General features: G+C 63.6%; 44 protein-coding genes and 1 pseudogene (1 of these 45 running past the window's edge). 24 read left to right on the forward strand and 21 right to left on the reverse strand.

Features of this window, described 5'->3' with window-relative positions:
* A protein-coding gene (locus FJ941_RS23030) for a class I SAM-dependent methyltransferase (protein WP_140509168.1) crosses the window boundary here: on the forward strand, positions 1–408 show its 3' portion. The gene continues 225 nt to the left of window position 1, outside the view; only the last 408 of its 633 coding nucleotides appear in the window; the start codon falls outside the window, past its left edge; the stop codon is at positions 406–408.
* Here the strand turns inward: FJ941_RS23030 and FJ941_RS23035 are convergent.
* Positions 405–2,858, reverse strand: coding sequence for an FAD-dependent oxidoreductase (locus FJ941_RS23035; protein WP_140509170.1), 2,454 nt, complete (start codon positions 2,856–2,858; stop codon positions 405–407). The two genes, FJ941_RS23030 and FJ941_RS23035, sit on opposite strands and share 4 nt — an antisense overlap.
* Positions 2,855–3,742: a phosphotransferase family protein gene (locus FJ941_RS23040; RefSeq protein WP_140509172.1), complete on the reverse strand. Its 888-nt coding sequence runs from the start codon at positions 3,740–3,742 to the stop codon at positions 2,855–2,857. Before FJ941_RS23040 ends, FJ941_RS23035 begins: the two co-directional genes overlap by 4 nt.
* Positions 3,743–4,160: 418 nt before the next feature.
* On the opposite strand from FJ941_RS23040, the gene FJ941_RS23045 reads away from it, so the two are divergent.
* Positions 4,161–4,937 (forward strand): DeoR/GlpR family DNA-binding transcription regulator, encoded by a 777-nt coding sequence (locus tag FJ941_RS23045; RefSeq protein ID WP_140509174.1) that lies wholly within the window; start codon positions 4,161–4,163, stop codon positions 4,935–4,937.
* A 121-nt stretch (positions 4,938–5,058) separates the two neighbouring features.
* On the opposite strand, the gene FJ941_RS23055 is transcribed toward FJ941_RS23045, so the two are convergent.
* Positions 5,059–6,420 (reverse strand): HAMP domain-containing sensor histidine kinase, encoded by a 1,362-nt coding sequence (locus tag FJ941_RS23055; RefSeq protein ID WP_140509176.1) that lies wholly within the window; start codon positions 6,418–6,420, stop codon positions 5,059–5,061.
* Between the two features lie 10 nt (positions 6,421–6,430).
* A complete protein-coding gene (locus FJ941_RS23060; RefSeq protein WP_140509178.1) occupies positions 6,431–7,105 on the reverse strand; it encodes a response regulator transcription factor in 675 nt (224 codons plus the stop codon).
* A gap of 289 nt (positions 7,106–7,394) precedes the next feature.
* On the opposite strand from FJ941_RS23060, the gene FJ941_RS23065 reads away from it, so the two are divergent.
* The 8 genes from FJ941_RS23065 (at position 7,395) to FJ941_RS23100 (ending at position 15,532) form a co-directional block, all read left to right on the forward strand.
* Positions 7,395–7,994, forward strand: a complete 600-nt coding sequence (locus FJ941_RS23065) for an rRNA adenine N-6-methyltransferase family protein (protein ID WP_140509180.1) — start codon at positions 7,395–7,397, stop codon at positions 7,992–7,994.
* The gene (locus FJ941_RS23070) at positions 7,991–8,608 is read left to right on the forward strand and encodes a DedA family protein (protein ID WP_140509182.1); all 618 of its coding nucleotides are present in this window, start codon (positions 7,991–7,993) and stop codon (positions 8,606–8,608) included. Before FJ941_RS23065 ends, FJ941_RS23070 begins: the two co-directional genes overlap by 4 nt.
* 81 nt (positions 8,609–8,689) lie before the next feature.
* Positions 8,690–9,601: a LysR substrate-binding domain-containing protein gene (locus FJ941_RS23075; RefSeq protein ID WP_140509184.1), complete on the forward strand. Its 912-nt coding sequence runs from the start codon at positions 8,690–8,692 to the stop codon at positions 9,599–9,601.
* Between the two features lie 206 nt (positions 9,602–9,807).
* Positions 9,808–10,962: an ABC transporter substrate-binding protein gene (locus FJ941_RS23080; protein WP_140509186.1), complete on the forward strand. Its 1,155-nt coding sequence runs from the start codon at positions 9,808–9,810 to the stop codon at positions 10,960–10,962.
* Between the two features lie 177 nt (positions 10,963–11,139).
* On the forward strand, positions 11,140–12,138 hold the full coding sequence (locus tag FJ941_RS23085; RefSeq protein ID WP_140509188.1) for an ABC transporter ATP-binding protein: 999 nt from the start codon (positions 11,140–11,142) through the stop codon (positions 12,136–12,138).
* A 106-nt stretch (positions 12,139–12,244) separates the two neighbouring features.
* Positions 12,245–13,204 carry an ABC transporter permease gene (locus FJ941_RS23090; RefSeq protein WP_140509240.1) on the forward strand — a complete coding sequence of 320 codons (960 nt, stop codon included), beginning with the start codon at positions 12,245–12,247 and terminating at the stop codon, positions 13,202–13,204.
* Positions 13,194–14,009, forward strand: coding sequence for an ABC transporter permease (locus FJ941_RS23095; RefSeq protein WP_140509190.1), 816 nt, complete (start codon positions 13,194–13,196; stop codon positions 14,007–14,009). The genes FJ941_RS23090 and FJ941_RS23095 overlap by 11 nt, the downstream gene beginning before the upstream one ends.
* Positions 14,010–14,104: 95 nt before the next feature.
* Positions 14,105–15,532: a gamma-aminobutyraldehyde dehydrogenase gene (locus FJ941_RS23100; protein WP_140509192.1), complete on the forward strand. Its 1,428-nt coding sequence runs from the start codon at positions 14,105–14,107 to the stop codon at positions 15,530–15,532.
* Between the two features lie 155 nt (positions 15,533–15,687).
* Here the strand turns inward: FJ941_RS23100 and FJ941_RS23105 are convergent, their stop codons facing one another.
* From FJ941_RS23105 to FJ941_RS23155, 11 genes are all read right to left on the reverse strand, one after another.
* The gene (locus FJ941_RS23105; RefSeq protein WP_140509193.1) at positions 15,688–16,002 is read right to left on the reverse strand and encodes a hypothetical protein; all 315 of its coding nucleotides are present in this window, start codon (positions 16,000–16,002) and stop codon (positions 15,688–15,690) included.
* A 42-nt stretch (positions 16,003–16,044) separates the two neighbouring features.
* Positions 16,045–16,407 carry a nuclear transport factor 2 family protein gene (locus tag FJ941_RS23110; RefSeq protein WP_140509195.1) on the reverse strand — a complete coding sequence of 121 codons (363 nt, stop codon included), beginning with the start codon at positions 16,405–16,407 and terminating at the stop codon, positions 16,045–16,047.
* Between the two features lie 82 nt (positions 16,408–16,489).
* On the reverse strand, positions 16,490–16,969 hold the full coding sequence (locus tag FJ941_RS23115; protein ID WP_140509197.1) for a carboxymuconolactone decarboxylase family protein: 480 nt from the start codon (positions 16,967–16,969) through the stop codon (positions 16,490–16,492).
* Between the two features lie 109 nt (positions 16,970–17,078).
* Entirely contained in the window at positions 17,079–18,542 is a 1,464-nt protein-coding gene (locus tag FJ941_RS29705; RefSeq protein WP_281405576.1) for an alpha/beta fold hydrolase, read from the reverse strand.
* Between the two features lie 196 nt (positions 18,543–18,738).
* Positions 18,739–19,050: a formate dehydrogenase subunit delta gene (locus tag FJ941_RS23125; protein WP_027142158.1), complete on the reverse strand. Its 312-nt coding sequence runs from the start codon at positions 19,048–19,050 to the stop codon at positions 18,739–18,741.
* Positions 19,040–19,870, reverse strand: coding sequence for a formate dehydrogenase accessory sulfurtransferase FdhD (gene fdhD / locus FJ941_RS23130; RefSeq protein ID WP_140509198.1), 831 nt, complete (start codon positions 19,868–19,870; stop codon positions 19,040–19,042). Before fdhD ends, FJ941_RS23125 begins: the two co-directional genes overlap by 11 nt.
* Positions 19,871–19,872: 2 nt before the next feature.
* Positions 19,873–22,785 (reverse strand): formate dehydrogenase subunit alpha, encoded by a 2,913-nt coding sequence (gene fdhF, locus FJ941_RS23135; protein ID WP_140509200.1) that lies wholly within the window; start codon positions 22,783–22,785, stop codon positions 19,873–19,875.
* Between the two features lie 10 nt (positions 22,786–22,795).
* On the reverse strand, positions 22,796–24,352 hold the full coding sequence (locus FJ941_RS23140; protein WP_140509202.1) for an NADH-quinone oxidoreductase subunit NuoF: 1,557 nt from the start codon (positions 24,350–24,352) through the stop codon (positions 22,796–22,798).
* Entirely contained in the window at positions 24,349–24,828 is a 480-nt protein-coding gene (locus tag FJ941_RS23145; RefSeq protein WP_140509204.1) for a formate dehydrogenase subunit gamma, read from the reverse strand. Before FJ941_RS23145 ends, FJ941_RS23140 begins: the two co-directional genes overlap by 4 nt.
* A 132-nt stretch (positions 24,829–24,960) precedes the next feature.
* Positions 24,961–25,860, reverse strand: coding sequence for a LysR family transcriptional regulator (locus FJ941_RS23150; protein WP_140509206.1), 900 nt, complete (start codon positions 25,858–25,860; stop codon positions 24,961–24,963).
* Positions 25,861–25,952: 92 nt separating this feature from the next.
* Complete coding sequence (locus FJ941_RS23155; RefSeq protein ID WP_027142152.1) at positions 25,953–26,330, reverse strand: VOC family protein; 378 nt, start codon at positions 26,328–26,330, stop codon at positions 25,953–25,955.
* A 226-nt stretch (positions 26,331–26,556) separates the two neighbouring features.
* Here FJ941_RS23155 and FJ941_RS23160 point away from each other — a divergent pair, with 226 nt between their 5' ends.
* From FJ941_RS23160 to FJ941_RS23170, 3 genes are all read left to right on the forward strand, one after another.
* Positions 26,557–27,198, forward strand: coding sequence for a DUF47 domain-containing protein (locus FJ941_RS23160; RefSeq protein ID WP_140509208.1), 642 nt, complete (start codon positions 26,557–26,559; stop codon positions 27,196–27,198).
* Between the two features lie 3 nt (positions 27,199–27,201).
* The gene (locus FJ941_RS23165; RefSeq protein ID WP_140509209.1) at positions 27,202–28,206 is read left to right on the forward strand and encodes an inorganic phosphate transporter; all 1,005 of its coding nucleotides are present in this window, start codon (positions 27,202–27,204) and stop codon (positions 28,204–28,206) included.
* Positions 28,207–28,281: 75 nt separating this feature from the next.
* Positions 28,282–29,451, forward strand: coding sequence for an Mrp/NBP35 family ATP-binding protein (locus FJ941_RS23170; RefSeq protein WP_140509211.1), 1,170 nt, complete (start codon positions 28,282–28,284; stop codon positions 29,449–29,451).
* An 11-nt stretch (positions 29,452–29,462) separates the two neighbouring features.
* Here the strand turns inward: FJ941_RS23170 and FJ941_RS23175 are convergent, their stop codons facing one another.
* Positions 29,463–29,912, reverse strand: coding sequence for a carbon monoxide dehydrogenase subunit G (locus FJ941_RS23175; protein ID WP_140509213.1), 450 nt, complete (start codon positions 29,910–29,912; stop codon positions 29,463–29,465).
* A 151-nt stretch (positions 29,913–30,063) separates the two neighbouring features.
* Between FJ941_RS23175 and FJ941_RS23180 the strand changes: the two genes are divergently transcribed.
* From FJ941_RS23180 to FJ941_RS23195, 4 genes are all read left to right on the forward strand, one after another.
* Positions 30,064–31,869, forward strand: coding sequence for an IlvD/Edd family dehydratase (locus FJ941_RS23180; RefSeq protein WP_140509214.1), 1,806 nt, complete (start codon positions 30,064–30,066; stop codon positions 31,867–31,869).
* A 278-nt stretch (positions 31,870–32,147) separates the two neighbouring features.
* Entirely contained in the window at positions 32,148–32,966 is an 819-nt protein-coding gene (locus FJ941_RS23185) for a sulfurtransferase/chromate resistance protein (protein ID WP_140509216.1), read from the forward strand.
* Positions 32,963–34,354: a chromate efflux transporter gene (gene chrA, locus FJ941_RS23190; RefSeq protein ID WP_140509218.1), complete on the forward strand. Its 1,392-nt coding sequence runs from the start codon at positions 32,963–32,965 to the stop codon at positions 34,352–34,354. The genes FJ941_RS23185 and chrA overlap by 4 nt, the downstream gene beginning before the upstream one ends.
* Positions 34,355–34,420: 66 nt before the next feature.
* Positions 34,421–34,819: a hypothetical protein gene (locus FJ941_RS23195; RefSeq protein ID WP_140509220.1), complete on the forward strand. Its 399-nt coding sequence runs from the start codon at positions 34,421–34,423 to the stop codon at positions 34,817–34,819.
* Between the two features lie 20 nt (positions 34,820–34,839).
* On the opposite strand, the gene FJ941_RS23200 is transcribed toward FJ941_RS23195, so the two are convergent.
* Positions 34,840–36,429 carry a trimethylamine methyltransferase family protein gene (locus FJ941_RS23200; RefSeq protein WP_140509221.1) on the reverse strand — a complete coding sequence of 530 codons (1,590 nt, stop codon included), beginning with the start codon at positions 36,427–36,429 and terminating at the stop codon, positions 34,840–34,842.
* Between the two features lie 180 nt (positions 36,430–36,609).
* Positions 36,610–38,103 (reverse strand): PLP-dependent aminotransferase family protein, encoded by a 1,494-nt coding sequence (locus tag FJ941_RS23205; protein WP_015314107.1) that lies wholly within the window; start codon positions 38,101–38,103, stop codon positions 36,610–36,612.
* A gap of 315 nt (positions 38,104–38,418) precedes the next feature.
* Here FJ941_RS23205 and pgi point away from each other — a divergent pair, with 315 nt between their 5' ends.
* Complete coding sequence (pgi, locus tag FJ941_RS23210; protein ID WP_140509223.1) at positions 38,419–40,062, forward strand: glucose-6-phosphate isomerase; 1,644 nt, start codon at positions 38,419–38,421, stop codon at positions 40,060–40,062.
* Between the two features lie 5 nt (positions 40,063–40,067).
* Entirely contained in the window at positions 40,068–40,790 is a 723-nt protein-coding gene (locus tag FJ941_RS23215) for an HAD family hydrolase (RefSeq protein WP_140509225.1), read from the forward strand.
* Here the strand turns inward: FJ941_RS23215 and FJ941_RS23220 are convergent.
* Entirely contained in the window at positions 40,774–41,433 is a 660-nt protein-coding gene (locus FJ941_RS23220; protein WP_140509227.1) for a 50S ribosomal protein L11 methyltransferase, read from the reverse strand. The genes FJ941_RS23215 and FJ941_RS23220 overlap by 17 nt on opposite strands.
* Positions 41,434–41,525: 92 nt before the next feature.
* A complete protein-coding gene (locus FJ941_RS23225; protein WP_140509228.1) occupies positions 41,526–43,514 on the reverse strand; it encodes a long-chain fatty acid--CoA ligase in 1,989 nt (662 codons plus the stop codon).
* Positions 43,515–43,983: 469 nt separating this feature from the next.
* Here FJ941_RS23225 and FJ941_RS23230 point away from each other — a divergent pair, with 469 nt between their 5' ends.
* The 5 genes from FJ941_RS23230 (at position 43,984) to FJ941_RS23250 (ending at position 49,246) form a co-directional block, all read left to right on the forward strand.
* Positions 43,984–45,576 (forward strand): ABC transporter substrate-binding protein, encoded by a 1,593-nt coding sequence (locus FJ941_RS23230; RefSeq protein ID WP_140509230.1) that lies wholly within the window; start codon positions 43,984–43,986, stop codon positions 45,574–45,576.
* A gap of 50 nt (positions 45,577–45,626) precedes the next feature.
* Positions 45,627–46,634 carry an ABC transporter permease subunit gene (locus FJ941_RS23235; RefSeq protein ID WP_140509232.1) on the forward strand — a complete coding sequence of 336 codons (1,008 nt, stop codon included), beginning with the start codon at positions 45,627–45,629 and terminating at the stop codon, positions 46,632–46,634.
* Positions 46,635–46,704: 70 nt separating this feature from the next.
* A complete protein-coding gene (locus tag FJ941_RS23240; RefSeq protein ID WP_246672893.1) occupies positions 46,705–47,559 on the forward strand; it encodes an ABC transporter permease subunit in 855 nt (284 codons plus the stop codon).
* Between the two features lie 2 nt (positions 47,560–47,561).
* Positions 47,562–48,419, forward strand: coding sequence for an ABC transporter ATP-binding protein (locus FJ941_RS23245; RefSeq protein WP_140509235.1), 858 nt, complete (start codon positions 47,562–47,564; stop codon positions 48,417–48,419).
* On the forward strand, positions 48,416–49,246 hold the full coding sequence (locus tag FJ941_RS23250) for a dipeptide ABC transporter ATP-binding protein (RefSeq protein WP_140509237.1): 831 nt from the start codon (positions 48,416–48,418) through the stop codon (positions 49,244–49,246). Before FJ941_RS23245 ends, FJ941_RS23250 begins: the two co-directional genes overlap by 4 nt.
* Before the next feature lie 1,009 nt (positions 49,247–50,255).
* Here FJ941_RS23250 and FJ941_RS29075 read toward each other — a convergent pair.
* Positions 50,256–51,073 (reverse strand): annotated as a pseudogene (locus FJ941_RS29075) (hypothetical protein); the annotation flags it as partial.

A 51,073-nucleotide genomic window follows, 5' to 3' on the forward strand; every position in this document is an offset into this window, starting at 1 on the left:
TGGCTCGACATTGCCGGCTATCCTCAGGTCGAGGCGCTCGACATCTCACAGGGCATGCTGGATCAGGCCGCGCGCAAGGGCGTCTATTCGGCGCTGCATTGCCTGGCACTCGGCGGTGACCTGCCTTTTGCCAACGACACCTATGCCGGCATCATCTCGGCCGGTGTGTTCACCTCGGGTCATGTCGGTGCCGACGGTTTGGACGAACTGATCCGCATCTGCCGGCCGGGCGGAGTGATCGTGCTGACGGTCAAGAACACGTTGTGGGATCAGGGCTTTGCCGCGCGCATCGCCGAACTCGAGGCGCAAGGCCTAGTCGTCCGCATTGAGGAAACACGTCCCTACGTCTCGATGCCTGGCGAGGCCGATACCGTCCCCAGCCGTGGCCTCGCTTTGCGCGTGAGTTAAGCCTTCACGCGCTCCATTGCCGGGTCGTATAGCGGCTCAAGACAGATTTGAGCCGGCGTCCGCTGCATCGCGACCACCAGTTCATAGCTGCCCGAGGCGAGGAAATCATCGTTCACCCCCTCGGCGTTGCGCACATAGCCGTAACCGATGTTCTTGCCGACCGTGTAGCCGTAGCCGCCGCTGGTCAAATAGCCGACCGGCTCGCCATTGCGCAGTATGGTCTCGCGCCCCACGATCACGATCTCCGGATCGTCGACCGTAAAGCCGGCAAAGCGCTTCGTCAGGGACGCGCCGCCAACTTTCTCAAGTGCGCGTCGTCCGACGAAGTCGGTGTTCTTACGCAGCTTTACGGCCCAGCCCAGCCCGGCCTCCAGCGGTGTGTCATTGGGCGTGATGTCGGAGCCCCAGGCGCGATAGCCCTTTTCCAGCCGCAGCGATTCCAGCGCGCGGTAGCCGATCGGCCGGATGTCGTGCTTCCCGCCGGCCGCCATCAGCGCGTCGAAGACTTCGCCGGTGGCGGCGATCGGCACATGCAGCTCCCAGCCCAGTTCGCCGACATAGGTGACACGCAGCGCCCGGACCGTGTGACCCGCGATGACGATTTCCCGCACATGGCCGAACGGGAAGCCGGCATTCGACACATCCGCATTGGTCACGGCCGAAAGCACATCGCGGGCGCGCGGCCCCATCAGCGACAGTGTGCCGAAATCCTCGGTGACATCGGCGAGCTGGGCATCGAGGCCTCCGCCAATATGGTCGCTGATCCACGAGGCGTCATGGGTGCGGAAACCGGTGCCGGTGACGATGTAGAATTTTTCCTCGGCCAGCCGCGACACGGTCAGGTCGGCCTCGATGCCGCCGCGCGTATTGAGGAGTTGCGTGTAGATCAGCCGGCCGACCGGCTTGCTGACGTCGTTGGCGCAGATCCAGTCAAGGGCCTTGGCCGCGTCGGGGCCGCTCAGCTCATATTTGGCGAAGGACGACTGGTCGAAGATGCCGACATGCTCGCGCACGTGCCGGTGCTCGTCGCCGACGGCGGCAAACCAGTTCTGCCGGCCCATCGAATAGAGGTCCTTTGGCTCGACGCCCTTCGGCGCGAACCAGTTCGGCCGCTCCCAACCGAGTTTCGAGCCGAACACGGCGCGTTGCTGCTTCAACCGCTCATACAGCGGCGAGACGATGCGCGGCCGGCCGCTGACGTACTCTTCGTGCGGGAAGCCGATCGTGTAGTGCTTGCCGTAGGCTTCCAGCGTGCGCTCGCACACCCATTGCCGGTCGCGGTGCAGGTTGGAAAAGCGCCTGATGTCGACCACCCACAGGTCGAGCGGCGCCTCGCCGTCGACCACCCATTGCGCCAGCACCCAGCCGGCGCCGCCGCCCGAGGCGATACCGAAAGCGTTGAAGCCGGCACCGACGAACATGTTGGCGCATTCGGGCGCCACGCCGAGGATGAAATTGCCGTCGGGCGTGAAGCTTTCCGGCCCGTTGATCATCTGCTTGACGCCGACCGTCTCCAGCGCCGGCACGCGCGCGATCGCCTGAGCCATGTGCTGCTCGAAATGATCGTAATCGTCGTCGAACAGCCGGAACTCCCAGTCGTCGGGCACGTCGCCTCGGGGGAGACCGGTTGTCCAGGCCTGCGGGTTCGGCTCATAGCCGCCCATCACCAGCCCGCCAACCTCTTCCTTGAAATAGGTGCGCCGATCGGGGTCGCGCAGCGTCGGCGCGTCGGTCGCCAGCCCCGCGATTTTCTCGGTGATGATGTACTGGTGCTTCACCGGCTGCAGCGGCACGTTGATGCCGGCCATGGCGCCGATCTGCCGCGCCCATTGCCCAGCGCAGTTCACCACCTTGTCACAGGCAATGTCGCCTTGATTGGTCTTCACCGCAGTGATGCGGTCGCCCTTCATCTCGAAGCCGGTGACACACGCCCCCTCGTAGAGCCTGGCGCCATGCATGCGCGCGCCCTTGGCCAGCGACTGCGTGATGTCGGAAGGGCTCGCCTGGCCGTCGGTCGGCAGCCAGGACGCGCCGACCAGATCGCCGGTCTCCATCAGCGGCCACATCGCCTTGACCTCCGCGGGCGACAGAAGCTGCATGTCCATGCCGAAGCTTCTCGCCGTCGTCGCCAGCCTTTTGTACTCGGTCCAGCGGTCGGCATTGGTGGCGAGCCTGAGGCAGCCGGTCATTTTCCAGCCGGTGGCGAGCCCGGTCTCGGCTTCCAGCCCCTTGTAGAGGTCGACGGAGTATTTCAGTACCCGCGTGATCGAGGCCGACGAGCGCAATTGCCCGACCAGGCCGGCCGCATGCCACGTCGAGCCCGAGGTCAGCTTGCCCTGTTCGAGCAGCACCACGTCGGCCTTGTGGTCGCGCGCCAGATGATAGGCCGTCGAACAGCCGATGATGCCGCCGCCGATGACGACGATCGCGGCCTGGCTAGGCAAGGTCATGATTTCAGGATCCCGTATTTTGTCCGGTAGCTTTCCAGCGCCGCGTCGAGCCTCACCAGGTTTTCCTCGGTGTAGGCGACGTAGTCGATGCCGGGCGCGTCGAGATAGAGTTCCGACACCATGCTCCACATCGCCTCGCGCAGCAGCGAGGCGCATTGCATGGCGGCGTGCGAGCGGCGGATCGCCTCATCCGGTTCCTTCATGAAATAGGCGGTCAGGAAGGCGAAGGATTCCTCATCGCTCATGCCCGCGTTCGAAGCGACGCCGGCGAGGTCGAACATCGCCGTGTTGAAGCCGGCATATTCGAAATCAATCAGCCACAGCCTGCTGCCGTCGTCGAGAATATTGGCAGGCAGAAGATCATTGTGGCCAAAGACGATCGGCAGCAATTTCTGGGCGCGCTCCAGTTCGTCGGCCAGCGCCAGGAAGCGCGGCAGGTCACCGCGCTTGCGGCTGTCGCCTTCTTCAAGCGTGCGCGCATAGTCGCGGATGACATGGAACACCCAGAACATGAAGCCGGCGCCGGAGATATGGTTGGGCATCTCCCGGTGGAAGCCGCGCATCAGCGCCGCGACGCGGCCGAGATTGGCGCGCACGTCCTCGGCCAGATAGGTTTTGGCGCCAAGAAACGCCGTCACCAGGATTCCTGGTTCGGCATAATGGACCGCCGGCGCGAACCCGGCGGCGTGAGCCGCCCGCGCGGTCATCACCTCGCGTTCGCGGAAGACATGGTGGAACGGATAATCCTGGCCGAAGCGCACGACATGTTTGCCGGCCGTGTCGGTGACCACATAATTCGCGTTGCTCAAGCCGCCGGGCAGCGGCGCGATCACGATGGCGCCCGTCCAGCAGGGCAGGGCGCGGATGCGGTCTTCGGCAATCACGGGATCATCCCTGGTTTGCTGGGCTGGTTTGCCGGGTTTCGCCAAGGCGCCCTGGGCAACGCAATGACGGCGGGGAGAAACGCAAACGATCTCGTCGGTGCGGGACGCCAGGATCGGTATCCCGCACCGCACCGACGAGCCCCTTGGCCAGGTTTTTGAGCCCGGCATCCGCCCCCGCGGATCTGAAAATTCCTTACGCCAGACACGTTGCAGACTGCCTGGTCAATGAGTTGCGGCTCTGCCAATCACCCTCCCGCTGCAGCTCCGAACCCTGTTAAGGTTGGATTTCACGCCAGGGTTGCTCTTCTGTCAATAAAAAGATGTGACTTTTTTTGGGTATTTTGCCCGAAAGCATGGGCAATTCCTTTAAAAGCGTTAGGAATGCCTTGGGAACGGGCAAACTCCGGGACGCGCACATATGATCCACTCGAAACGGCATGGCGAGATCCTGCGGCTGCTGCAGGAAGAGGGAACCGTCACCATCGCCAGCCTGGCCGACCGGTTGGGCGTTTCCCTTGAAACCGTGCGGCGGGATGTCAAGCCGCTCACCGGCGACGGCTCGGTTCTGAAGATGCATGGCGCCATTGGCCTGCCGTCGATGATCGGCGAAGCGCCGTTCGAACGGCGCATGCGCGAGCATGCCGATGCCAAGCGGGTCATCGCACGCATGGTTGCCGCCACCATCCGTGACGGCGAATCGATCATGCTCGACACCGGCACCACGACTTCGTTCCTGGCGCGCGAACTGCTCGGCCACCGGCGCCTGACGGTCGTCACCAACTCGTCTGATATTGCCCGCACGCTGGCCACCATCAACGGCAACAAGGTCTATATGGCCGGCGGCGAGCTGCGCAGCGATTCAGGAGCCGCGTTCGGGACGTCGGCGATCGAGTTCGTCAGCCGCTTCTCGGTCAGCCACGCCATCATTTCCACCGGCGCCGTGGATGCGGCGACGGGTGTCATGGACTTTGATCTAAACGAGGCGGAATTCGCCCGCATGGTGCTGTCGCGCGGCCAGCGCTCGCTCGTCGTCACCGACCACACGAAGTTCGGCCGTCAGGGCTTGGTTCAGGTCTGCGGCTTCGACGGCTTTTCCGAACTCGCCACCGATCGCGCGCCGCCGCATGACATTGCCGCCGCCCTCGCACAGGCCGGCGCGCGGCTCAGCATTGCCGGCGGCGAAGCGGGAATTTAGCCGAAGGCGATGTTGTGCATCGGCGTGCCGCGTCTCCGGCGGCATAGACGCCGGAATTCGTTGTCTGCTGTCTGTCATCGACTGATGTCATCGCGGGCGTCCGTGTGAACTCGCGGCGACGCTATGCCGCCAACGCGCGAAAACTCATCCTGAAGCAGGCGCCGCTGGGCTTGCCGTCGAGGATTTCGATGCGTCCGCCATGTAGATGCATGATCTCCTGCACGAGGTTGAGGCCGAGGCCGGCGCCATGATCCTGCGGGCGCAATCGGTAGAAGGGCTCGAAAATGCGCTCCCGCTCGCCCGGTGGCACGCCGTCGCCTTCGTCCCGCACCTCGATGATGGCGGGCGTTGTGACGCTGACGGTGATCTTGCCGGCGCGGCCGCCATGCTCGATGGCGTTCTGCACGATGTTGGTCACCGCACGTTCAATCGCGGTGCGGTCGCCGGTGGCAAAAAGCGTGTCCCTCTCCGGCTCGAAGGACATCTCGTATCCGGCCGAGAATGCCATCGGCGCGAGGTCGACGATGACGCCTCGCGCAATCGCCACGAGATCGACCTTTTCGAAAGGCGATGTCTGCCGGTCGAGACGCTGCAGGTCGAGCAACTGGTCGGTCAGCGTCGAGAGCCGTGCTGCATCCTGCAGCAGCCGTGCCCGTTCCGGTGTCGCCGGCAGCGAGGCGAGGCGCGTGTTGAGGATGGCGACCGGTGTCCTGAGCTCATGGGCGGCGTCGGTGAGGAAACGTTTGTGGCGCTCATAGCCCTTGTCGAGCCGCGCAAGGGCCGCATTCACCGCCTTGACCAGCGGTGTCACCTCTGTCGGTACGTCCTTCAGCGGCAGCTGGACACCCCGCTGGTCGATGTCGATGCGCTCAGCCTCGGCGGCTGCATGGCCCAGGCCCGAAAGGGCGCCACGCACCACCCAGGGTGTCGCGAACAGCGTGGCCAGCGCCATCAGCCCGGCGAGCGGCAATATGCCTTGCAGGAAGAATTGCGGCGCCTGGTCGAGCAGGCGCAACAGCGAAAGCCCGCCCTTGGTGCCGGTGAAGATCTGGACATTGCCGGCCGCCGTATCGGTCCAGCGAATCTTCCCCTCCGGCGGCGCGGTTTGCCCGATTGCGTGGTCGATACGGGCGTCGCTGATAGTGTCCAGCAATCCGGCGAAAGGCTGAAAGATGGGCGGCATGGTGCCCTCCTGCAGCCGCTGGCCCTGCTTGTCTCGGATGATGAACCAGAGATCGGGGACCTCGGATCGCAGCTTCGTCAGGTCCGAGGTCTCGCGCAGGATGAGCTTCCCGCCTGCGTCACGCGCCACCGCATCCGCCAGCACGTCCATTGTGCCGTCCTCATAATCGTGCGGAATGAGCCCGGTGGCGAGCAATGCGAGGAGAATGCCGACGATGATCAGCGTCAGCATCGCGCATTGCAGCAAGGCGATGCGCAGCACCAGGCTCCATTTCAGCGAACGCGGGCGCTTGAGGCTCATTGCTTGGCGCTCATGTCGTCTCGCGCAGGAGATAGCCGACGCCGCGAATGCCGTTGATCGTCACGCCGGCATCGGCATCGGCGAGTTTGCGGCGCAGGCGCGAGACATGTGTATCGAGGGCGTTGGACTGGATCTCGTCATCGAGGCCGAACACCGCGTCCATCAGCGCCTCGCGTTGCACCATGCGGCCGGTGCGCCGCATCAGCGCCTCCAGCACCAGGAGTTCGCGGCGCGGCAGGCTGAGCGGTTCGGCACGGATCGACGCTTCGCGATGCCCGACATCGAGCACCAGATCGCCGGCACGGATAAATTGCGACTGCATCGGCGCCGGGCGCCTGAGCAGCGCGCGCAGGCGAGCCAGCAGTTCCTCGAAGGCGAATGGTTTCGCCAGATAGTCGTCCGCGCCCATGTCCAGCCCATCGACCTTGTCCGATGTGTCGCCTCTCGCCGTCAGCATCAGCACTGGCGTGGTGTTCTTGGCCGAACGCAATCTGGGCACCAGCGACAACCCGTCGCCATCCGGCAACTGGCGGTCGAGCAGGATCGCGTCATAGCTGTCGGCGGCAACGAAGCCTTCCGCCTCGATGAGCGAGCCGGCGTGATCGACCACCATGTCGTGGCGCTTCAGCGCGGCACGCAAGGCAGAGACCATTTCAGGCTCGTCCTCGACCAGCAAGATTCGCATCGACAATTCTCCAGCAGCAGCTTCGGGCGCTACCGCGCCAACATTGCGCAAACATGGCAAAGCCGAACGGCCCGGGTCGACAAACGCTTTCTGTGCCTTCGAGATCGCGCAATGTCTATGCAACCCAGTCGCGGCAAACAGCATCGGTCGGCACGAATCGCCCATGCCGGCGTGAAGGCGTCGGGCCCGAATATGCAACAGGTCGGGCCCGACGTTGAAACGAAATGGCGCTGAAACGAATCAGTTGGCCACACAATCTGGCGTGCTGTTGTCCGGGATTGAGGTTACCATGCCTGCAAATGATGCTCTGTCTTTCCTTGTGGCGTGGACCGTGGCGCCGTTCAGGGTCGGCTCCGTCACGCCGTCCAGCTCCAGCCTGGCGGCATTGATGACGCGCGACATCGGACCCGAGACGGGTCCCGTGCTGGAGCTCGGTCCAGGAACCGGCCCGTTCACGCGAGCGCTGCTGTCGCGCGGGGTTAAGGAGGAAGATTTGACGCTGATCGAATCCGATCCGGATTTTGCCGCACTGCTCAAGCGTCGCTTTCCGGCCGCCCGGATATTCGAGATGGATGCTGTCGGTCTGCGCCATCTGTCGCTCTTTCACCGGCCGGTGATTGGTGCTGCCGTCAGCGGCTTGCCTTTCCGGCTGATCTCGCCGCGCAGGACGCTCGCCATTCTCGAAGGTGTTTTCGCCAACCTTCGCCCGGTCGGAGCACTCTATCAGTTCACGCTTGGACGGCGCTGCCCGTTCGACCAGTCGCTGCTCGACAGGCTCGATCTCGAGGTCACGCGGGTTGGCCATACCTTTCGCAACTTCCCGCCGGCGACGGTCTATCGCGTCGCCAGGATCAAGACGTCAGAAACATACGACTGGCGCTTCGCATGACCGGACCGTTGTCGGCCATTCTCGGCTTCGGCCTGTTCGGCGTCTTCTGCCTCGCCTTCACCGAAAAGATCCTGCCGATTCCGCCCTCGCATGTGCTGCTGCTGTTCCTCGGTATGACGGCGGCGCCTGACCATGCGACGCTGGCGATCCTGCTGGCGGCGACGACTTCCGCCTCCTTCGCCGGCTGCCTTGTCTGGTATGCGGTCGGCCGCCGGATCGGCTTCGACCGTGCCGACAGGCTGATCGGACGAGCCGGCAGATATGTCTTCCTGCGCCCCGAAACCTATCGCAAGCTTGGCCAGGCCTATCGCCGCAATCATGTCAGGGTGTCCTTGCTGGCGCAGTTCATCCCGACGGTGCGCAATTACCTGCCGATCGCTGCTGGCGCGCTTTGTCTGCCTGCCTTGCCTTTCGCGGCCGCGACACTGCTTGGCGCCACCATATGGAATGCGGGCTTTCTCCTGACCGGTTACCTCATGCGCGGCAGTGGCCAGGATTCCTTCGCGGTTGGCCTGCGCATCATCGTCATCGTCGTGGCGCTTGAGACGGCCTTCATGCTTGCGTTGCGCTATGGCCCGACATGGCGACGCCGCATCAGGCTGATGCTCGGCTGACCGCGCTGCACCAATCTCCGGTCACGCGATAAGCTCCGCAGCCGGCTTTCCTTCGCTTGCCTGCCGGTGTTTAGTCGGCCCATGGCCTTCACCATCCGTCAGTTGCAGTTCTTCATCGCCGTTGCCGAACAAGGTACGGTGTCGCGCGCGGCGCAAAACCTCTCCATTTCGCAATCGTCGGTCACCGAGGCGATCAAGGAACTTGAAAGCGATCTTGGCGTCGAACTGTTCGAGCGCCATCCGCGCGGCCTCAACATCACCCACAAGGGCCACCAGTTCCTGCGTCATGCGACAAAGATTCTCGCCGATGTGTCCGACGCGCGCCGCTCTTTTTCCGGCGAACAGGCCGTGGCGGGCGGGCGGCTGCAACTCGGCGTCACCTCGCTGGTCGCCGGCTATGTGCTGTCGGATCTGCTTTCACGCTACCGCCGCGCCTATCCGGGCGTCGAGGTCTCGGCCATAGAGGACAATGGCGACTACCTCGAGCACCTGCTGATCGGTGGCAAGCTCGACATTGCCGTCATGGTCACCTCCAATTTGCGCGACCGCACTGCCCTGCAATCGGAGATCCTCGAAGTCTCGGCCTACCGGCTGTGGCTGCCGCTCGGCCATCCCTTGGCTGGCGCCGACATTATCGGCATCGGCGATATCGCCTCCGAGCCGCTGATCATGCTGACCGTCGACGAGATCGAGGAGAACACCGGCAAGCTGCTGACGGCGATCGGCGCCAGGCCGCATGTCGCCTTCCGCACCCGTTCCGTGGAAGCCGTGCGCAGCCTCGTCGCCACCGGCGCCGGCGTGGCACTGCTGCCCGACCTTGTCTACCGGCCTTGGTCGCTGGAAGGCGACCGCATTGAATCGCGCGACATTTCCGGTTCCTTGCCGGTGGTGCAGGTCGGCATGGTCTGGCGGCGGGGATCTGGCTTGGCCGCCGCGGCGCGCGACTTCATCGGCCTTGCCCAGTCGCAGCGGACGGTGCGCCAGCGTCTGTGATAGAGATATCGGAAAAACCGATATCGGCCTTCTGATAAATGAATTTGCGAAACCGGAATTTTCAAAGCACCTTCCGTTTCACGGATACAAGCTGCCATCAGAGCGGCGTCAAGTCCAACGGACGAGCTGACAAGTTTTTCAGTCCGCGCGTGATCCAGCGAAAACCGGAGCGGTTTCTGGATCACGCGCCAAAATGGGAGTCGATAATGAATTCATTCCTGAAGTCGTGCACTGCTTTGACGGTCGCGCTGACCCTCTCCGGTCAGGCCATCGCCCAGGTCAAGGAACTCGGCAAGGGCGAGGGCGAGGTCAACATCGTCGCCTGGCCGGGCTATATCGAGCGCGGCGAGACCGACAAGGGCTATGACTGGGTCACCGCCTTCGAGAAAGAGAGCGGCTGCAAGGTCAACGTCAAGACCGCCAACACCTCGGATGAGATGGTCTCGCTGATGAACGAGGGCGGCTTCGACCTCGTCACCGCGTCGGGCGATGCCTCGCTGCGCCTCGTCGCCGGCAAGCGCGTGCAGCCGATCAACACCGATCTCATCCCGGGCTGGAAGACGGTCGACGACCGGCTGAAGGACGCGCCCTGGTTTACTGTCGGCGGCGTTCATTACGGCGTGCCCTATCAGTGGGGCCCGAACATCCTGATGTACAACACCGAGGTGTTCAAGGAAGCGCCGAAGAGCTGGAACGTCGTCTTCGAGGAGATGAAGCTGCCGGACGGCAAGTCCAACAAGGGTCGCGTCCAGGCCTATGACGGACCGATCCACATCGCCGACGCCGCCAACTACCTGATGTTCCACAAGCCGGAACTCGGCATCAAGGACCCATACGAATTGAACGAGGACCAGTACAAGGCGGCGCTCGAATTGCTGCGCGTCCAGCGCACGCTGGTTGGCCGCTACTGGCATGATGCCGCCATCCAGGTCGACGATTTCCAGAATGAAGGCGTGGTTGCTTCGGGCTCGTGGCCCTATCAGGTCAATACGCTGGTCGCCGCCAAGAAGCCGGTCGCCTCGACCGTACCGGAAGAAGGCGTCACCGGCTGGGCCGACACCACCATGATGGAAGCCGACGCGGCGCACCCGAACTGCGCCTACATGTGGCTCGAGCATTCGCTGGCGCCGAAGGTGCAGGGCGATGTCTCCGCCTGGTTCGGCTCGCTGCCGGTCGTGCCCGCCGCGTGCAAGGGCAACGAGCTGCTCGGCGAGGAAGGCTGCAAGACCAACGGCTACGACAATTTCGACAAGATCAAGTTCTGGAAGACGCCGGTCTCGAAATGCGTCACCCAGAACGACCAGTGCGTGCCCTACTATCGCTGGGTGTCGGATTATATCGGCGTCATCGGCGGACGGTGATCTCTCTTACCCTTCCCCTCGTGGGGAGGGTCGACGCGCAGCGTCGGGGTGGGGCTGCTCGGCCGTCTGTGCAGGTCACCCCCACCTGCGGCTTCGCCGCGACCTCCCATCGAGGGGGAGGTCCAGCGGCGTGCTACGGCAATCCGATAGAACCAACCGGCAACAGACTGACATCCCATGACCCCAGCCGTTTCCTTTCAAAGAGTCTCGCGCCATTTCGGCAGCGTTCGCGCCGTCGACGCGGTCGACCTCGACATCGTGCCGGGCGAATTCTTCGCCATGCTCGGGCCGTCCGGGTCCGGCAAGACCACGTGTCTGCGCCTGATCGCCGGCTTCGAGCAGCCGACGGCGGGTTCGATCTCGATCTTCGGCGAGCGTGCCGAAGGCGTGCCGCCCTACCGCCGGAACGTCAACACCGTGTTCCAGGACTACGCGCTGTTCCCGCATCTCAATGTGCTCGACAACGTCGCCTACGGGCTGATGGTCAAGCGCGTGAGCAAGGCCGAGCGGCACAAGGCGGCGGAAGAAGCGCTCTCGCTGGTGCGACTGCCCGGCTACGGCGCCCGGCGGCCCGGCCAGCTCTCCGGGGGCCAGCGCCAGCGTGTCGCGCTCGCCCGCGCGCTGGTCAACCAGCCCAAGGTGCTGCTGCTCGACGAGCCGCTCGGCGCGCTCGACCTCAAGCTGCGTGAAAACATGCAGGAGGAGCTGAAATCGCTGCAGAAGGCGCTCGGCATCACCTTCGTCTTCGTCACCCACGACCAGGGCGAGGCACTGTCGATGGCCGACCGCGTCGCCGTCTTCAACGATGGCAAGATCATGCAGATCGGTACGCCGGAGGACATCTATCAGCGGCCGAGCACGCGCTTTGTCGCTGATTTCGTCGGTTCCTCGAACGTGCTGCCGCCGGATTTCGTCCAGCGTTATTCAGGCCAGAGCCGCTGGGGCAGCCTGCGGCCTGAATCCATTCGCGTCGGCCGTGCCGCAAGCGGCGAGGGCGTCGCCGCGCGCCTCGTCTCGACCAATTATCTCGGCGCCACCACCCGGCTGGCGCTCGATGCCGACGGATTGAAACTGCACGCCGTGGTGCCGGCCGGCACTGCCCTGCCGGCGGAGGGCGAGGCGGTGGTGCTCACCTTCAACCGCGAGCACCTGCATCTTATGGACGAGCCGGCATGATTGACGTTTGCGTGAAGCACTCCCCTCTGTCCGGCAGGACAGAGGGGGGTGTGAAGGATCTCGGCCTTGCCGCCATTGATCCAATCGACATGGTGGCGCCGTGAGCATCGTCGCCCTCAACGCCAATCCCGTACCCGCCATCCTGCCCGGCAGCGGCGGTCCGCGCGGTGCGCTCTCCGACCTTTTCTGGCGCCGGCCAAAAGTCCTGCTGCTCCTCATGCTGCTGCCGCCGGTTTTGTGGCTCGGCATCGTCTATATCGGCTCGCTGTTCGCGCTTTTGGCGCAGAGCTTTTTCTCCATCGACGAGTTCTCCGGCCTCATCAACCGCCAGTTCACGCTGAAGACCTATGGCGACCTGTTACAGGCCGCCAATCTCGACATCATCCTGCGCACGGTGACGATGGCGGCCCTGGTCACGCTGGCTTCGGCCATCGTCGCCTTCCCCATTGCCTACTACGCGGCGCGCTATGCACGCGGCCGCTGGAAGGCACTGTTCTATCTCGGCGTCATGCTGCCGCTGTGGTCGAGCTATCTGGTCAAGATCTATGCCTGGAAGCTGATCCTGGCCAAGGAAGGCATTTTGACCTGGCTGCTCACCAAGCTGCACTTGTTGTGGCTGCTCGACGCCTGGCTGTCGCTGCCCGTGGTCGGTGGCAATTCGCTGTCGGTATCGTTCACCGGCACTTTCATCGTCTTCGTCTATGTCTGGCTGCCTTTCATGATCCTGCCCGTTCAGGCGGCCCTCGAGCGCGTGCCCGGCAATGTGGTCGAGGCGTCGTCCGATCTCGGCGCCTCGCCCGGCCAGACCTTCCGCAACGTGCTGTTTCCGCTGGCGCTGCCTGGCATCGTCGCCGGCTCGATCTTCACCTTCTCGCTGACATTGGGCGATTACATCATCCCGCAGATCATCGGGACGTCGCGCCTGTTCATCGGCCAGGCCGTCTATTCGCAGCAAGGCACGGCCGGCAACATTCCGCTGGCCGCCGCCTTCACCGTGGTGCCCATCGTCATCATGGGCTTCTATCTCTGGGGCGCCAAGCGCATGGGGGCCTTCGATGCGCTCTGACCCTGGTCAATCCGCTCCGCTCGGCCTGAAGGCCGCCGCTGCCTGCGGCCTGCTCTTCCTGCATTTGCCGATCCTGCTGATCTTCGTCTACGCCTTCACCACCGAGGAGAAGAGTTTCGTCTGGCCGCCGCCCGGGCTGACCACGCAATGGTTCGCCGTCACCTGGAACCGGCCCGATGTCTGGGAAGCGCTGTCGCTGTCGGTCCGCGTCGCCGCCATCTCGACCACGATTGCGCTGGTGCTCGGCACGCTGTGCGCCGCCGCCGTGTCGCGGACGAAATTCTTCGGCCGCGAAACCATCTCGCTGCTGGTTATCCTGCCGATCGCGTTGCCCGGCATCATCACCGGCATCGCGCTGCGTTCGGCCTTCGCGCTGGCAGACATCCCCTTCTCGTTCTGGACGATCGTGCTTGGCCACGCCACTTTCTGCGTGGTCGTGGTCTACAACAACGCCGTCGCTCGTTTCCGTCGCACCTCGGGCTCGATGATCGAGGCCTCTATGGATCTCGGCGCCGACGGCTTCCAGACTTTTCGCCACGTCGTGCTGCCCAATATCGCCACCGCATTGCTCGCCGGCGGCATGCTCGCCTTTGCCCTTTCCTTCGACGAGGTCATAGTCACCACCTTCACCGCCGGCCAGCAGCAGACGGTGCCGATCTGGATGCTGGAGGAACTGATCCGTCCGCGCCAGCGTCCGGTCACCAACGTCGTGGCCATGGTCGTCGTCCTGGTGACGCTGCTGCCGATCCTGTTTGCCTATTACCTGACCCGCGACGGCGACCAGATCGCCGGAAGCGGGAAATGAAAAAAGTGAGTGGTGAGTAGTGAGCAGGGAATAGCCGAATCCACGGTGGAAACTCATCCACTACTCACTACTCACTTCTGCCCAAGGAGACCCCAATGGACACCCAGATGCTGATCGGCTCCAAATTCGAGAAGGGCGCCGAGACCGAGGAGCCGATCCTCAATCCGAAGACCGGGGCGACCATTCTCAACCTGCCCGAAGCCAGTCAGGCACAGATCGAGGCCGCCATTGCGGCAGCGGGACAAGCGTTCGTCTTGTGGTCTCGCACCACGCCGGCGCAACGCTCCGGCTACCTGCTCAAAATTGCCGACCGCATCGAGGCCGAGGCCAAGGAATTTGCCACGCTCGAGGCGCTGAACTGCGGCAAGCCTATCAACGCAGTGCTCAATGACGAAATCCCGGCCATCGTCGACTGCTACCGCTTCTTCGCCGGCGCGGTCCGCTCCATGCCGGGTGTGGTCGCGGGCGAATACCTGCCCGGCCACACCTCGATGGTGCGGCGCGATCCGATCGGCATCGTCGCTTCGATCGCGCCATGGAATTATCCGCTGATGATGATGGCCTGGAAGCTGGCGCCGGCGATCGCCGGCGGCAACACCGTCGTCTTCAAGCCGTCGGAGCAGACGCCGCTGACGGCGCTGAAGCTGGCAAGGATTCTGGCCGAAGTGCTGCCCGAGGGCGTCGTCAATGTCGTGCTTGGCCGGGGCGACAGCGTCGGCAACACGCTGATCAACCATCCCAAGGTCAATATGATCTCGATCACCGGTGACGTCGCCACCGGCAAGAAGGTGCTGCAGGCCGCCGCCAAATCGGTCAAGCGCACGCATCTCGAACTTGGTGGCAAGGCGCCGGTCATCGTCTTCGACGACGCCGATCTCGGCGCCGTCGTCAAGGGCTTGCGCGCCTTCGGCTACTACAATGCCGGCCAGGACTGCACCGCCGCCTGCCGCATCTATGCCGGCAAGAAGATCTACGACAAGCTGGTCGCCGATCTGTCCTCCGCCGTCTCGACCATCAAATACAGCCAGCCCGACGACACCGAGAACGAAATCGGGCCATTGATCTCGCGCCGCCAGCGCGATCGCGTCTCGAGCTTTGTCGAGCGTGCCTCGGAGCTGAAGCACATCGAGATCACCACCGGCGGCAAGCCGGGCGAGGGCACCGGCTTCTACTACCAGCCGACCGTCGTCGCCGGTGCGCTGCAGGAGGACGAGATCGTGCGCCGCGAAGTGTTCGGCCCGGTCGTCTCGATCACTCGTTTCGCGGAAGTCGACGAGGCGGTGAGCTGGGCCAACGACAGCGACTACGGCCTGGCGTCATCGGTGTGGACCAGGGACGTCTCACGCGCCATGGCGACCGCCGCCCGCCTGCAATATGGCTGCACCTGGATCAACACCCACTTCATGCTGACCAATGAGATGCCGCATGGCGGGCTGAAACAGTCCGGCTACGGCAAGGACATGTCGCTCTACGCGCTGGAGGACTACACCGCCGTGCGCCACGTGATGGTTGCGCATGGGTGAGAAGCGGTGCGCGAAGCGGACGAAAAGCCAATTGCTTGGCTTTTCGAGCTTCTAGCTAGCGCCCTGAGCCTGCGAAGAGCCGGGACGCCGCCCGTCCTTCTCCCCTTGTGGGCCCGAAGGGCGGGCCACAAAGGGAGAGGTAAGTTGCACAGCCGCTACTCCACGATGCGATAGATGCTCCACAGGCTGGTGCCCGACACGACATAGGGCTCCATCTCCTTACCCCATTTGGCGTGCGCGTCGATCTTGCCGATCTTGGCAAACATCGCCTCCAACTGTGCCAGGCTTTCTACCTCGTGATGCGACTCGACTGTCGCTTCACGGGCCCCGATCGATCCGGTCATGATCTGGAATTTGAGGTCTGCGAGGCCGACCTGAGAGCCGATCTCGCGTTCCCATTTCCGCATCAGCTCGAGCACGGTCTGCTTGTGCCCGAACCTGGCGTCGATCTGCCATCTGGCGCTGAACATGTCGGTTCTCCTTCATCACTTGCGGTTGAGCCCGCGGTTGATCTACTCGTCCCAGGCCTGCACGACGGTCTGGCGCGCGATCAGGCCGTTCTTCAACTCCAGCATCGCCGCGCAGAACACCTTGGTGCCGTCCGGGTAGGCGCATGCCTGGGTGAATGCCAGGCTGTCGCCATTGGCGATGGTGGTGTCGACCTTGTGGGTCATCGCCCGGCTGCAGATATCGTCCCAGAACGTCGTGATCGCCGCGCGCCCGCGGATTTCGCGCGGCTTGCTCGGCGGGTTGTTGCGGTCGATTACCCGCACCAGCGCATCGTCGGCATAGAAGCTCGACAGCAGCTTGCCGTCACGCCCTTCGATCGCCTTCTTGATCGCCGCGCCGTCCACTGTTTGGGTCTTGGTCAGCATTTATCCTCCATATGCCCGTCTTCACGATCGGGCGGTTGATGCTTTGAGGTGCCGCCCGGCACTCATCGCCGGGCCGGGGTCTTCACTGCGACTTCGCCTTTACGGCAGCGAATACGCCGTCGGTCTGTTTCTTGAAGGTCGCGAGATCGACCTGGCTACCGTTGAGGATCGTCGACCAATGGCGAACGATTGCCGCCATCGCGATCGTCTCCTTGATCTCCTCTGCGCTCGCGCCGTTGAGCTTGGCGGCCTCGGTGTGGAAATAGATGCAATACTGGCACGGGATCTGTGACGCGACCGCGAGCCCCATCAACTCCTTGGTCTTGCCGTCGAGCGCGGTCTTGGGGTTGAGCTGGACGCCCTTGATCTCGGCCCAGGCGCCGGCGATGGCGACGTCAGGCAGTGTCTTGAACATATCCGGCACGGAGCCGAGCGTCGCCTCGATGTCCTTGTAGGCCGCTGTCGCCGACGCATCCTCGGCCTTCGCCGGAGTGATCGTGAACAGCGCTCCAATGCCCGCCGCGATCATAAGTGACCTGACATTCAGTTTTGACTTGGGCATTTCATCCTCCGTTCGCAGCGCCTTGCCCGGCGATATCCGCCTTGGCCTGCATGGGGAATTGATAGCGCCTACATCGGTGTCCCCGCTTCGCCCGAAAGCGCCATGGCTCTCATGGCCCGTCCGGGCCAGTCTGCCTGGCGAAAAATGCCGCCGCCGCCGCTCGCGATGGCAGGTCGAGCTTGAGCAGTAAGTTGGCGACGTGGCGCTTGACCGTGTGCTCGCTCAGCCTGAGTTCCGCGGCGATCGCCGCATTGCTCTTGCCATCGGCGATCAAATTCACGACTTCGCTCTCGCGCGTTGTCAGGCAGGCCGGTTCGGTCGCCCTGGTCTTGGGCCGGCAAGCCGGTTCCAGGTGCTGTTCGGACATCGCAAGCACAAGCGCCAGCGGCTCGTCCAACTCGTCGATGGCGACACGCCCGCGATCGACGAAATGAAGTCCCGAGCCGACTGCCAGATCGGCGACCAGTCTCGACGCCAGTATCTCGCCGCGCCCGGCGAGAGCGGCGAGTTGTATCGTCACGCGGCCCGTCAATCCTGCAGGGGGGCCGCGCAACTCGATCTCGCCGACATGGGCCCCTTGCGCGCTTGCCACCCCGATTTGCTGGGCCGCGTCGCGCAACGCCGCCGCGCAGCGTAAGGCCCGCCCCGGGCCGTCGAACCGTGAAATCATCATTTCGCCATGCATATCCGCGCAGCGCCCGCCATGGCGCACCACAACTGTCCGCCATGTTTCGTGGAAATGCTCGCTGCGTTCGCTCCACATCCTGTCGCCAAGCCGTGCCGTGTCGTAGATGCGTGTCACCAGAAGTGCGGCCAGAACGCGTTCGGCTTCGGCCACGGCGCGCTCGCCGGTCAGGAATTCCTCGATCAGGTCGGCCACCCGGTCGACATCGCCGGTCCAGATCGGATGGTCGCGCCCCGGGATTTCGACCAGCCGCGCGTTGGGGATCTTCCTGGCCAGAAAGCGGCTGGCGTCGGGATCGACCCGCACGTCGTTGCGGCGATGGATCAGCAGCGTCGGCGCGTCGATCGCCGCCAGGATACCGCGTACGTCGATCTCCGCGTTCATCCGCGCCAGCGCCGCCGCTGCCGTCGGGCTGGCCGAGAGCCGTTCGAACCGCGCCCACCAGGTTGAAAATCGGGCGTCATCGACCCTGCCCGGCGCGAAATTGGGCAAGGTGGCGCCTGTCCCCCAGGCCGTCTCGGCCGTCGCGATGAAGGCTTCCAGACGCTCCGGCGGCATCACCCATTTGTGGAAATGGGCATAGCCGCCATAGAGCGCCAGCGCCCGCGCGCGCTCCGGATAGGTGGCGGCGAACAGCATCGCCATCGGCGCGCCTTCGGAAGCGCCAAGCAGGGCGGCACGGCCGCTGCCGGCCGCATCCATCACCGCGCGCACATCGTCCATGCGGGTCTCGAGGCTGGGCAGGTGATGGACGTCGACGCGGTCGGAGAGACCCGTGCCGCGTTTGTCGAACAGGATCAGCCGTGAGAACGCCGAAAGCCGCCTCAGGAGCCTGGTATAGCCCTCGTCTTCCCAGTGCAGGTCGAGATTGGAGATGAAGCCCGGCACGAAGATGAGATCGAACGATCCCCTGGCCGATCACCTGATAGGCGATCCGCACCTCGCCGCTAAGGGCGTATCGGGTCTCGATCGGCCTCACGAGGGTGTCCGCCCGGCCTGACGATTTCTGATCGCCAACCATAGCAGAGCCGCGCCGGTTGCGGCAGTTTATATTTTAGCGGAAGTGAATGTGCGGCCGCCGCGGCTATTCTTGCGGTGCCGCGACGTCGCCCGGAAAAGCCTCGAGTCCGAGCTTGAGATCGGCCTCCGCCGGCGTGATCGGCCGCTTGATCCTGGCCGAAGCGACCACAACCAGTTCGTCGAAGCCTTCGCCGCCGCTGTCCAGCATCTCGAAAAACTGGCGCCGCATCCTCGGCTCCCAAAACTTGTTGATATGTTCGGCGACGCCGGCAACGCCTTCCTCGCGTGGCCTGGAGTGGAAAAAGGCGGCGATCTGGTTGGCCATGCGCACCAGCTTTTCCCGTGTGCTCATGATGTGCTCTTCGTCATGCGACATGCTGGGTAACTCCGGAGATCACCCGGTCAGGGTGCGTAAAAACATCGAAATCATCGCCGCGCACCAACGCCACTAGCGTCATGCCGGCTTCCTGCGCCGTGCGGATGGCAAGGGCGGTGGGAGCGGAAACGGCGATGATGAAGGCCGAACCGATCGCTGCCGTCTTCTGCACCATCTCGACCGAAACACGGCTGGTCACCACGACCGCGCCCGATGCGCCATCGATATTGGCCTTGGCCAGCGCCCCCGCCAGCTTGTCGAGCGCATTGTGGCGGCCGACATCCTCGCGCGCCATGACGACGCCCTTGCCAGGCACGTAGAAGCCGGCTGCATGCACGGCGCCCGTCTCGGTATGCAGCGGCTGCACCTTCGACAGCAACTTGACCGAGCGGATGATGTCGTCGGCCTCAAGCGTAAGTTTCGACGCACCGACCGCATCGACCGAGCGCATCGCTTCCTCGATGGATTCGATGCCGCAGAGCCCGCAGCCGACCGGTCCGGCAAGCCGCCGCCGCCGCGCTTCGAAGCGCGTATTGGCCCGGTCCTTCAGCCGGATCTGAATATCGATGCCGGCGCCATGATCTTCCACTTCGATGGCTTCGATCTCGTCAGGCGCGGCGATGATGCCTTCGGTCAGCGAGAAGCCGAGCGCGAAATCCTCGAAATCGGCGGGGCTCGCCATCATCACCGCATGCGTGGTGCCGGCAAACGAGAACGCCACCGGCGTCTCCTCCGGAACCATGCGGTCGGCCGCAGCCGTGCCGCCGGCGCGGTGCGCCAGTCGCGATATCTGCGTCGTCGCTTTGCGGCGCGCGGCCAAGACTACTCCGCCGCCTGCAGCGGTGCGATGCGCCGGCTCTGTTTGGCCTGCTCGTCATAGTCGCGCTGCCATTCCGACGGGCCGTTGGACGCGCCGACCTGCACTGCGGTCACCTTGTATTCCGGACAATTGGTCGCCCAGTCGGAGAAGTCGGTGGTGATGACGTTGGCCTGCGTGTCGGGATGGTGGAAGGTGGTGTAGACCACGCCCGGCGACACCCGGTCGGTGATCAGCGCGCGCAGCGTCGTCTCGCCCGAACGGCTGGTCAGCCGGACCCAGTCGCCATCGCGCAGGCCGCGGTTTTCGGCGTCATGCGGATGGATTTCCAGCCGGTCCTCGGAGTGCCACATGACATTTTCGGTACGCCGTGTCTGCGCGCCGACATTGTACTGCGACAAGATCCGGCCGGTGGTCAGCAGCAGCGGGAAGCGCGGTCCGGTCCTTTCGTCCGTCGCCACATATTCGGTGCGGATGAACTTGCCCTTGCCGCGCACGAAGCCGTCGACATGCATGATCGGCGTGCCGAGCGGTGCCTTGTCGTTGCAGGGCCATTGCACGGAGCCGACGCGGTCGAGCAGGTCGAAGGAGACGTTGGCGAAGCTTGGCGTCGTCTTGGCGATCTCGTCCATGATTTCGGACGGATGCGTATAGTTCCAGTCGAGCCCGATGGAGCGGGCGAGCTCCTGCGTCGCCTCCCAATCGGCGTAGCGCGCCTTCGGCTCCAGCACCTTGCGCACCATGTTGATGCGGCGCTCGGCATTGGTGAAGGTGCCGTCCTTCTCGAGGAAGGTCGAGCCCGGCAGGAAGACGTGCGCGTAGTTCGCCGTCTCGTTGAGGAAAAGGTCGTGCACGACCACGCATTCCATCGCGGCAAGGCCGGCGGCGACATGCTTGGTGTCGGGATCGGACTGCAGGATGTCCTCGCCCTGGATGTAGATGCCCTTGAACGATCCGTCGACTGCCGCATCCAGCATGTTGGGAATACGCAGGCCGGGTTCGTCGTCGAGTTTCACGCCCCACAGGCTCTCATAGATGTCGCGCACCGCGTCGCCCGAAATGTGCCGGTAGCCCGGCAGTTCATGCGGGAACGAGCCCATGTCGCACGAGCCCTGCACATTGTTCTGGCCGCGCAGCGGGTTCACGCCGACGCCCGGGCGGCCGATATTGCCGGTGGCCATCGCGAGATTGGCGATCGCCATCACCGTGGTCGAGCCCTGGCTGTGCTCGGTGACGCCGAGGCCGTAGTAGATCGCGCCATTGCCGCCGTTGGCGTAGAGGCGCGCGGCACCGCGGATCAGCTCGGGATCGACGCCGGACAACTTGCCGACGGTTTCGGGGCTGTTCTCCGGCAGGGCGACGAAGGACGCCCAGTCCTGGAATTCCGCCCAGTCGCAGCGCTCGCGGATGAAGGCTTCGTCGAAAAGGCCTTCGGTCACGATGACATGTGCCAGCGACGTCAGCACGGCGACATTGGTGCCGGGCTTCAGCGGCAAATGGTAGTCCGCCTCGACATGGGCCGACTTGACCATCTCGGTGCGGCGCGGATCGAGCACGATCAGCTTGGCGCCCTGGCGCAGCCGCTTCTTCAGCCGCGAGGCGAATACCGGGTGCGCGGACGCCGGATTGGCGCCGATGATGACGGCGACGTCGGTGAATTCGACGGAATCGAAATCCTGCGTGCCGGCCGAGGTGCCGTAGGTCTGGCCGAGCCCATAGCCGGTCGGCGAATGGCAGACGCGCGCGCAGGTGTCGACATTGTTGTTGCGGAAGCCCTGCCGCACCAGCTTCTGGACGAGATAGGTTTCCTCATTCGTGCAGCGCGAGGAGGTGATGCCGCCGATCGCGGTACGGCCGTACTGGTACTGGATGCGGCGGAATTCCTTGGCCGTGTGGGCGATCGCCTCTTCCCAGGTCACCTCGCGCCAGGGATCGCTGACCTTTTCGCGGATCATCGGCGACAGGATGCGGTCCTTGTGGGTGGCGTAGCCATAGGCGAAGCGGCCCTTCACGCAGGAATGGCCGTGGTTGGCCATACCCTCCTTGTAGGGCATCATGCGGATGACCTCGTCGCCCTTCACTTCGGCCTTGAACGAGCAGCCGACGCCGCAATAGGCGCAGGTGGTGACGGCGGAGCGCTCCGGCAGGCCCTTTTCGAGCACGGTCTTCTCGCGCAGCGCATCGGTCGGGCAGGCCTGCACGCAGGCGCCGCAGGACACGCATTCGGAAGCGATGAAATCCTCGTGCATGCCGGCGACCATGCGCGATTCGAAGCCGCGGCCCTCTATGGTCAGCGCAAAAGTGCCTTGCACCTCCTCGCAGGCGCGCACGCAGCGCGAGCAGACGATGCACTGCGCCGGATCGTAGGTGAAATAGGGGTTGGATTCATCGCGCGCGATGTAGTCGACCGCGAGCGAGCCATGGCCCGGCGCGACGCCGCTTTCTTCCTTGACGTGGTTGCGGCCCTCGACGCCATAGCGATTTTCGGTCAGGCCGACGGACTTCGCCACCACATCGAACTCGCTGGCGCCAGTTCCGGCTTTCTCGTGCCAGCCGGTCGGATGGTCGGAGACGTAGAGTTCCATGACGCCGCGGCGGATGGCGTCGAGCCTGTCCGACTGCGTGCGCACCACCATGCCTTCGCCGACAGGCGTCGTGCAGGAAGCCGGCGTGCCGCCGCGCCCGTCAATCTCGACGAGGCAGACGCGGCAGGAACCGAACGAATCCAGCATGTCGGTGGCGCAGAGTTTTGGGATCTCCACCCCACCCTCCATCGCCGCCCGCATGATCGACGTGCCTTCCGGCACGCTGATGCTGCGGCCATCGACGGTCAGCGTGACCTGTTTTTGCGCCTTCGACTCCGGAGTTCCGTAATCGAGTTCTTCGATGAGCGTCGGGAAGTCGGCCTTGATGTTCATCTGCCAGCTCCTATTCAGCAGCCACGCGCGCTGGCGCGGGCTTGAAATCCTCGGGGAAATGCGTGATCGAGCTCATCACCGGGTAGGGCGTGAAGCCGCCCAGCGCGCAGAGCGAACCGAATTTCATCGTGTTGCAGAGGTCCGTGACCAGAGCGAGGTTCTTCTCCCGCTCGATGCCGGCGGCGAGCCTGTCGATGGTTTCCACGCCCCGCGTCGAGCCGATGCGGCAAGGCGTGCACTTGCCGCAGCTTTCGATGGCGCAGAATTCCATGGCGAAGCGTGCCTGCTTCAGCATGTCGGCAGTGTCGTCGAAAACCGTAATGCCGGCGTGGCCTATCAGTCCATCGCGCTTGGCGAATTCTTCGTAGTCGAACGGCGTGTCGAACAAGGCGCGCGGGAAATAGGCGCCGAGCGGGCCGCCGACCTGCACCGCCTTCACCGGGCGTCCGGTGGACGTGCCGCCGCCGATCTCATCGACGATCTCGCCCAGCGTCAGGCCGAAAGCGGTTTCGAACAGGCCGCCTTGCTTGACGTTGCCGGCGATCTGGATCGGGATGGTGCCGCGTGAGCGGCCCATGCCGAAATCCTTGTAGAAGGCGGCACCCTTGTCCATGATAACAGGAACGGAAGCCAGCGAGATGACGTTGTTGATCACCGTCGGCTTGCCGAACAACCCTTGTATCGCGGGCAGCGGCGGCTTGGCGCGCACCACGCCGCGCTTGCCTTCCAGGCTGTTCAAGAGCGAGGTTTCCTCGCCGCAGACGTAGGCGCCGGCACCGACGCGGATTTCCATGTCGAAGGCGTTTGGCGAACCCAGCACATTGACGCCGAGCACACCGGCCTTGCGGGCGATCTCGACGGCCTTGTTCATGACAGCCACCGCGTGCGGATATTCCGAGCGGATGTAGACAAAACCCTTGGTCGCGCCGGTGGCGATGCCGGCGATTGCCATCCCTTCGATGAGCACGAAGGGGTCGCCTTCCATGATCATGCGGTCGGCGAAGGTGGCGCTGTCGCCCTCATCGGCGTTGCAGACGATGTATTTGCGCTCCGATGTCGTATCGAGCACCGTCTTCCATTTGATGCCGGTCGGAAAGCCCGCGCCGCCACGGCCGCGCAGGCCGGATTCGGTCACCTGCTTGACGATGTCGGCGGGCGCCATGGCCACCGCATTCTGCAGTCCCTTCAATCCGCCGAGCGATTTGTAGGCGTCAAGCGACAGCGGGTCGTTGATGCCGCAGCGCGCGAAGGTCAGCCGTGTCTGCTTGGCGAGGAACGGGATCTTGTCGGGCGCGCCGAGCCAGCGCTTGTGATGCCCGCCCTTGAGGAAGCCGCTGTCGAACAGGCTCTTCACGTCCGACGGCTTCACCGGCCCGTAGGCGACGCGGCCATTGGCTGTCGCCACTTCGACCATCGGTTCGAGGAAATAGGCGCCGCGCGAGCCGTTGCGCACGATCTTGGCCTCGATGCCGCGCTCGGCAAGTTCATTTGCGATCGCTTTGGCGACCTTTTCCGCGCCCAGCGCCAGCGCGCCGGAATCGCCGGGAATGTAGATGCGGGGGGTCATGAGCGCACCTCGGCGACGAGCTCGTCGATCTTGTCATCATCGAGCCGTCCGATCACCTCGCCGTCCAGCATCGCCGACGGCGAACAGGCGCACAGGCCGAGACAATAGACTGGCTCAAGCGTAACCGATCCGTCACGCGTGGTCTCATGGAAATCGATGCCGAGCAACTGCTTGACCCTGGCGGCGACCGCGTCCGAACCCATCGACTGGCAGGCTTCCGCCTGGCAGAGCTTGAGCACGTGCCGGCCGGCCGGTCGCGAACGGAAATCGTGATAGAAGGTGACGACGCCGTGCACCTCGGCCCTGGAGAGGTTCAGCCCATCGGCGATGACCGGCACGGCGTCCTGCGGGACGTGGCCGAATTCTTCCTGGATATTGTGGAGGATCGGCAGCAGCGGACCTTCGAGATCCTTCAACTCCTGGACAATCGCCGCCGTGCGGGATGCGATCTCGGTACTTGCTGGCTGCATCGTCACGCAGCGCCCTCCCTGGTCGATGGCTTTGTCGCTAAGTCTTTACAAAATCAGAGGAAACCCCTGAAATCAATAAAGCTGATCCGTTGCTCGATAGAAATTTTCTATCAAGCTCTTCCGCCTCAATTCTCTAGCCTAGCGGTGGGCGCGGAAATCGTCTGCCAGCGCCATCGCCTCGTCCAGCAGCGCCTGCACCAGCGGCGTGTGCGGCTCACGCGGCGCGGCGACCAGCCCTACCGTGTGGCTGGCATCGGGCTCGACGATCGGAATGGCACGGATCGGTTCGGAAAAACCGAATGTTTCCGCAAGGTTGAGCGGCATGATCGACGACCATTTGCCGGTCCGGATGTGCGAGAACAGCACGATCATCGAGTTCGATTCCAGCGTCGGCCGCACCTGCACGCCGGCTTCCGCCAAGTGCTGGTCGATGATGCGGCGGTTCTGCATGTCCGGCGTCAACAGGCACAGCGGCAAATGACTGATCTCCGCCCATGTCACTTTGTCGCGGTCCGAATAGGGATTGCCGATAGCGGTGATCAACTGGTAGCGCTCGTCATAAAGCGGCACGCTGGTCACCCGCCCGAGCGGCTCGTTGTCAAGATAGGTGATGCCGGCATCGACATCGAAATTGCCGAGCAGCGACAGCACTTCGATCGAGGTTCGCGACAGCACCGAAAAAGTGACACCGGGGTGCTTGTCTCGAAAGGGCGTCGTCAATCGGGCCACCATGGCCAACGCTGTCGGGATAGCGGCAATGCGGATGCGGCCGGAAAGGCCGTGGCGGGCGGCGCGCATCTCCTCGCGCATGGTCCTGGAGTCGCCGACGATGCGGCGCGCCCAGACCAACACCTGCTTGCCCTCCGGCGTCAGCCCCTGAAAGCGCGAGCCGCGATTGACCAGCATGACGCCGAGCTGGCCCTCGAGCTGTTTGATCCCGGCCGACAGGGTCGGCTGCGTAACCCCGCACGCTTCAGCCGCCCGGCCGAAATGCTCCTCCTTGGCCAGTGCGATGAAGAATTCCAGCTTGTCGATCATAGGTGAAGCTAACCGGCGCAGCCGCACCGCGCCAGATGGTTGCTGCTACAGCTAACAATCGTGCCCCCCAACCGTTGCGCAATCGCAAAAAACTACCTGTCGACGAGATTCAGGATGTTGCCGTCCGGATCCTTGAACCAAGCGACCTTCATACCCTGCCCGACATGGACATCGCCTTCCAGCGTCAAACCGGGCATCTCGTAGTGTTCAAAGACGACGCCCTTCGATTTCAGCGCGGCGACGACAGTGCCGATCGCGTCGCCGACCGTCCACGTCACCGCTGTCGCCTTGTTGGTTCCGGCGAACTGGGAGCGATAGACATTGATGGTGGTGTTGCCGCTTTTGTACACGATCAGTTCGCCGCCCTCATCGTGCACCTGTTTCAGGCCGAGCGTTCCCGCATAGAAAGCCTTTGCCTTGGCCAGATCCCTGACCGCGAGATTGGCCGTTGCGTTGCTGTTTTCAAGCATGATCGTCTCCTTTCCTGATTGTTCCCTCGTCATTGAACCTGTCCGCGTCGAACGTGCCATTGCTGAAGTAGGGTCGCCCAGCCGCTTGACGAGCGTCAATGACATGCGCGTTGCTCCAAGTTGTGACTTCAAACGGCGCCGATCCACATCTTTCAGCCGGCTTACTGTTTCCTGCGGGCGCGTGCGGCGCTATGTGGATGCAACTGGTGCGCAGGGAGGGACGAACATGCTGGGCTGGTTCCGCAAGCTGTTGCCGCGCGAAGATCGCTTCTTCGACCTGTTCGAACAGCATTCCCGTACCGTGGTCGCCGGCGCCGAGGCACTCCAGCTGCTTCTCCAGGGCAAGGATATCGAACGCAGGTGCCGGGAGATCATCGATCTCGAAAACGAGGCGGACGACATAACCGCGCAGGTGCTGCTTGCGGTGCGGCGGTCTTTCATCACGCCTTTCGACCGCGGCGACATCAAGGATCTGATCCAGTCGATGGATGATGCCATCGACACGATGCACAAGACCGTCAAGACGGTGCGGCTGTTCGAAAAGCACGAATTCGATCCGCTGATGCAGGAAATGGGTGGCGTCATCGTCGACGCTGCCAAGCTGGTCGCCGAGGCGATCCCGCTGCTCGCCAAGGTCGGCGCCAACAGCGCACGCCTCAATGAACTCGCCGAGGAGGTCATGCGTGCCGAGGACCGGGCCGACGACCTGCATGAGCAGGGTTTGAAGGACCTGTTCAAGCGCCACAATGGCGGTGACGCGATGGCCTATTTGATCGGCTCGGAGATCTATGGCCAGCTCGAGAAGGTGGTCGACCGTTTCGAGGACGTCGCCAACGAGATCAGCGGCATCGTCATCGAGAACGTCTAGGCGATGGAAGCGACCATCGCCTTTCCCCTGCTCGCCGGCCTCGTTGCCGTGGCGCTGTTCTTCGATTTTCTCAATGGCCTGCACGACGCCGCCAACTCCATCGCCACCATCGTCTCCACGCGGGTGCTGCGGCCTCATTATGCGGTGCTGTGGGCAGCCTTCTTCAATTTCATCGCCTTCCTGTTCTTCGGCCTTCATGTCGCCGAGACCGTCGGCAAGGGCATCGTCGACGTCGGCGTCGTCACGCCGGCGGTGATCTTCTCGGCGCTGGTCGGCGCCATTGTCTGGAACATCGTAACCTGGATCGCCGGTGTTCCGTCGAGCAGCTCGCACGCGCTGATCGGCGGGCTGGTCGGGGCCGGGGTCGCGAAGGCGGGCTTCGGCGCCATCGTCTGGTCGGGCCTCGGCAAGACCGTCGCCGCGATCGTGCTGTCGCCAGCAACCGGTTTCGTCCTGGCGCTTCTCCTGGTCCTGGTGGTTTCATGGCTGTTCGTGCGCCAGACGCCATTCGCCGTCGACAGCACATTTCGCGTCCTGCAGTTCTTTTCGGCCTCGCTCTATTCGCTCGGCCATGGCGGCAACGACGCCCAGAAAACCATGGGCATCATCGCCGTGCTGCTCTATTCGCAAGGCATGCTCGGCACCTCGTTCCATGTGCCATTGTGGGTTGTCCTCACCTGCCAGTCGGCGCTGGCCCTGGGCACGCTTTTGGGCGGCTGGCGCATCGTCCATACAATGGGCTCGAAGATCACGCGCCTCAATCCGATGCAGGGCTTCTGCGCCGAGACCGGCGGCGCGATCACCCTGTTCGCCGCCACCTGGCTCGGCATCCCGGTTTCGACCACGCACACCATCACCGGTGCCATCATCGGAGTCGGCGCTGCCCGCCGGGTTTCCGCAGTCCGCTGGGGCATCGCCGGCAACATCGTCGTCGCCTGGGTCGTGACCTTGCCCGCGACGGCGGCGATTTCCGCTCTCACCTACCTGGCGCTCAGCCTGGCCCGGTGATGTCGCGGCGTGGCGCTTGGACCAGCCGCCGATCTGCACTATGTGAGCAGCACCTTAAGCCGAGGAAGAATTGTTATGGCCGTCACCAAGGAAATCGTCGTCGAGCGCCTGAAGACCGTCAACGGGCCGGACTTCACCGGCAACATCGTCGATCTCGGCATGGTTTCGGAGATTTTCATCGCCGATTCGAAAGTCTTCTTCTCAATCACCGTTCCCGCCGCGCGGGCCCAGGAGATGGAGCCGTTGCGCGCCGCCGCCGAGCGGGTGGTGAAGGCCATTCCCGGCGTCGCCGGTGCGGTCGTCGCGCTGACGGCTGAAAAGAAAGGCGGCGGCATGGAGGCGCCGGTTCCATCGCGTCCCGCACCCAGGCCGGCTCCGCCCGCCGCCGCACCGCGGGCGGCTCCGCATGCTCCTGCTTCTCAGAGCCATGGCAAGCGCGGCGTCCCCGGCATCGAGGCGATCATCGCGGTTGCTTCGGGCAAGGGCGGCGTCGGCAAGTCGACCACGGCCGTCAATCTGGCGCTCGGCCTTGCCGCCAACGGCTTGCGGGTCGGCGTGCTCGATGCCGACATCTATGGCCCGTCGATGCCCAGGCTGCTCAACATCCATGGCCGGCCGCAGACGGTCGACGGCAAGATCCTGAAACCCATGGAGAATTACGGCCTCAAGGTGATGTCGATGGGGTTCCTCGTCGATGAGGAGACGCCGATGATCTGGCGCGGGCCGATGGTGATGTCGGCGCTCACCCAGATGCTGCGCGAAGTCGAATGGGGGCGGCTCGACGTGCTTGTCGTCGACATGCCGCCCGGCACCGGCGATGCCCAGCTCACCATGGCCCAGCAGGTGCCGCTGGCCGGCGCGGTCATCGTCTCGACGCCACAGGACCTGGCGCTGATCGACGCCCGCAAAGGTCTCAATATGTTCAAAAAAGTCGATGTGCCGCTGCTCGGCATTGTCGAGAACATGAGCTACTTCCTCGCCCCTGACACCGGCAAGCGCTACGATATTTTCGGCCATGGCGGCGCGCGCCGCGAGGCCGAGAGGCTGGGCGTCACCTTCCTCGGCGAGGTGCCGCTGGAAATGGGCATTCGCGAAAGCTCGGACGCCGGCACGCCGGTGGTCGTCTCGAAACCGGATGGCGCCGAAGCGAAAATCTATCGCGATATCGCTTCCAAGGTTTGGGACAGGGTCAATGAGGAACGCGGCGCGGCCGAAGCGGCGGTGCCAAACATCGTGTTTGAGTGACCCCTCAAGAATCAGCCGCCCACTTTTTCGCCGAATGCCGAAAAGAACTGTCCGGCCAGTTTCTTCGAGGTCGATTCGATCAGCCGGCTGCCGAGCTGCGCGATCTTGCCGCCGACTTCTGCCTTGGCCGCATATTTGAGGACCGTCGCGTCCGGCCCGTCGGCGGTGAGGGTGACGTCGGCACCGCCCTTGGCGAAGCCGGCAATGCCACCCTTGCCTTCGCCCTGGATGGTATAGGCATGCGGCGGCTTGAGATTCCTGAGCGTCACTTCGCCGTTGAAGGTCGCCTTGATCGGACCGATTTTCAGCACCACCGTTGCCGCCATCTCGGTCGCCGATTTCATTTCCAGGCTCTGACAGCCCGGAATGGCGTCCTTCAGGACGATTGGGTCATTCAGCGCTTCCCACACTTTCTGCACGGGTGCGGCGATACGTTCCTCGCCCTCGATCACCAAAGCCATCTAAACCTCCCCCATCGCCAATGTCGGATTGGTCGTAGCGCGCGGTTCGATAGCTGTCTATCGCACCAAAGTCCGGATTCAGATCACGCGTGCCCCTTGCCTGCATCCGCGCGTTGTCATATCGATTTGTCATACAAATACGGAGACCATGATGGCCGGCGCCCCCACGAAAAAGAAAAAGTTCCGCTCGCAGGAGTGGTTCGACAATCCCGACAATCCGGGTATGACGGCGCTCTATCTCGAGCGCTACCTGAATTACGGGCTGACGCGCGCCGAGCTGATGTCGGGCAAACCGCTGATCGGCATCGCCCAGACCGGCTCTGATCTCTCGCCTTGCAACCGGCACCACATCGAGCTCGCCAAGCGCGTGCGCGAAGGCATCGTCTCGATGGGCGGCATTCCTTTCGAATTCCCCTGTCACCCGATCCAGGAGACCGGCAAGCGGCCGACCGCGGCCCTTGACCGCAACCTTGCCTATCTCAGCCTTGTCGAAGTGCTCTACGGCTATCCGCTCGACGGCGTCGTGCTGACCATCGGCTGCGACAAGACCACGCCTGCCTTGCTGATGGCGGCGGCGACCGTCAACATCCCGGCCATCGCGCTGTCGGTCGGCCCGATGCTCAATGGCTGGCATAAGGGCAAGCGCACGGGCTCGGGCACCATCGTCTGGGAATCGCGCCAGCGCCTGTCGGCCGGCGAGATCGACTATGACGAGTTCATGGACATTGTCGCCTCCTCGGCGCCGTCCACGGGCTACTGCAACACGATGGGCACCGCCACCACGATGAATTCGCTGGCCGAGGCGCTCGGCATGCAGCTGCCCGGTTCGGCCGCCATCCCGGCGCCGTACCGCGAGCGCGGCCAGATCGCCTATGAGACGGGAAAGCGCATCGTCGACATGGTGCACGAGGATCTGAAACCGTCCGACATCATGACCCGCGCGGCCTTCGAAAACGCCATCGTCGTCAATTCGGCGATCGGCGGCTCCACCAACGCGCCGATCCATCTCAACGCGATCGCCCGCCATCTCGGCGTACCGCTCGACAATGACGACTGGCAGAACGTCGGCCTCAACGTGCCGCTCATCGTCAACCTGCAGCCGTCGGGCGAATATCTCGGCGAAGATTATCACCACGCCGGTGGCGTGCCGGCGGTCGTGGCCGAACTGATGAAGGCCGGAATGCTGCCGCATCCCGATGCCCTGACCGTCAACGGCAAGTCGATCGGCGCCAACTGTGAGGGCGTCGCCAACGAGAACACCGACGTCATCCGCACCGTGGCCGAGCCGCTGAAGGCCAATGCCGGCTTTATCAACTTCAAGGGCAATCTGTTCGATTCGGCGATCATGAAGATGAGCGGCATCTCGCCGGAATTCCGCGAGCGCTATCTGTCGAACCCGAATGATCCGGAAGCCTTCGAGGGCAACGCCATGGTCTTCGATGGCCCGGAGGATTACCACGCCCGCATCGACGACCCGGCGCAAGGCATCGACGAGCACACCATCCTGTTCATGCGCGGCGCCGGTCCCGTCGGCTATCCCGGCGGCGCCGAGGTCGTCAACATGCAGCCGCCGGCTTACCTTATCAAGAAGGGTATCCACGCGCTCGCCTGCATCGGCGACGGCCGCCAGTCCGGCACGTCGGGCTCGCCGTCGATCCTGAATGCCTCGCCGGAAGCCGCGGTCGGTGGCGGTTTGGCGTTGCTCAAGACCGGCGACCGCGTCCGCATCGACCTGCGGAAAGGCACCGCGAACATCCTCGTCAGCGACGACGAGATCACGCGGCGGCGCGCCGAGCTGCAGAAAGATGGCGGCTATCATTATCCCCAGCACCAGACGCCATGGCAGGAGATCCAGCGCGGTATGGTCGACCAGTTCTCGGCCGGCATGGTGCTGAAGCCGGCGGTGAAATACCAGGATGTCGCGCACACCATGGGTGTGCCTCGCGACAATCACTGATTATTCCCGGAATAATCATCGATTATTCCCGCAATAATCATCGATTATTCTTCGGAATAGTCATCGATTATTCCTGGCTGGTCACAGATGATGAATGGGCGAACACCGGCGGCTTGATCGATCAGGCCGCCGGTCCCCCGCCATAGGCCGGGAACGCTCGGTCCTTGACAAGCCTGCCCAACAATTCCACGATCATGCCAAGGGGTGCATCGCGACGACCCCGTGAGGCGTCAGCCCAATGTTCGCGTCCAGGCTTCTCTGTTCAGGAGGTGGACGCCATGCCGTCAACAACCGCTATCACCGTACAGCAACTATCCCGTCTGATTGGTCTGCCCGGCGCACCTGTGGTCGTCGATGTCCGCATCGATGACGATTACGACGCCGATCCGCGCCTGCTGCCGGCCTCGCACCGGCGCAACTTCAAAACCGTCTCGGCCTGGGCAGCCGACCTTGCCGGCAGCCAAGTGGCCGTCGTCTGCCAGAAGGGGCAAAAGCTCTCGCAGGGCGTGGCCGCCTGGCTGCGGCACCAGGGCGTTGCCGCCGAATCCCTCGAAGGCGGTTTCGAGGCCTGGCGCGATGCCGGCGGCCTTCTGGTCCGCTCCGACAAGATACCGTCCCGCGATGAAAAAGGCCGCACCGTCTGGGTGACGAGGGCTCGCCCCAAGATCGACCGCATCGCCTGCCCCTGGCTGATCCGGCGTTTCATCGATCCGCATGCGGTCTTTCTCTTTGTCGAGGCGGCCGAAGTGCCTGCTGTCGCCGACCGCTTTCAGGCCGTGCCCTTCGACATCGACAATGTATTCTGGAGCCATCGTGGCGAACGCTGCACGTTCGACGCGATGATCGAGGAGTTCGGGCTGGAATCCCAGGCGCTCGATCGCCTTGCCACGATCGTGCGCGCGGCCGACACCGCCCGCCTTGACCTGGCTCCCCAGGCCGCCGGATTTCTCGCCGCCTCGCTTGGTCTGTCACGCATGTTCCGCGACGATCTGGAGCAGCTGGACGCCGGCATGATGCTCTATGACGCGTTCTTCCGCTGGTGCCGCGACGCCACCGACGAGACGCACAACTGGCCGGGTGGGGTGAAGCCGTCATGAGCAGCCTCATATCGGGGAAAGAGCCCGACATCGTCGTGGCGCCGGCGGTCCCGGGCTTCCGCGAAGCCACGAAACTCTGGGCAAAGATCGGATTGCTGAGCTTCGGCGGGCCAGCGGGGCAGATCGCGCTCATGCACAAGGAGCTGGTCGAGGAGAGGCGGTGGATCGGCGAACAGCGTTTCCTGCATGCCTTGAACTACTGCATGCTGCTGCCCGGTCCCGAGGCCCAGCAGCTCGCCATCTATATCGGTTGGCTGCTGCACAGGACGATCGGCGGCCTTGTCGCCGGTGTCCTGTTCGTGGTGCCCGGCGCACTCGTCATGCTCGCCTTGAGCATCTTCTATGCGCTCTATGGCGATGTGCCGCTGGTCGCGGCGCTGTTCTTCGGTGTCAAGGCGGCAGTGCTCGCCGTTGTCGTGGAGGCGGTGATCCGCATCGGCCGCCGCGCCTTGAAGAACCGGGTGATGGTGGCGATCGCGGTTTGCGCATTTCTTGGCATCTATGTGCTCAGCATCCCGTTCCCGCTCATCGTGCTGATTGCAGGTCTGGTGGGATGGCTTGGAAACCGCGTCGCGCCGGCCCTGTTTTCCGGTGCGGCGCACGGCAAGAACGACACTCCCGATATCAGGGGCGCGGTCGACCTGATGTTCGAACGCGGCGAACTGGCTCACACCCGGCCGACACGATGGCATGCGCCGCGCACCGTCGCGATCTGGCTGCCGATCTGGCTCGGGCCGGTTCTGTTGCTCTGGGCGCTCACCGGTACAAGCAGCGTGTGGACGCAGATCGGCGGGTTCTTCAGCCTCATGGCGGTCGTCACCTTCGGCGGCGCCTACGCGGTTCTTGCCTATGTCGCACAGGCCGCCGTCGAATCGTTCGGCTGGCTCGCGCCCGGCGAGATGGTCGATGGCCTCGGGCTTGCCGAAACCACGCCGGGGCCGCTCATTCTGGTTTTGCAGTTTGTCGGCTTCATCGCCGCGTTTCGCCACGCCGGCTCGCTGAACCCGTTGCTCGGCGGATCGCTTGGAGCGCTGCTGACCTTGTGGGTTACGTTCACGCCCTGCTTCTTCTGGATATTCCTCGGCGCGCCCTATATCGAGGCTCTGCGCGGCAACAAGGTGTTGTCGGCCGCACTGGGCGCGATCACCGCCGCTGTTGTCGGCGTCATCATGAACCTTGCTCTGTGGTTTGCCTTGCACGTCGTCTTCCGCGAGGTGCAGATGACGGGCCTTGGCATGAATGTGCCGGTGCTTTCGTCGATCGACTGGCGAGCCGCGCTGCTTTCCCTGGCCGCCATGGTCGCCATCCTGAAGTTGAAAACCGGTGTGCTGGCGACGCTTGCGGGGTGTGCTCTTGCCGGCGTGTTGCTGTTGGCGGCGGGCAACTAGATATTCCGCTTCCTTTGTATTCCGCTTCCGAACCACCTAACTGGTGGAAAACGGATTGGACCATCAATGGCGGGACGACGCTCCTCCCTCGGCTTTCTCGGCATGTTCGGCCGCTCGGGTGATTTGCGGCAGCTCGATGCCGCCTTGCGTGGTGCCGACCTGCATCCCGCCCTCGTCCCCGAAGGGGTGAAACTCACCATCGTCAATCTGATGAAGGACCACTGGCCCGAGGAGCCGCCACCACAGGCCTATCCGCAGGTGGCGAACCTGTTCAGCTATTGCATCGCCGGACCGGAAACCTTCGAGCGTGCGCAAGGTCCGCAACAGCGGCTCGACGCGGAGCGCCGGATCGAGGCGGCTCTCGAAACTGGCGACAGCTTCGATGCGCGGATCGTGCTGATGGCACTGCACGCCAAGCTGATCAACGCCGAAGTCGTCGAACGCTACGGGCTGGCTGCCGACTAGATTGTTTGACGGCAGCGGGCTTAACCGCCCATGCCGCCGCGCGGCAGCTTGATCATGTCGCCGAAGCGGGCACGTAATTTGTCGTCGAGCAGCTTCGGCACATGGCGCGGAAAGCGTTCGGCAAGGACGCGCTTCTTCTCGATGATCGCGCGCTGCAGGATGTCGGGCCGACCCTTCTCGTTCCACTCCTTCGGCGAAAAGCGATCGCCGACGGCAGGATAGAAATACTCGGTCTGCATCAGTCGCAGCGTCTGTTCGTTGCCGAGATAGTGCCCCGGGCCTTTCAGGCAGACATCGGCGATGGTGTCGATCGACAGCGCTTCGTCGGTCACCTCGATGCCGCGCACGCAGCGCAGGCAATGGCCGAGCATGTCGTTGTCGATGATCAGGCTTTCAAGGCAGAAGCCGAGCAGCGAGGCATGCATGCCGGCCGATTCGTAGACCAGGTTAAGCCCGGCAAGGCCCGCCATCACGTCGGTGATGCCCTTTTCATAGCCGGATTGGATGTCGGGCAGTTTCGAATCCGTCATGCCGGCGGCTGAACCGCCCGGCAAATCGTAGAATTGCGCCATCTGAGCGCAGGCCGCGGTCAGCACGGCCTGCTCGGCGGAGCCGCCCGACATGGCGCCTGTGCGCAGGTCCGATACGAAGGGCCATGTGCCGAAGATCGCCGGATGTCCTGGCTTGATGGCGTTGACATAGACCAGGCCGGCCAGCACTTCGGCGACCGCTTGTACCACGGCGCCGGCAATCGCCGCCGGTGCCGTGGCTCCGGCCTGTCCCGCCGACAGCAGAAGGATCGGAATGCCGCCCTCGACGCAGGCCTCGAGCACGCCGCAGGCATCCTCGGCGAATTTCATCGGCGGCACGACGAAGCAGTTCGAGTTCGACACGAACGGCCGGGCGCGGAAATTCTCCTCGCCGCCGGCAATGGCATAGAGCATTTCGAGCGCCGGCTGCACGTTCTCGCGCACCGTAAACGAGGTGCCGACATGCTTGGACGTGCCCATCACGCAGGCGTAGAGCGTGTTGAAGTCCATTTCGAGCGGATCGGGAATGTCGCGCGGCACCATCGGCCGCTGGAAGAAATGGATGTTGTCGAGCCCTTCGACGATGCGGGCGGCGTCATAGATGTCCTGCAGCAGCGACTCGCGATATTCGCGCTTCTCGACATCGACCAGATGAACCGCGGCGCCGGCCGTTCCGTAATGCACGCGCTTGCCCTGGATCACCATGTCGTGTTTGGGATCCTGGCCGTGCAAGGTGAAATTCCGTGCCGCCTTCTTGACCGTCTCGAGCACCAGCGCGCGCGGGAACCGGATGCGGCCATCGTCGCCATAGGTGGCGCCGGCCTGGGTCAGCGCCTCGATGCAGGAGGGAATGGCGTTGGCGAAGCCGACTGTCTCCAGAAGCGTCAGCACCGCTTCGTGAATGCGCTCGCGATCATTGCCCTTGAGTGGTCCGTAGCTGCCACCCTCAAGCCCGGCGCGCACCGGCTTGATGTCGTCGGCCAATGGCGCTGCCCGCATCGCGCGGCGCGCTTCGCGTCCGCCGGAGCGGCGCGAGCGTTGATCCGCTGCCGCTTCCTGTTTTTCAAGAACCACAGACATCGAAGCACTCCACCTTTCACGAGAAACAGCGCGGCGGTTGGTCCACCATCGGCTGCTTCTTCCCCTTTGTGCCACGACTATGCCGCCGGCATTGGCACAGCCTATGAGCCAGCTGGTCCGGTTGCATATGCCAGAGCTAAAGGAGCCGAAGCCGCTATTGCGCGGCTCCGGTCAGTGGAATCAGGCGGCTGCGGGCCTGCGGCCAGCAGCGGTGGCCAGTTCCCGGATTCCGGGCTCGATGTGCTGCAGCGCGATCGAGGAAATGCCCAACCGCATGAAACGCGAAGGCTTTTCGGTGCGGTCGAAGAACCGGTCGCCCGGCTCGATAATGACGCTGCGCGAGGCCGCGGCCTCGGCCAAACCGCGCGAATCGGTGCCGCGTGGCCCCTCCAGCCAAAGCGACGTGCCGCCGGCCGAATCCGTCGAGCGCCACTCCGGCAAGAAGGCGGAAATCGCATGGACCAGACGCTTGCGCCGCTCGTCGAAGGCGCTCGACAGCCGCCGCACCAGTGCTTCGTGATGGCCGAGCGACAGGAACAGCGCCACGGCGCGCTGGTTGTTCGCCGGCGGATGGCGCAGCATGAAGCGCCGCAGTGCCCTGAGTTCGGCGATTAGTCCAGCCGAGGCCACGATGTAGCCAAGCCGCAGACCGGGGGCCAGCGTCTTCGACATCGAGCCGACATAAACGACACGGCCGGAGCGGTCGAGGCTCTTCAGCGCCTGCTGAGGCGCCTCGTCGAGAAGTTGGCTGTCATAGCCGTCCTCGATGATGATCTGGTTGTGCCGGTTGGCGCGCGCCAGAAGATCCTGCCTCCGCTCCGCCGACAACGGCACCATGGTCGGGCAATGATGGCTCGGCGTGACGAAGACGAAGCCGGAATCATTGGGAATAGAAGAGGTTACGATGCCGGACTGGTCGACCGGCACCGGCTCGATGTCGGCGCCGGCGAGCCGGAAGATCGAGCGCGCGTCGGGGTAGCCCGGATCTTCCATCGCCACTTTCGAGCCCTTGGTCATCAAGAGCGAAGCGAGCATGTAGAGCGCATTCTGGGCGCCCAGCGTGACGATGATCTCGTCGGGATTGGCGAAGATGCCGCGCCTGGGCAGCAGCCGGGCCTGGATCTGCTCGATCAGCAGCGGATCGTCGCGGTCAACCATGTCGGACGCCCAGTTGCGGATCTCCAGCACGGCCAGCGCCATGCGGTTGCACTCGCGCCACTCGGCGGTCGGGAACAGCGCCGGGTCGAACTGGCCGTAGACGAAGGGATAGGACGACTTGATCCAGTTCTCGTGCTTGGCCGGCGGCGGCATGTCGCTGGCGGCGATCTGCCGGCGTGCCTTCCAGTCGATCTCATTGGCTTGGTCGGGCGCCTTCTGGTGCGGCTTGGCCGGTGTCGCCAGCACGTCCGGATTGACGAAATGGCCGCGCCGCTCGCGCGCCACCAGGAAACCCTGGTCGACGAGCTGCTGGAAGGCCAGCACCACCGTTCCGCGCGCCACGCCGAGTTTTTCGGCCAGGATCCGGCAGGAGGGAAGCGGCATCGAAGCGGCGATCTGGCGGTCGAGAATGGCGGCCACGATGGCTTGGCGGATCTGCGCCTGCAGGGTCTGGCCGGATTCAGCCGAAATCCGGAACAGGCCGGACCATATCGCCGTGTCGTTTCTCTGTGGCATGGAAGATGTTCCTCGATGGCCAGCTTTTTTCGCTTGGCTGGACCAGCCGAACGTAGCCGTGGCACAAGGGGTTGCGCCAATCAATTTTTCTGATCTTTGGGATTTATGCCAGTGATCCTTCAGGCCCGAAACACAGGACGCTGGCGCCTCGCTGCTCGATACCTGCTGATACATTGTGTCATCGCATCGTGATGCGCTGCGTCATCGCCGCGTATTGACCGCATGGAATTCGGCTCAATAGTTTCGGCGCGACGACACGCGCCGGAAACATCCGGTCTGATATGGTGCGTCCAAAACGCCAGGAGTCCCCCGCCAGTGGATCAGTCAGCCTTCCAGAAACAGCTTGCCGCCCTGCGCGATCATCGCGCCGCCGCACCTGGCGACATGCGCCAGGTCTTCGCCGCCGATCCGCAGCGCTTCAAGACATTCTCCACCACCGATGGCGATCTCCTGCTCGACTGGTCGAAATGCGCCGTCGACGCGGCGACCATGGATCTCCTGGAAAAGCTCGCCGCCGCCGCCGATCTCGAAGGCCGCCGCGCCGCCATGTTCGCCGGCAAGAAGATCAACGTCACCGAAGACCGCGCCGTTCTGCACACGGCACTGCGAAACCTCAGCGGCAAGGGTGTCACGGTCGACGGCCAGGACGTCAAGGCCGATGTCATTTCCGTGCTCGAGGCCATGGGCGCCTTCGCCGATGCCATCCGCTCCGGCAAGGCGACAGGCGCCACCGGCAAGAAGATCACCGACATCGTCAATATCGGCATCGGCGGCTCGGACCTTGGTCCGGCCATGGCGACGCTGGCGCTCGCCCCCTATCATGACGGCCCGCGCGCGCACTACGTCTCCAACATCGACGGCGCCCATATCCACGACACGCTGAAGGGATTGTCCGCCGAAACCACGCTGTTCATCATCGCCTCCAAGACCTTCACCACGGTCGAGACGATGACCAATGCGCAGACCGCGCGGCAATGGATGGAGAAGGCTTTGGGCAAGGAGGCCGTGGGCAAGCATTTCGCTGCCGTCTCGACCGCGCTCGACCTGGTGGCCAGATTCGGCATCGAGCAGGATCGCGTCTTCGGCTTCTGGGACTGGGTCGGCGGCCGCTATTCGCTGTGGGGCGCGATCGGCCTGCCTGTCATGATCGCCATAGGCCGGCGTAATTTCCGCGCCTTCCTCGACGGCGCACACGAGATGGACGAGCATTTCCGCACCGCGCCGCTCCGGAAGAACCTGCCGGCGCTCCTGGGGCTTGTCGGCTGGTGGCACCGCGTGATCTGCGGCTACCCGGCCCGCGCGGTCATCCCCTACGACCAGCGTTTGTCCAGGCTGCCGGCCTATCTGCAGCAGCTCGACATGGAATCGAACGGCAAGAGCGTCACCCTTGAGGGCACTGCGGTGACGACGCCGACCGGGCCGCTGGTCTGGGGCGAGCCGGGCACCAACGGGCAGCACGCCTTCTTTCAGCTGCTCCACCAGGGCACCGATTTGATCCCGGTCGAGTTCCTCGCCGCCGCCGTCGGCCACGAGCCTGATCTCAAGCACCAGCATGACCTGCTGCTCGCCAACTGCCTGGCGCAGTCGGAAGCCTTGATGAAGGGCCGCACGCTGGAGGAGGCGCGCGCGCAGATGCTGGCCAAGGGCATGAAGCCGGCCGACGTCGACCGTATCGCGCCGCATCGTGTCTTCTCGGGCAATCGGCCCTCGGTGACCATCCTCTACCGTAAGCTCGACCCGCGCACCTTCGGCCGGCTGATCGCGCTCTACGAACACCGCGTCTTCGTCGAGGGAACGCTGTTCAACATCAACTCCTTCGACCAGTGGGGCGTCGAGCTCGGCAAGGAACTTGCCACCGGCCTCCTGCCTGTCGTGGAAGGCACGGAAAGTGCCGCCAAGCGCGACGCGTCGACCGCTGGCCTTGTGGGATACATCCACCAATTGCGTGGTTCGGAGTGAAAAGTTTGGCAGACATCAAGGGCATATTGTTCGACAAGGACGGGACACTTGTCGATTTCAACGCGACCTGGCTCGGCGTGGCCGATTTCATGGCCATGGACGCAGCCGAGGGCGACCGCTGGAAGGCCGACAGGTTGCTCGCGGCCGCCGGCTTCGATTTCGCCAACCGGCGCTTCAAACCCGATTCCATCTTTGCCTCCGGCACCAATCTCGACGTTGTCGAACTGTGGTTTCCCCGCCTGTCCAACGAGGATCAGATGCTTGCCGTCGCCCGCTTCAACGAGATCACCTCGGTGCAGGGCTCGGCGATGGCGGTGGCGCTGCCCGGCATTGTCGACACGCTGGCTCTGCTGCACAAGCGATCCTACCGGCTTGGCGTCGCCACCAACGATTCGACCACCGGGGCGGAGAAGACCTTGGTCACGCTCGGCGTCGCGCAACTGTTCGACGCCGCCTATGGTTATGACGCGGTGGCCAACCCCAAGCCAGCTCCCGACACCATCCAGGCCTTTTGCGATCTTACCGGGCTGAAGCCGGCGGAGATCGCCATGGTCGGCGATAACAGGCACGATCTCGAAATGGCGCGTGCCGGCGGCTGCGGCCTCGCGGTCGGCGTGCTTTCCGGCACCGGCACCCGCGAATCGCTGGCCGAGATCGCCGACCTCGTCCTGGATTCGGTTGCCGACCTGCCGGATCTCCTTTCGGCGCGGGTCAAGGAGACGGCTTGATCGGCAGGCCGGCGTACTGTTCGGTCTGGAGGCGAAAGACAGCGCTCGGCTTCAGCGCGGCGTCTTTCGCCTCGCCGAAATCCGGCACCTTGTATTCGGCAAGCAGCCGCAGCCGCGAGCGCGGCAGATAGGCCCGGCCCGGATCGCCGACCAGCACCTCGATGCCGGCGGCGAGGCAGCGGTCGAGGAAAGGCATCATCCCCAGGGCGACACTCTGACCGTAGAAAACGTCGCCGGCGAGCACCAGGTCCACGGCGGGCGGTGCCCCGGTGGTGATGTCGTCCCCCATCATCGTGATCGTGACGCTATTGGCCGCTGCGTTCAGCGCCAGCGCGGCGATGCCGTTGCGGTCGATCTCGGCGGCCATCACCTCACGCGCGCCGGCTTTCGCGGCGGCGATGCCGACAAGGCCGGACCCGGCTCCGAGGTCGAGCACGCGGCGGCCGGCCACGATCTTCGGATGGTCGAGGATGTAGCGCGCCAGCACGGCGCCGCCGGCCCACGCATAGGCCCAGTAGGGCGGCTGCGGTTCCCGCGTCTCATCGCCATCCTCTTCAGGGTCGACGAGGCGTCTCAAGCCGCTGCCCGGGTGAGCGGTGTACAGCTGGATTTCGGGAAGCGCTGGTACCGGGACAAGGCGCATATTCGCCTTGATGAACGCTGCCGGGTCCAGGCGGAGGTGCCGGCCTGGCAAATCGTTGTCCGGCGCCTCGCCGTCGGCAGGACTGTCACGCACTACTCGCGCAAAGCCCGCCGCAGGATCTTGCCGACCGGCGTCTTCGGCAATTCGGTCCTGAACTCGATGTATCTGGGACGCTTGTAGCCGGTCAGGTTCTCACGGCAAAAGGCGGTGATGGCTTCGGCCGTCAGGGCCGGATCCTTCTTGACGATGAACAGCTTCGGCACTTCGCCCGAATGCTCGTCCGGCACGCCGATCGCCGCCACTTCGAGCACGCCGGGATGGGCCGCCACGACCTCCTCGAGTTCGGTCGGATAGACGTTGAAGCCGGAAACGAGGATCATGTCCTTCTTGCGATCGACGATCTTGGTGTAGCCGCGTTCGTCCATGAAACCCATGTCGCCCGATTTGAAGAAGCCGTCCTCGGCCATCACCTTGGCGGTCTCGTCCGGCCGGTTCCAGTAACCCGCCATCACCTGCGGTCCCCTGATGCAGATCTCGCCGACCTCGCCGAGCGGCACGTTGTTGCCGTCGTCGTCGCGGATGGCGATTTCGGTCGAGGGCAGCGGCAGGCCGATGGTGCCGGTGAAGTCGCCGGAACTGAATTTGTTGGCCGTCGCCACCGGCGAGGTCTCCGAAAGGCCGTAGCCTTCGCTGATCGGGCACCCGGTCAGCGCCTTCCAGCGCTCGGCGACGCCCTTCTGCACCGCCATGCCGCCGCCCAGCGTCAAGAGCAGCGGCTTGAAGTCGAGCTTGCGGAAGTCCTCATTGTTGAGCAGCGCGTTGAACAGCGTGTTGAGGCCCGGAAAGATATGGATCGGATACTTGCCCATTTCCTTGATGAAGCCGGGAATGTCGCGCGGATTAGGGATCAGTATGTTCTGGCCGCCCATTTGCATGCCCATCAGCGCATTCACCGTCAGCGCGAAGATATGGTAGAGCGGCAATGCGCAGACGAGGTTGAGATGCCCCGGCTTTGGCTTGACGGTGTAGGCGTCCTGCAGCCACAGCGCATTCTGCGCGACATTGGCCAGTACATTGCTGTGCGAGAGGGTCGCGCCTTTCGAGATTCCGGTGGTGCCGCCGGTATATTGCAGGAAGGCGACATCACTGGCGGCCACCGTGGCCGGCTTGAAGGCCATGCCGCGGCCAGCCTTCAGGGCCGCATTGAACTTGACATGGCCGGGCAATGACCAGGCCGGCACCATTTTCTTGACGCGGCGCACGACCAGATTGACGATCGAGCCCTTCAGGCCGCCGAGCAGGTCGCCCATGGCGGCGACTATGACATGCTTGACCGAGGTCCTGGCGACGACCGCCTGCAAGGTGTTGGCGAAGTTTTCGAGGATGACGATGGCCTGCGCCCCGGAATCCTTGAGCTGATGCTCCAGTTCGCGCGGCGTGTAGAGCGGATTGACGTTCACCACCGTGAAGCCGGCGCGGGCGACCGCCATCATCGCCACGGGATACTGCAGCACGTTCGGCATCATCAGGGCGACGCGCGCCCCCTTCTGCAATCCGGTGGACTGCAGATAGGCACCGAAGGCCGCCGATAGCTGTTCGAGTTCAGCGTAGGTGATTGACTTGCCCATGCAGGTGAAAGCCGGCTGACCGGCGAACTGCTTGCAGGCGCCAACGAGGAAGTCGCCGATGGAACTGTAGGGAAGGGCGCCGATCTCGGCCGGCATGTTCTTGGGATAGCTGTTGAGCCATGGCTTTTGCGGCAGGCCGGCGGCGAGTTCGGTGAGCGCCTTCGGCAGCCGCTGGCTGGCCGGGGTCGCCGGTTTCGATAGAGGTGCAGCCTTCGCTGGTGGCGAACTCTTCGTCGTTCCGGCCTTGCCCGATTCGGCCTTGGTCGCGAACGCCTTTGCCGGCGCGGCTTTCGTCGCCGGCTTCTTGCTGGCGGTGGCCGCTGCTTTCGCCGTGGGGGTGCTCTTGGCGGGTTTGGCCGCCGCTTTCGCGGCTGCGGCTTTGCCTTGCCCACCGGCTGGTTTCGAGACCGCCTTGGCCGACGCCTTCACTGGCGCCTTCGATGCTTTTGCCACCCGTTCCTCCTCGACAACCCTGGTCGCCCGTTTCTCGTTGGGCCGCGCCGCGCCGCCTCCGATTGATGGAGACGTCCTCCGCTGCCGCCAGCATGTGCACCTATGTATTGCCTCTATCGGCGACGGTGCAAGTCTTGCCCTTGCGGCAAGACCCCGAAAGATTTGCCGTCGGAAATCGTTCCCGCCGGCTGTACTTGGAACCGGCATTTTTTCCGCATTGATGGCCGGATGAAGACGGCGCGCGGCACCCTTGGTGCCGGACGTCGGATCAATAAAAAAATGCGGTCGTTAATAATATCGTGAATAGAAAAAACTGCTAATTTTTTCTGCCATTTAGCAGAATCGCGGATTTTTTTCCTGCTTCCCGCGGGGTAAGCAAACGGGGTGTTCCAAAGCCGGAAAAACGGTGCTTATATGCGCGCTTCGCGAGCCTGATAGAGGGGCTTGGAAGAACATCAGGGAGTGCTCAATGAAAAAGAAATTGACTTTTGCAGCCGCGTTGCTGGCTGCAAGCGTCCTGGGCGGCGTGGCCAACGCGAAAACTCTGGTCTATTGCGCGGAGGCGTCGCCGGAAGGTTTCGATCCGGCGCCGTACACTGCGGGACAGACGTTCGATGCGTCCTCGCGTACCGTCTTCAACCGCCTCGTCGAATTCGATCACGGCAAGACCTCGGTCTCGCCCGGCCTTGCTGACAGCTGGGCGATTTCCGACGACGGCAAGGAATATACTTTCAAGCTGCGCAAGGGCGTCAAGTTCGCGCCCACCGACTACTTCACCCCGACGCGCGACCTGAACGCCGACGACGTGGTGTTCTCGTTCCAGCGCCAGGTCGACAAGAACGGCCCCTGGTTCCAGTACATACCGGGCATTGCCTATCAGTATTACAATGATCAGTTCGGCGACAACATCACCAAGGTCGAGAAGGTCGACGACCTCACGGTGAAGTTCACCCTCAAGGAGCCGGCGATCACCTTCATTCCGACGCTAGGCATGGATTTCGCCTCGATCGTCTCGAAGGAATATGCCGACAAGCTGCAGGCCGACAAGACGCCTGAATTGTTCAACCAGAAGCCGGTCGGCACCGGCCCGTTCATCTTCGTCGACTACCAGACCGACGCCGCCATCCGCTACAAGGCCAACCCGGACTATTGGGGCGGCAAGCAGAAGATCGACGATCTGGTCTTCGCCATCACCACCGATCCGGCGGTGCGCGCGCAGAAGCTGAAGGCGGGCGAATGCAACATCATGTCCTACCCGGCGCCGGCCGACATCGCCGGCTTGCAGGCGGATCCGAACCTGACGGTCGCGGAGCAGGAAGGCCTCAACGTCGGCGCGCTGATGTACAACACCCAGCAGAAGCCGTTCGACGACGTGCGCGTCCGCAAGGCGCTCAACATGGCCATCAACAAGAAGGCCATTATCGACGCCGTGTTCCAGGGCGCCGGCCAGGTGGCGATCAACCCGATCCCGCCGACCATGTGGTCCTACAACAAGGACGTGAAGGACGATCCGTACGATCCGGACGCGGCCAAGAAGATGCTTGAAGAGGCCGGCGTCAAGGACCTCAAGATGAACGTCTGGGCCATGCCCGTGTCGCGTCCGTACATGCCGAACGCGCGCCGCACCGCCGAGCTGATCCAGGCCGACTTCGCCAAGGTCGGCGTCACCGTCAACATCGTCAGCTATGATTGGGGTGAATACCTCAAGCGCGCTTCGGCGGTCGATCACGACGGCGCCGTCATCGTCGGCTGGACCGGCGACAATGGCGATCCGGACAACTTCCTCGGCGTGCTCCTGAGCTGCGCTTCCGTCGGTTCGAACAACCGCGCGGAATGGTGCAACAAGGACTTCGATGCGCTCATCAACAAGGCCAAGACGGTTTCCGATCAGGCCGAGCGCACCAAGCTCTACGAACAGGCACAGGTCATCTTCAAGGAGCAGGCACCGTGGGCGACGCTCGCCCACTCCAAGGTGTTCATGCCGATGCAGAAGACAGTCTCCGGCTTTGCGATGGATCCGCTCGGCATCCATCGCTTTGACGGCGTCGATATCGCCGAATAAGGTTCGCGAAACGGGACGGCGCCACAGGGCGCCGCCCCACCTCGCCCGCCATGCTGCGTTATATCCTCGGCAAGCTCGCCCTCATCATCCCGACCTTCATCGGGATAACCATCCTCGCTTTCGGCTTCGTGCGCATCCTGCCCGGTGATCCGGTGCTGGTGCTTGCGGGCGAACGTGGCCTGTCGCCCGAACGCCACACGGCGCTGATGCATCAGTTCGGTTTCGACCTGCCGATCTGGCAACAATATCTGACCTATCTGGCCAACATCCTCGGTGGCGATTTCGGCACCTCGTTTTCCACCAAGACGCCGGTGCTCAAGGATTTCCTCGTGCGGTTCCCGGCGACTGTCGAACTCGCCATCTTCGCCATGATCTTCGCCATCATCTTCGGTGTCGCCTTCGGCATTTTCGCCGCAATCCGCCGCGGCTCCTGGTTCGACCAGCTGACCATGGGCACCGCGCTCGCCGGCTATTCCATGCCGATCTTCTGGTGGGGCCTGCTGCTGATCATCATCTTCTCCGGTACGCTGCACTGGACACCGGTCTCGGGCCGCATCGACCTTCTCTACTTCTTCAAGCCGGTGACCGGCTTCATGACCATCGATTCCCTCATCTCGGGCCAGAAGGGCGCCTTCCGCTCGGCGGTGTCGCACCTCATTCTGCCCACCATCGTGCTCGGCACCATTCCGCTGGCGGTCATCGCCAGGCAGACGCGCTCGGCCATGCTCGAAGTGCTGGGCGAGGATTATGTACGCACCGCGCGCGCCAAGGGCCTGGCGCCGCGCCGTGTCATCGGTCTGCATGCCTTCCGCAATGCGCTGATCCCGGTCGTCACCACCATCGGCCTGCAGGTCGGCACGCTGCTCACCGGCGCCATCCTGACCGAGAGCATCTTTTCGTGGCCGGGCATCGGCAAGTGGATGATCGACGCCATTTCCAAGCGCGACTATTTCACCGTGCAGGGCGGGTTGCTTTTGATCGCGCTGATCGTCATGTCGGTGAACCTTATCGTCGACGTGCTCTATGCCGTCATCAACCCGCGTATCCGGGCGAATTGACATGACCAATGAAGGCCCAGCCGCCATCGAAGCCGCGACCATCGTCAAGCCGCAGGACGCGCGGCTGCAGATGTTCGGCGAATTCTGGCACTATTTCTCGATCAACAAGGGCGCGGTGATCGGTCTCTTCGTCTTCGCCCTGCTGATCCTGATCGCCATCTTCGCGCCACTGCTCGCCCCGCATTCGCCGGACGATCAGTTCCGCGACTTCTTCCTGACGCCGCCGGCCTGGCAGACGGGCGGCAACGCGCAGTTCCTGCTCGGCACCGACGCCGTCGGCCGCGATATGCTTTCGCGCCTGATCTATGGCTCGCGCTTCTCGCTCGCCATCGGCTTCGTCGTCGTCACCACGGCGCTGATCTCCGGCGTCATCCTCGGCCTGCTCGCCGGGTACTGCCGTGGCTGGGTCGACACGCTGATCATGCGCATCATGGACATCATCCTGGCCTTCCCGTCGCTGCTGCTGGCACTGGTGCTGGTCGCGGTGCTCGGCCCTGGCCTCGTCAACGCCATGATCGCCATCGCCTTCGTGCTGCAGCCACACTTCGCCCGGCTGACCCGCGCTGCTGTAATGGCGGAGAAGACCCGCGAATATGTCGTCTCGGCCAAGGTCGCCGGCGCCAGCCATCTCAGGCTGATGCTGGTCACCATCCTGCCCAACTGTATCGCCCCGCTGATCGTGCAGGCGACGCTGTCCTTCTCCAACGCCATCCTCGAGGCGGCCGCACTCGGCTTCCTCGGTATGGGCGCGCAGCCGCCGACACCCGAATGGGGCACGATGCTCGCCGAAGCGCGCGAGTTCATCCTGCGCGCATGGTGGGTGGTGACCTTTCCCGGCCTCGCCATCCTGATCACCGTCTTTGCCATTAACCTGATCGGCGACGGCCTGCGCGACGCCCTCGACCCCAAGCTGAAGAGGTCGTGAGCATGTCCCTGCTTGAGATCAAGAACCTTACCGTTTCCTTCGACACCGCCGCCGGACCGTTCATGGCCGTGCAAGGCATCGATCTTTCGGTCGAGCCGCGCGAGGTGCTGGCCATCGTCGGCGAGTCCGGCTCCGGCAAGTCGGTGTCGATGCTGGCGGTCATGGGGCTGTTGCCAAACACCGCGACCGTCAAGGCCGACCGCATGGCCTTCGACGGCGTCGACCTGTTGAAGCTCAGCCCGTCCGAACGCCGCAAGATTGTCGGCAAGGAGATCTCGATGATCTTCCAGGAACCGATCGCCAGCCTCAACCCGTGCTTCACGGTCGGCTTCCAGATCGAGGAAGTGCTGCGCTTCCACATGGGCATGGATCGCGCCCAGCGCCGGGCCCGCGCCATCGAGCTGATGAAGCTGGTCGGCATTGCCGATCCGGAAGAACGGCTTAGCTCGTTTCCGCACCAGATGTCGGGCGGCCAGTGCCAGCGCGTCATGATCGCCATCGCCATTGCCTGCAATCCGAAGCTTTTGATCGCGGACGAGCCGACGACCGCGCTCGACGTCACCATCCAGAAGCAGATCCTCGATCTGCTCGTCTCGCTGCAGGCCAAATACGGCATGGGCCTGATCATGATCACTCACAATATGGGCGTGGTGGCCGAGACCGCCGATCGCGTCATCGTCCAGTACAAGGGCCGCAAGATGGAAGAGGCCGACGTGCTGTCGCTTTTTGAATCGCCGAAGAGCAATTACACCCGCGCGCTGCTGTCGGCGTTGCCGGAAAACGCCGTCGGCGACCGGCTGCCGACTGTTTCCGACATGCTGTTCGAGCCTGCCCCCTCGGCAGCGGGAGCCTCCGCATGAGCACCACGGTCCTCGAAGGCAAGAACATCGTTCGCGACTACCATATCGGCGGCGGCCTGTTCACCGGACCGCGCACCGTGCATGCGGTCAAGGGCGTCTCGTTCACGGTGGACAAGGGCAAGACGCTGGCCATCGTCGGCGAAAGCGGCTGTGGCAAGTCCACGCTCGCCCGCATCATCACCTTGATCGATCCCGCGACGTCAGGCGAATTGTTCATCGACGGCAACAAGGTCGACATCGCCAAGGGCGGATTGACGAAGGAGATGCGCCGCAAGGTGCAGATCGTCTTCCAGAACCCTTACGGATCGCTCAATCCGCGCCAGAAGATCGGCGACGTGCTGGGCGAGCCGCTGCTGATCAACACCGACAAGCCGGCCGCCGAACGGCGCGACCTCGCCATGAAGATGCTGAAGAAGGTCGGCCTCGGTCACGAGCACTACAACCGCTATCCGCACATGTTTTCGGGCGGCCAGCGCCAGCGCATCGCCATTGCCCGTGCGCTGATGCTGAACCCGAGCCTGCTGGTGCTGGACGAGCCGGTCTCCGCACTCGACCTGTCGGTGCAGGCGCAGGTGCTCAACCTGCTCGCCGACCTGCAGGATGAATTCCAGCTGACCTATGTCTTCATCAGCCACGATTTGTCCGTCGTGCGCTACATCGCCGACGACGTGATGGTGATGTATTTCGGCGAGGCGGTCGAATACGGCCCGCGCGACGAGGTCTTTTCAGACCCAAAGCACAGCTACACCAGGACGCTGTTCGCCGCGACACCGCGCGCCGATGTCGCGTCGATCAAGGCGAGGCTGGCGAAGAAGAAGGCCGCCTAGAGTCAAAACCCAACTGCTCTGAACGACCGAGTTTTACTCAAAGACGGCTTGCCATGACATGGACGACCGCTTTGCGCTCACGTCGGTCGTTGAGATACGCTGGTCGAAGCCTGAGAGCAGACATCACAAGCCGGAGGTCTCGACGGAGGCGCATCCGCCTGAACCACAATTGCTTCCCCGAACTGCGAACCTTAAAACCAACACTCGCTGGCAGAGGCAGTCGCTCACAACAAGCATGAATTATTGTCTTACCAGATAACGTTGTTGGCTACTGTCGGTTAGACCTGGTTAGCGAGCAATTCCCTGACGTCTTCTTCGACACCTTTCCATAACCGGACTTTGGCAGTTCGGTCCAGAACAGATACCGTTTGGGCAAATTATAGCGTGCAATCTTGTCGATTAGCCAAGCATCGATGTTTAGCTTTGCGACGTCGGTGCCAGCTGCCGCGACACATACGGCAACTCCGATTTCGCCGGCTGCACATGATCGGACCCGCATTCTTCCACTTCGTTGCTGTCGTAGGAAGGCGGCCTCATGCCAGCTTGTAGCGGCGTCCAGACATTGAGCCGCGCTGCACCAGCCTGTCGGGGCGAGTCGGAGGAGGGATCTGCCAACACAGTGCAGTCACTCAAATCGTTTGCTGAGCGGGTAAGTTCGCCGAAAAACTGCAGGGGCGTTGCCGATCGTGCTAACGTCAACCCCCGGACAGTACACCGCCATTTAAGGTGGCCAAGCGGGCAACTCGCGCAAGGTCCAGCTGTGCCACGTCCTTGACGGCGAGCAGCGCAGCGGCAATCGGTACCGCCAATAGGACATAGGCCAGGACCTCTATCGCCTTGTGGGCCAAGGGGAGGCGCCTGCGATGCTTCGGCCAACAATCGCAAGCGCCTCGCCCACGGCAGTCGCGCTTCGGCGCTAGGCGCTGCCCTGGTGGGCAAGCGGCAAAAGACATTCGTTATCCAGGGGAACAAGCGCCTTTCCGTCCGGGGGAGCGGACTCCGCTCGCCATCATACCAAGTCGAAGTCATTTGAGCCTAGACTTGCGAGGTTCACGTTGTAGAGACTGAGAATATCTCCAGTCAGTGTTTCGAAAACGACATCCGCATTTTGCTGCGTCGCATGATCCAAGATCTGAGGTGAAGCGAAAAGCTCATCGGGGATCCGAATTATATCGCTTCCCGGTGTGAAGTCTTTGATCACCGCGCTCCCGAAACCTGCCGAAAATACGAATGTGTCGCTACCTCCCTGGCCGGTCATGATGTCATTGGCGATTGCGTACAGAACGTTGGGCAGATCGTTGCCGTAGAGCCCGCTATCGTCACGGATGGCTTCGACTGAGCTTGTCAAAAAAATGCTGTCCCTCTGATCAGGGGAGAGCGTGAAGCCGCTGGCGACGAGGGTATCGTTGCCCTCTCCGCCATAGACATGGAACGCCGCGGCAACGTCGGCGACGGTGAAGGTGGTGCCGCCGGCATTGCTGCTCTCGATCCGGGAGCTGACAGTCATTCCCGACAGGTCGAGCGCGGCCTCCGCGGTGGTGAGCGTACCGCCACTGATGGAGCTGATGCCCGCCAGGTTCGCTTGGCCGACCTTGAGCGTGCCACCGATCGAGAAGGCCTCGATGTTGGAGATCGTCGTCGAAAACGGAACCGTGATGTCGAAGGAGCCATTAAACGCGACGGTGTCTTTTAGTGAATAGGTGAAACCATCCTCATTGTAGCTGCCCGTGCCACCATCGATCAGGCTACTCGTCTGAAGCTGCGCGGCATTGTTCAGGACAAAGATATCCTGGTTGGCATCGGCCCCGTGCAGGGCATAGGTGCCAT

The organism is Mesorhizobium sp. B2-3-13 (assembly GCF_006442195.1).
Classification (GTDB): Bacteria; Pseudomonadota; Alphaproteobacteria; order Rhizobiales; family Rhizobiaceae; genus Mesorhizobium; species Mesorhizobium salmacidum.

What these genes read in the sequence shown, in the direction of transcription:
- FJ941_RS23175 (WP_140509213.1), bottom strand. Translation starts at nt 29,912, where the DNA reads ATGGCTTTGGTGATCGAGGGCGAGGAACGTATCGCCGCACCCGTGCAG.
- FJ941_RS23105 (WP_140509193.1), bottom strand. Translation starts at nt 16,002, where the DNA reads ATGTTCAGCGCCAGATGGCAGATCGACGCCAGGTTCGGGCACAAGCAG.
- FJ941_RS23075 (WP_140509184.1), top strand. Translation starts at nt 8,690, where the DNA reads ATGGCCTTCACCATCCGTCAGTTGCAGTTCTTCATCGCCGTTGCCGAA.
- FJ941_RS23065 (WP_140509180.1), top strand. Translation starts at nt 7,395, where the DNA reads ATGCCTGCAAATGATGCTCTGTCTTTCCTTGTGGCGTGGACCGTGGCG.
- FJ941_RS23220 (WP_140509227.1), bottom strand. Translation starts at nt 41,433, where the DNA reads ATGCGCCTTGTCCCGGTACCAGCGCTTCCCGAAATCCAGCTGTACACC.
- FJ941_RS23235 (WP_140509232.1), top strand. Translation starts at nt 45,627, where the DNA reads ATGCTGCGTTATATCCTCGGCAAGCTCGCCCTCATCATCCCGACCTTC.
- FJ941_RS23245 (WP_140509235.1), top strand. Translation starts at nt 47,562, where the DNA reads ATGTCCCTGCTTGAGATCAAGAACCTTACCGTTTCCTTCGACACCGCC.
- fdhF (WP_140509200.1), bottom strand. Translation starts at nt 22,785, where the DNA reads ATGAACATCAAGGCCGACTTCCCGACGCTCATCGAAGAACTCGATTAC.
- FJ941_RS23070 (WP_140509182.1), top strand. Translation starts at nt 7,991, where the DNA reads ATGACCGGACCGTTGTCGGCCATTCTCGGCTTCGGCCTGTTCGGCGTC.
- FJ941_RS23155 (WP_027142152.1), bottom strand. Translation starts at nt 26,330, where the DNA reads ATGCTTGAAAACAGCAACGCAACGGCCAATCTCGCGGTCAGGGATCTG.
- FJ941_RS23195 (WP_140509220.1), top strand. Translation starts at nt 34,421, where the DNA reads ATGGCGGGACGACGCTCCTCCCTCGGCTTTCTCGGCATGTTCGGCCGC.
- FJ941_RS23055 (WP_140509176.1), bottom strand. Translation starts at nt 6,420, where the DNA reads ATGAGCCTCAAGCGCCCGCGTTCGCTGAAATGGAGCCTGGTGCTGCGC.
- FJ941_RS23240 (WP_246672893.1), top strand. Translation starts at nt 46,705, where the DNA reads ATGTTCGGCGAATTCTGGCACTATTTCTCGATCAACAAGGGCGCGGTG.
- FJ941_RS23045 (WP_140509174.1), top strand. Translation starts at nt 4,161, where the DNA reads ATGATCCACTCGAAACGGCATGGCGAGATCCTGCGGCTGCTGCAGGAA.
- FJ941_RS23230 (WP_140509230.1), top strand. Translation starts at nt 43,984, where the DNA reads ATGAAAAAGAAATTGACTTTTGCAGCCGCGTTGCTGGCTGCAAGCGTC.
- FJ941_RS23100 (WP_140509192.1), top strand. Translation starts at nt 14,105, where the DNA reads ATGGACACCCAGATGCTGATCGGCTCCAAATTCGAGAAGGGCGCCGAG.
- FJ941_RS23200 (WP_140509221.1), bottom strand. Translation starts at nt 36,429, where the DNA reads ATGTCTGTGGTTCTTGAAAAACAGGAAGCGGCAGCGGATCAACGCTCG.
- FJ941_RS23080 (WP_140509186.1), top strand. Translation starts at nt 9,808, where the DNA reads ATGAATTCATTCCTGAAGTCGTGCACTGCTTTGACGGTCGCGCTGACC.
- FJ941_RS23115 (WP_140509197.1), bottom strand. Translation starts at nt 16,969, where the DNA reads ATGCCCAAGTCAAAACTGAATGTCAGGTCACTTATGATCGCGGCGGGC.
- FJ941_RS23250 (WP_140509237.1), top strand. Translation starts at nt 48,416, where the DNA reads ATGAGCACCACGGTCCTCGAAGGCAAGAACATCGTTCGCGACTACCAT.
- FJ941_RS23085 (WP_140509188.1), top strand. Translation starts at nt 11,140, where the DNA reads ATGACCCCAGCCGTTTCCTTTCAAAGAGTCTCGCGCCATTTCGGCAGC.
- FJ941_RS23095 (WP_140509190.1), top strand. Translation starts at nt 13,194, where the DNA reads ATGCGCTCTGACCCTGGTCAATCCGCTCCGCTCGGCCTGAAGGCCGCC.
- FJ941_RS23185 (WP_140509216.1), top strand. Translation starts at nt 32,148, where the DNA reads ATGCCGTCAACAACCGCTATCACCGTACAGCAACTATCCCGTCTGATT.
- FJ941_RS23125 (WP_027142158.1), bottom strand. Translation starts at nt 19,050, where the DNA reads ATGTCGCATGACGAAGAGCACATCATGAGCACACGGGAAAAGCTGGTG.
- FJ941_RS23165 (WP_140509209.1), top strand. Translation starts at nt 27,202, where the DNA reads ATGGAAGCGACCATCGCCTTTCCCCTGCTCGCCGGCCTCGTTGCCGTG.
- FJ941_RS23160 (WP_140509208.1), top strand. Translation starts at nt 26,557, where the DNA reads ATGCTGGGCTGGTTCCGCAAGCTGTTGCCGCGCGAAGATCGCTTCTTC.
- FJ941_RS23140 (WP_140509202.1), bottom strand. Translation starts at nt 24,352, where the DNA reads ATGACCCCCCGCATCTACATTCCCGGCGATTCCGGCGCGCTGGCGCTG.
- FJ941_RS23205 (WP_015314107.1), bottom strand. Translation starts at nt 38,103, where the DNA reads ATGCCACAGAGAAACGACACGGCGATATGGTCCGGCCTGTTCCGGATT.
- chrA (WP_140509218.1), top strand. Translation starts at nt 32,963, where the DNA reads ATGAGCAGCCTCATATCGGGGAAAGAGCCCGACATCGTCGTGGCGCCG.
- FJ941_RS23110 (WP_140509195.1), bottom strand. Translation starts at nt 16,407, where the DNA reads ATGCTGACCAAGACCCAAACAGTGGACGGCGCGGCGATCAAGAAGGCG.
- FJ941_RS23180 (WP_140509214.1), top strand. Translation starts at nt 30,064, where the DNA reads ATGGCCGGCGCCCCCACGAAAAAGAAAAAGTTCCGCTCGCAGGAGTGG.
- FJ941_RS23035 (WP_140509170.1), bottom strand. Translation starts at nt 2,858, where the DNA reads ATGACCTTGCCTAGCCAGGCCGCGATCGTCGTCATCGGCGGCGGCATC.
- FJ941_RS23150 (WP_140509206.1), bottom strand. Translation starts at nt 25,860, where the DNA reads ATGATCGACAAGCTGGAATTCTTCATCGCACTGGCCAAGGAGGAGCAT.
- FJ941_RS23170 (WP_140509211.1), top strand. Translation starts at nt 28,282, where the DNA reads ATGGCCGTCACCAAGGAAATCGTCGTCGAGCGCCTGAAGACCGTCAAC.
- FJ941_RS23060 (WP_140509178.1), bottom strand. Translation starts at nt 7,105, where the DNA reads ATGCGAATCTTGCTGGTCGAGGACGAGCCTGAAATGGTCTCTGCCTTG.